The sequence below is a fragment of the Brachybacterium sp. AOP3-A1-3 genome, assembly GCF_052378285.1.
GTDB lineage: Bacteria > Actinomycetota > Actinomycetes > Actinomycetales > Dermabacteraceae > Brachybacterium.
The window spans coordinates 112,854-169,217 of record NZ_JBQSXM010000006.1 but is presented as its reverse complement, the minus strand read 5'-3'; the positions used below and the strand labels follow the sequence as shown (position 1 = coordinate 169,217).

The following is a 56,364-nucleotide window of genomic DNA, read 5'->3' as shown; positions in this document are numbered from 1 at the left end:
GATCGAGAAGGCGCATCAGCTCGGCGGCATCCCGGTCACGGCCTCGGACTCCTCCGGCTATGTGGTCGACGAGCACGGCATCGACTTCAAGCTCCTCCAGCAGATCAAGGAGGTCGAGCGGGGCCGCATCACCGAGTACGCGGAGCGTCGCGGCAACGGCGCGCGGTTCGTCGCCGGCGGCAGCGTCTGGGATGTCCCGGTGGACATCGCTCTGCCCAGCGCCACCCAGAACGAGCTCGACGTCGAAGCCGCTCGCACCCTGGTCAAGAACGGCGTGCTCGCCGTGTCCGAGGGCGCGAACATGCCCTGCACCCCCGACGCCGTGGGCGTGCTCCGTGACGCCGACGTGGCCTTCGGTCCGGGCAAGGCCGCGAACGCCGGCGGCGTCGCGACCTCCGCTCTGGAGATGCAGCAGAACGCGAGCCGCGATGCGTGGAGCTTCGAGCACACCGAGAAGCGCCTCACCGAGATCATGAAGAACATCCACACCACCTGCCTGGAGACGGCCGACGAGCTGGGCCGCCCCGGCGACTACGTGGTGGGCGCGAACGTGGCCGGCTTCCGCAAGGTCGCCGACGCCATGATCGCCTTCGGCGTGATCTGAGCCAGCCCTGAACTGAGCCGGCCCTGATCTGGTCCGGCCCTGGACTGAGTCGGCCGGGTCCGCCCGGCATGTGACGCGACTGTGCGCTGTGCTTCCGATGTCGGAAGCGCAGCGCACAGTCGCGTTCGCCGTGAGGCTGTGGGCGCGGGCTTCCTCGGTGGAGCTGAGTCGGTGTGAGGGATTGGGCGGCGTCAGCGGCCGCTTCAGCTGACCGTCACGGTGATCTCGATCGGATCGATGTCGCGGGGCCCCTGGTCGCAGTCCTCGGCGATCGCGGTGCGGTAGCAGTAGACGAGCCGCACCGTCGAGGTGCCCGGGGCGACGCCGGTGAGCTCGACCGCATAGGGGAAGCTGCCGCCGGCCTCTGGCCCGTCCCGCCTTTCTCGCACGCCGAACACCTCGCTGTTCATGACCACGTCGGCCACGACGACGCCGTCGTCCACGGCGCCGTGCTCCCCGGCGCTGTCGTCCGTCACGGGGACCGCACCCCAGTCGTCGCCCACGCCCGGCGACCACTCGCCGAGAGCCACCTGGGCCGTCTCGCCGACCTCGATCGTCACCGTGTCCGTGCCCTCGGCCAGCAGATCCGGATCGAGCAGATAGCAGCTGGTCAGCGAGAGGACCGTGGCGGCGATCGCCGCCAGACGCAGGCGCCGCGCGCGGTCTCGTCGCCGGCATCGTCGATCGCTGCGCGCAGCGGGTCGTCCCGCCGTCGTCGGCGCATCACGTCGTCCCATGTCGGCTCCCCCTGAGCGTGTCGTGCGGTTCCCCTGGTCGGCGACCCCCGTCGCCTCGTCAGGATACCTGCGGGATGTGACCCGGGACACCAACTCCTTGCTGAGAACAGTTCTCAGGAACTGCTACTGTTCTGCTCATGATTCAGATGAGAACCATTGTCATGAAGCGACGTGCTGTCGCGCTCCTCGGCGTCGGCGTGCTCGCTCTCTCCGCCTGCGGCGGTCCGGCCGGAGGCGGCTCAGGCGGGTCCGACGGCAGATCGTCCGACGGCGGATCGTCTGACGGCGAGTCGTCCGACGGCGGATCGTCCGACGGCGGTACGGCCGGCGGAGAAGCGCCCCCAGCGACGGATCGCACCGAGGTGGCCGCTCTCTCGCCGCGCATCGTGCTCGCCCACGAGGGCGGCGTGACCACGCTGGACTCTTCCGACGGCAGCACCGTCGGCAGCTCCGAGGTCGCCGGCTATGTGCGGCTGAACCCGGCCGGCGACGGCCGCCACGTCGCCGTGAGCGCTTCCGACGAGATCACGATGTACGACACCGGCCTGCTCGCCCAGGGCCACGGCGACCATTTCCACTACTACGTGCAGGACCCCGCCCTCACCGATCTGTCCGTCCCGGCGCCGATGCCCGGCCACGTCGTCCCCCACGGGGACCGCACCGCCCTGTTCGCCGACGGAACCGGCGACATCACCCTGATCGACCCCACCGCGATGGTCGACGGCGACCTGGGGATCCTCGACGAGACCAGCACCGAGGCGCCCCATCACGGCGTCGCGGTGCCCCTGTCCGACGGGGGCCTCCTCGTCACCCAGGGCACCGAGGACGAGCGCCACACCGTGCAGGCGCTCGACGCCGACGGGAACGTCACCGCCGAGACGGACGACTGCCCCGGCGTGCACGGCGAGGCCGCTGCGAAGCCCACGGAGTCCGGCGACGTGATCAGCCTGGGCTGCGAGAACGGCTCCGTGATCTACCGCGACGGCGGGTTCCACAAGGTCGCGATCGACGGCGACTACCAGCGCTCCGGCAACCAGAAGGGTCACGAGGACTCACCGATCGTCCTGGCCGATCACAAGGTCGAGGCCGATCCCGAAGGTGGCGTCGAGCACCCCACCGAGATCGCCCTGATCGACACCCTCGACGACACGCAGCAGATCGTGGACCTGGGCTCGGAGTACTGGTTCCGCTCCCTGGACCGCGGTCCGAACGGTGAGGCCCTGGTGCTCACCGCCGACGGCGAGCTGAACATCCTGGACCCCGAGACCGGTGAGATGCTCCACGAGGTTCCCGTGACGGGGGAGTGGACCGAGCCGGACAACTGGCAGGAGGCCGGCCCCATGATGTCCGTGGCCGACGGCACCGCCTTCGTCGTCGACCCCGCGGCGCAGAAGCTCACGATGGTCGACGTCGCCAGCGGCGAGATCTACCGCGAGCTGGACCTGCCCGTGGTGCCGCACGAGATCCAGGTGACCACCGGGACCGCGTCGGGCGAGTACGAGATCGCGCCGGGCGCCGACGAGCACGACGATGCCGAGGCGAGTGAGCACGACGACCACGACGAGTCGGAGGCGAGTGACGCCGGCGGCCACGAGGAGCACGAGGGCGACGCGGAGCACGAAGACCACGACCACTGACCGGGACCCGGGCACGACCCCTTCCGCGGACCCTCGCTCTGGTCACGGCCTGACGCCGGACGCCCGACCCCGGTCGGCACCGTGACCTTCCAGTCCCCACCATCCCTCCAGAACGCGATTGTGCGCTGCACTTCCCTCCGTGGAAGCACAGCGCACAATCGCGTCGTGCAGGGCCTCCGGAGGCGTCCTGAACTCCTCCGGCGCTCGTCCTGCGCCCGTCGCGCGAGCTTCGGCGCGGGTGGCCGGTCGGTGCCCGGGGGCGTGGTGGGGAGTCTGCGGGGGTCAGACCCCCAGCGCGTCCGCCCGGGCGATGATCGACTCGGCGGTGGCGATGGCCTGGTCGACATAGGCCTCGCCGAACAGGTGCACGTGCGCGAGCAGGCCGAAGAACAGGTGGGCGGGCAGGTCCTGCTGCCAGTCACCCGGCATCGGGTGCTCGCTCTCGTAGCCCTCGAAGATCTCGTCGAGGAAGGGCGCGTCGAACAGGGACAGCATCGCGAGGTCCTCGAGGCGGTGGCCGCCATGGGCCGACGGGTCGATGAGGGTGACGCCCTCCGCGGTCCACATCAGGTTCCCCGACCACAGGTCGCCGTGGACCCGCGAGGGCTTCTCGGTGCCCTGGCCGCTGATGCCGTCGAAGGCGCCGTCGGCGATCACGTCGATCGCCTCGTCGACGGTGTCGTGCCCGTCGGCGCCGAGGGTGCGGGTGATGCGATCGGCCAGGGGGCGCAGACGGTCGTCGGCCCAGAAGTCGGGGAAGTCCTCGTGCTCGACGGCCGGGACGTCGAAGGGGCTCTCGAGAGGGCCGAACCAGGCGCCCTCACCCGGGGTCCAGCCGAAGCCGGGCGCCCCGGCGTCGTGCAGGCGGGCCAGCTGCGCGCCGAAGGCGCGGGCGGCGTCGGCCGACGGGGCGATCTCCTCGAGCCGCTCCAGACGCAGCTCGCCCTTGCCCACCTCGAGCACCGGGACCACCGGCACCGCCGTCGGCTCTGCCAGCCACTCGAGGCCGGCGGCCTCCGCGGCGAAGTACCCCTTGGGGGCGTTCGGACCGTTCTTCACGAAGTCGCTCATGGCCCCACCGTACGCAGATCGCCCCGGAGGGCAACCGTGCCCGGCCTGAGCGTGGCACAGCACGCAGGATGCGCCCGTCTGCCCGTCTGCCCGTCTGCCCGTCTGCCCGTCTGTCCGTCTGTCCGTCTGCCCGTCTGTCCGTCTGTCCGTCCGCCCGGCCCCGGAGGTCAGTCGGGGAGCCCGAGCTCCCGGGCGAGGGTGCCGCGCAGGATCGGGAGCACCCGACGGTGCGAGGACCGGGTGGAGGCGCGCGAGGCGACGTGGACGAGCATCGCGGTGCGCTCGTACGCGGTCCACGCCCGCATCCGGTCGCGGAGCGAGGCGGTGTCGGCGACCGAGGCGGGCAGCTCGCCGTTCTCCCCGCGTGCCTGCACGTAGGCGTCGACGAAGGTGGTGATCTGCTCCTCGACCAGGGGGACGTACCAGGGCCCGCCGTGCACAGCGCCGCCGATGATCGCGAGGTCGCGGGCAGGGTCGTCGCCCTGCGCCCACTCGAAGTCGATGTATCGCACCACCGGGGCGTCGTCGGGCCCGTCGGACCCGTCGGACCCGTCTGCCCCGGCGGCTCCGTCTGACCAGGCGAATCCGTCTGACCCGACGGCCCTGTCGGCACGGTGAGGAGCCGCCGAGGCGTGCTCCCACAGGATGTTCGTGGCGCACAGGTCGCCGTGGGACAGCACGAAGCCGTCCAGCCCGGCGATCTCCCCCTCGACCGCCGCGACCCGCGCGAGCGCTGCCTCGAGGAAGGGCTCCAGGGCGTGCTCTTCGATCACGGGACCATGCGCGCCACGCCAGGCCGCGACCTCCTCCTCCACCTCGTTGAGCAGGGACGGGACGCCGCGAGGCACCGCCGCCCACGGGTCCGCGCCGAGCACCACCGGGCCACGGCCCGGGGCGGGGACGCCGTGGAGGCGGGCGAGCACCCGCGCGTGCGCGGCCAGGCCCTGGTCGGTCCAGGCTTCGGGGGCCGCCGCGGTGCCGGGCACGTCGGACGCGACGACATAGGCGTGCCCGATCGGGCTGGTCACGGGATCGTCGTGGACGGCGATCGGTGCGGGCCCCACCCCGGTGGGGATCAGGGTCAGCGCCGCGATCTCCTGGGAGAGGTCCTGGTGCAGCTCATCCGGCGGAACGTGCGGGATCCGCACGATGAGCGGGGCGTTCTCCTGAGGCGTCACACGCCAGGCGGCGAAGCGCTCGCCCACCCCTGCGAGGGAGGCGCGGGCGGTGCCGGACAGCGAGGCAGGGATGACTGAGCGGTGCAGGCCGGGCAGGTGCACGGGGGAGGAGTCCGCGCCCAGCGGCATGATCAGCGCGCCGGTGCGCCACGCCTCGACCAGCCGCTGCCCCATCGCGGGCGATGCCGGATCCAGCAGGGCCGTGGGGTGATCGGGCGCAGCGGGGACCATGTCGACTCCTGGGAAGCGGGGCCTTCGATCCTACGTGGGCAGGATTCGGGGAGTTTCCTTCGCCACGAGGAGGGCTGACGGCCGGCGACCGGCACGTACGGTAGAGGCGATCTGATCGTCGCCGGGGCCTACGACTCCTCGGCCCCGCACCCTGAGGAGTCCCTCCATGGAGCTCGCCCTGCTCGCGATCGGCGTCGGCCTCGGAGTCGGGATCGTGGTCGGAGCCCTCGGAGCGGGCGGCGGCATCCTCGCGGTCCCCGTGCTCGTGTTCCTGCTCGGCATGCCCACGCATTCCGCGACGGCATCGAGCCTGATCATCGTGCTGATCACCGCCCTGGTCAGCCTCCCGCACCACGCCCGGCACGGGAACGTGGAGTGGAAGGACGGCCTGGTCTTCGCGGGCGTCTCGGTGGTCGGTGCCTTCGTCGGCTCGCGCCTGAGCGCCCTGGTGCCGGCGCCCGTGCTGCTCACCCTGTTCGGCGTGATGCTCGTGGGGGTGGCGATCGCGATGCTGCGCCGGGCCCTGCGCACCCGCCGGGACGAACGGGCCGAGGCGATCGCGCACGGCACCCCCGCGGAGCTCGAGGCCGAGGAACCGGTCGCCGTGCACGACGACCCGGTGCTGGATCAGCCGGGCCCTGACACCGTCGAATCGGCCGACGGGATCCAGCGCCACCATGGCGAGCCCGAGCTGCCCACGACCCCGGCCGCGTCGGCGTCCCCGCGCCTGCCGCTCGTCATCGCCGCAGCGACCCTCACCGGCTTCCTCACCGGGTTCTTCGGCGTGGGCGGAGGCTTCATCGTCGTGCCGATGCTGGTGATCGCCCTGGGCCTGGCGATGCGTCGCGCCTCGGGGACGAGCCTGCTGGTCATGGTGATCGCGACCGCCACCAGCCTGCTGGCGCGCCTGGGCACCGACGTGCACGTGGACTGGACGATCACGCTGATCTTCGCCGCCGGCTCCGCGGTGGGCGGCATCCTCGGCGGACCGCTGTCCACGAAGGCGCGCCCCTCGACGCTCACGCTGCTGTTCTCGGTGCTGCTGGGCGGAGTGGCCGCCGTGACGCTGGCCCAGACCCTGCTGGGCTGACACCGCAGGCGCTGCACCCGCACGTAGCTCACCGCATGCTGCCCTTGCACGCACCTCACCGCATGCTGCCCTTGCACGCACCTCACCGCATGCTGCCCCGCACGCTGACCACCGCATGCTGCCCGGGCACACAGCTCACCGCGGGCTGCCCCCGCACGCTGACCACCGCATGCTGCCCCGCACGCTGACCACCGCATGCTGCCCCCGCACGCAGCTCCTCCCGCATCCATGTGGCCTGGTGCGTCGGAATGGGCGGGCGATACCGACTCACGGCACCACATGGGGAACTGCGTCCTCCTCGTCCAGGGGGCGGGTGCGGATCTCCCGGCCCCCAAAATCGCTCGTGGTCAGTCCGGTGCCGTGGAAGTGTGCACCCATGAGCACACCTGAACCGTCCTCTGCCCCGTCCACCACGCCTTCAGCCACTCCCGCGGTCGACACCCGCGTCGACCCGCCGCCGATGGCCGGGGAGCGCGAGTCCCTCGAGGGCTGGGTCGAGTTCTACCGCGGGACCCTGCTGCGGAAGATCGACGGACTCGACGCGGAGCAGCTGGCGCGTCGCTCCGTGCCGCCGTCGGTCCTGAGCCCGATCGGGATCGTCCGCCACCTCACCGACGTCGAGGCCTATTGGCTGCGCGAGGTGCTGCTCGACGACGAGCAGCCCGACCCGCACTGCACCGATGACAATCCCGACGGGGACTTCGACGACGTCGACCCCGCGACCGCGCTCGTCGATGTCGAGGCCTACTGCGCGGAGCTCGTGGCCACCCGCGCCGCCCAGGCGAGCTGGAGCGACCTCGACGGCCCCGTGCTCGGGCTGCGCCACGGTGAGCAGGTGAACCTGCGGTGGATCCTCACTCATCTGATCGAGGAGTACGCCCGCCACCTGGGCCATCTCGACCTGCTGCGCGAGGCGATCGACGGCGGCACCGGGTACTGAGGACGGGGCAGATGGTAGGTCACCGCAGGTGCGGGGCTCGTGCCGGATACTGGGCGGCATGTCCGACAACCCCGCGCCGCAGCCTCCTCGGCCCGAGCCGCGACACTCCCAGTCCGCGCCGCGACAGCCCCAGCCCGCGCCGCGAGCTCCCGTCCTGACCCATCAGGTCACGCTGACCCTCCTCACGGCCGATGACGCCCCGGCGCTCGTGGAGCTCGAGACCCGCAACCGCGACCAGCTGATGGTCGGCGCCCCCGCCCGGTCGGAGAGCTGGTTCACCGAGGCCGGGCAGCGCACCACCATCGCCCACGCCCTCGCCGACCGCGAGGTCGGCCGCAGCCTGCCGCTCGCCATCCGGCTCGAGGACAAGGGGGTGACGCGGATCGTCGGCCGGCTCAACCTCTCGGGCATCATCCGTGGCGCGTTCGACTCGGCGTCGCTGGGCTACTGGGTCGACGACGCCGTCAGCGGGCGGGGCATCGCCACGGCAGCGGTGCGCAGCGCGATCGCCGTGGCCTTCGGCGGTCTCGGCCTACATCGGATCCAGGCGGAGGTGAAGGTCGGCAACGATGCCTCGGCGCGCGTGCTCGAGCACTGCGGCTTCGCCGAATACGGTCTGGCGCCCTCCTACCTGCGGCTCGGCGGGGAGTGGGCGGACTGCCGCCTGTTCCAGCTGGTCGACTCGCGATGGCAGCCGACGGAACCGCCGTCGGCCCCACCCGCCGGGGAGCTCGTCGTCGGCACGGAGGTCCCGGCGCTGCAGGAGGTCCTGGACCTCTACGACGCAGTGGGCTGGAGCGCGTACACCGAGGACCCCTCGACGCTGCTGCGCGCGCTCGCCGGGAGCGCCCAGGTGGTCACGGCACGCCGTGACGGCCGACTGCTGGGCCTGGCCCGGGTGGTCGGCGACGGCGCCACCATCGCCTACCTGCAGGACGTGCTCGTGCGGCCCGACGCCCACCGGTCCGGGATCGGCCGGCGCCTGGTCGACGCCGCGTTCGCTCCCTTCGAGTCGGTGCGCCAGCAGGTGCTGCTCACCGATGCCGAGCCCGGCCAGCGCGCCTTCTACGAGTCGCTCGGATTCATCGAGGCCCACGACCACGACCCGGAGCTGCGCTCCTTCGTGCGTCTACAGTGACGACCATGGACATCGCCGTGCTCGGAGCGGCCGGAACCCTCGGCCACCATCTCGTCACCCATCTCGAGGCCGCGGGACACACCGTGCGCGCCCTCGGCCGACGCACCGGGGTCGACGCCGTGACCGGCGACGGCCTCACGGAGGCCCTGCAGGGCACCGAGCTCGTGATCGATGCGATCAGCACGCCATCGCTCAGCGCCCGGCGCGCCGTCGAGACCCATACGCGGGCCGCCGGGAACATCTCCCGCGCCGCGGAGCAGGGTGGAGCGCGTCGCGTCCTGTGCGTCTCCATCGCCGGCGCCGCAGATCCTGAGGTGCACCGCTACTTCGCCTACTACCGGGGCAAGGCCGCGCAGGAGGCCACCTATCTGGACGCGGCCCTCCCGGTCACGCTCGTGCGCTCGACGCAGTGGTTCGAGATCGCGGGCCTGCTGCTGTCCCAGGCGAGCCTCGGCCCCGTCGCTCTGCTGCCGACCATGCGCATGGCCCCCGTCGCCGCCGAGAGGCTCGCGGCACGGATCGCCCGCGAGGTCGAGTCCGACGAGGACTCCGCCGACCGCGCCTTCGCGCTGCGCGGCCCCAAGGAGCTCACCTCAGCGCAGCTCGTGCGGCGCATCCTGGCGCGTCGCGGAAGCATCGACGGCAGGTCCCCTCGCCTGGTCGCCGAGCTCCCGTACCTGGGCTCGGCCATCGCCGGCGGCGGGCTGATCCCCGCTGACGCGGAGGTCGACGACATGGACCTCGAGGAATGGCTCCGCACCACGGCGTGACCGCTCAGGCCCCCGCGTCGACGACGGTGCGCACGGCGCCGTCGATGAGCCGGGCCGCGGCGCGTGCGGTGCGACCGTCCACGTCCAGCGCGGGGTTCAGCTCCACCACGTCGAGCAGGGCGAGCTTCCCGCTGCCGGCCGCAGCCTGCACGGCCGCCGCGATCAGCGGCAGCGGCACCCCGTAGGCGGCCGGCGCCGAGACTCCGGGGGCGGTGGCCGCCGGGAGCACGTCCAGATCGATCGTCAGGTACAGCACGTCCAGGTCAGCGGCGAAGTCCGCGACGAACTCGCGGATCCCGTCGGTCCCCGCGGCGAGGCACTGCTCGTCGGTCCACCACTGCACGCCCAGCTCGCGCGCCGTGGCGAACAGGGCACCGGTGTTGGACGGCTCGGCGATCCCGAGCACGGCGTAGCGCAGGTCGCGGCCGGCGGCGCGCTCGGCGGCGGCCATCTGCGCGAAGGGGGTGCCGGAGGTGGGGCGGGGCTCCTCGCGCAGGTCGAAGTGGGCGTCGAGGTTCAGCACGCCCCAGCGCTGTCCGGCGCGCGGCCCGAGCCCGGAGCGCATCAGCCCGCTGTACGAGGACCAGGCGGTCCCGTGCCCGCCGCCCAGCACCACGGCGAGGCGGGATCCTGCGCGATCCAGGGCGTGCGCGGTGAGCGCGGCGGCCGCGGCCTGGCCGCCCTCGAGGTCCTCGCCGACGGTCTCCGCATCGCCCAGATCATGCAGCGCGACCTCGCCGCGGGCGAGCGGGCCGTGCAGGGCGAGCGGGGCGAGCGCCCCGCGCAGGGCCGCGGGGCCGTCGGCGGCTCCGACCCGTCCGCGGTTGCGGCGCACCCCCTCGTCGGAGCGGAATCCGAGCAGTGCGACGTGCGGCGCCGCGGGATCCGCGTCGGCCGCTCCCGGCGCCACGACCTGCACCGTCTGGTGCCAGCGGGCATGCTCGGGGCCAGCGCCGTCGTGCCGCCCGGTCCAGGGGCTCTCGCGGTGCGCAGAGGTCGTCATCGGGGCTCCTCGTCGGCGGGTCAGGGCGTGCGATCGTTCCATCATGGCACCCGCCGCGCCGCGCGGAACGGCGCGTCGAGAGCCACCGTCCGGCCCACCGGACAGCTCCGGTGGCATCCTTGCCGATCATGACACCCCCGAAAGTCCCGGCGGCGGACGCGACGCTGCGCCTGCTGACTTTCCTCGCCTCGCGTCGCTCCCCGGTCGCCGCCGTGCGCCTCGCCGAGGAGCTGGACCTGCCGCGCTCGCGCACCTACGACCTGCTGGCGACCCTCGTCGAGCACGGCTATGTCATGCACCTGGGCGAGGAGCGGCTGTACGGGCTGGGCCCTGCCGCGCACGAGCTCTCCGGTGCCTACCTGCGCCAGGAGCCGCTCGCGCGCATCGGCCGACGGGTCATCGAGGCGATGGTCGACGAGATCGGGGAGTCCGGTCACCTCGCGGTCCTGCACGGACGCGATGTGCTCTACGTGGTCGAGGAGCGCGCCCGGAACCGGCCCAGCCTGGTGACCGACGTCGGTGTGCGGCTGTCCGCGCACCTCACCGCGAGCGGCCGCGCGATCCTCGCCGAGCTGCCACCGGCGCAGCTGCGCGCCCTGTTCGGCCACAAGGGGGATTTCACCTCCCGCACCGATGCACCGGGCCCCGAGACGCCGCGCGCCCTGCGGGAGCTGCTGGCTAGGGTGCGGGCGGACGGCATCGCGCATGAATCCGGAGAGGTCACCGACGAGCTGGGCTCCGTGGCCGCCGTGGTGCGCGACCACACCGGCTGGCCGGCGGCGGCCGTCGCGCTGACGTTCGTCGAGGCGAGGGTGGACGACGAGCTGCGCGAACGGCTCGATGCCGCGGTGCGGCTCGCGGCCGACGAGATCACCCGTCGCCTGCTGGGCCGGCGCTCGGGACACCCCTCCACCGAACCCTCTGCTCTGCAGTGAGTGCGGGAGCAGGGCAGTGAGTGCGGCATCAGGTGCGGCGCCAGGAGGCGCCGCATGCCGCAACTCGTCCGGTCCGGCTCAGCCGCGTGCAGCAGAGAATGATCGCCCGGCGACTGCGGAAGAGTCCCGTTCCCGCTGATAGCGTGCGGCGCACTGCAACTCCACCGCAACTCCGGAGAGAAGGTGCCGACCGTGGCTGCTGACAGTGAACAGGGCGAACGGGATGAGCAGGCCGGGCAGGTTGATCGGCGCGAGCGGGAGAACCAGAGCGGGCGGGCCGGGCAGCGCGGTCGGGACAGGCTCCGCCCCCGGGCGAAGCAGCCTGCGCCGAACACGCGGAGCCAGCACGACGAGCGTGAGCACCTCGGCGAGTCCGACGAGCCGCTCGAGGACAAGCTCGTCGAGGAGTTCCGCGGCACCGTCGAGGAGGGCGCGAACCGCCTGAACCGCACCTGGCGCGCGCTGGTCATCACCGGGTTGTTCGGCGGGATCGACGTGGGCATCGGTCTTCTGGCGATGCTCGCGGTGCTGGATGCGACCGGGTCGAAGCTGCTCGGCGGGCTCGCCTTCGGCATCGGACTGTACGCCCTGCGTCTGGCCCACTCCGAGCTGTTCACCGAGGACTTCCTGGTGCCGATCAATGCGATCGTGGCCGGCCACGGCACCTGGGGGCAGCTGGTGAGGTTGTGGACGGTGACGCTGGTGACGAACCTCGTGGGCGGCTGGGCGTTCGCCTGGGTCGTCGTGGCGGCCTTCCCTGCCTTCGACGACGTGCTGATCGAGGCGGCCACCGGGTATATGGACAAGGGACTGACCGTCGAGACCGCCGCGCTCGCACTGCTGGCCGGCTTCACCATCACCCTCGTGACCCGGATGGCGCAGGGCTCCACCGAGGGCATCGCGACCATTGCGAACTCCCTGATCAGCGGCCTTCTCGTGGTGGGTCTCGGCATGCTCCACGGCGCCCTGAGCTCGGCCGTGATCTTCGGGGCGATGCACGCCGGGGCGGACATCTCCTACCTGTCCTGGCTCGTGTGGTTCGCCTGGGTGATCCCGCTGAACATGGCCGGCGGCCTGCTGATGCTCACCCTCCCGCGCCTCGTGCGCACCTGGGAGCTCGTGCGCGAGGAGCGGGACGCGCTGCGGGCGACCGACGGGCAGTAGCGCAGGCGCCCGTCCCCCGCGGGTACTCGACTCCCATGGGCAGCTGGCGACCGAAAGGGAAGGCTGAACCGCTGGTCAGCGCCAGCCGACACTCGATGCGCCTCAGTCCTGACCTCGGTGGGGCGGTCTTTTGATCCCTTTGGATATGAGCCCTTCGCTTTATACTCTTTATATGTCGCGCAATCTGTTCAAGCCATCGTTCGGAACCTACCCGCACCTCCTGGTCGGCCGCGATCAGCTGCTCGACGAGTTCGAGGACGCCTTCGACGGGATCCTCGACCCGGCCGGTCTGACGGTCCTTTTGTCCGGCCAGCGGGGGATGGGCAAGACGGTGCTGCTCGACTCCTACAGGCGGGCCGCTGAAAGCGCTGGATGGCTGGTCATCACCGAGAGCTCCAGCGCCGGACTCCTGGAGCGACTCACGCGAGATCATCTGCCCCGCCTGCTCCGTGACCACTCCGACGAACCGCGGACACGGCTCGAGTCCGCGAGCGGCACCGTCGGCCCTCTCGGAGGTGGTGTCTCCTGGACCGAGCGCTATCCCGCCGAGTCCACACTCCGATCGCAGATCACCGAGCTCACCGATGCTCTCCGGCCCTCCGGCCGAGGCCTCGTCATCACCATCGATGAGGTTCAGGCTGCCGATATCGAAGACCTTCGCAAGGTCGGCGAGATCATCCAGTACGGCCGCCGGGAGGAGCGACTCCTTGCCTTCATGGGCGCGGGGCTCTCGACTCCCATCGAAGAGCTCCTCGACCATCCCGGAGCGACGTTCCTGCGCCGCGCCGAGCACTATCCTGTCGGTCGCGTGAGCCGTGCAGATGTCCGAGCGGCCCTCGCCGGAACGATCGCCGACAGCGGCCGTGAGATCGACGTCCAAGCCCTCGACCTCGCGGCCGATGCTGTCGACGGGTACCCCTTTATGCTCCAGCTCGTGGGCTACCACTCTCTCAAGGCTCACAAGGCCACTGGTCCGATCACCACGGACGAGGTCAATGCCGGGATCGCGGCCGCGCGCCGTCGCCTCGGCCGACATGTCCACACTCCAGCGCTGCGGCCTCTGTCGAGCGTCGACCGCACCTACCTGCTCGCCATGGCTCAGGATGACGGGCCCTCCCGCACCGGGAAGATCGCCGAGCGCATGGACGTGACTGCCCAATACGCCGGCGAGTACCGCCGACGACTGATCCGTGACGGCATCATCGAGTCGGCCGGCCACGGAAAGGTCCGCTTCACCATCCCCTATACCGCGGACCACCTGCGAGAGCACGCCGCTCACGACGCCCTCGAAGGCTTGGCCGGCGAGGGCGGCTGACGTGGCGGAGCCGGCACGGCGGAGCAGCTGTTGTCATTGCGTGTGACGACTCTCCGGGGTGGGCTGAGCGCCTGACTCTGCGGAGGCCCGCGCGATGGTGCGTTCTGCCCCGGGACGGCCAGTCGCCACGGTGCCTCTGCGTCACGACGGCTGATCCACCCGGACGACACTGTCCGGCATCCCGGACACAACCGCTCTCCGCGGTCTCGACCCGCCCCGTCGGCGGTGGTGTCCTGGTGGGAACACGCCGACCCCTCGGAACCTCCCGAGCAGTCCCCGACACCAGGAGCCGATGATGACCCTCCCCGGAGCCCGCCCCGTCCGCGCAGCCCGCGGCACCACCCTCAGCGCGAAGTCCTGGCAGACGGAGGCCCCGCTGCGGATGCTCATGAACAACCTCGACCCCGAGGTCGCCGAGCGCCCGGATGACCTCGTCGTCTACGGCGGCACCGGCCGCGCGGCCCGCTCCTGGGAGGCGTTCGACGCGATCGTCCGCACCCTCGAGGACCTCGAGGACGACGAGACGCTGCTGGTGCAGTCCGGCAAGCCCGTCGGCGTGCTGCGCACCAACGAATGGGCCCCGCGCGTGCTGCTCGCCAACTCCAACCTCGTGGGCGACTGGGCGACCTGGCCCGAGTTCCGCCGGCTCGAGGCCGAGGGCCTGACCATGTACGGCCAGATGACCGCCGGCTCCTGGATCTACATCGCCACCCAGGGCATCCTCCAGGGCACCTACGAGACCTTCGCCGCGATCGGGCAGAAGCGCTTCGGCGGCACGCTCGCCGGCACGATCACGCTGACCGGCGGCTGCGGCGGCATGGGTGGCGCGCAGCCGCTGGCCGTCACCCTGAACGACGGCGTGTGCCTGATCGCCGACGTGGACCGCACCCGCCTCGAGCGCCGCGTCGCCAAGCGCTACTGCCACGAGATCGCCGACGACCTCGACGACGCGATCGCCCGCGCCAACGCCGCGAAGGCCGAGAAGCGCGGCCTCTCGATCGGCATCGTCGGCAACGCCGCGGAGATCTTCCCGGCCCTGCTCGAGCGCCATCAGGCGGGCGACATCGAGATCGACATCGTCACCGACCAGACCAGCGCCCACGACCCGCTGAGCTACCTGCCCCTCGAGGTCTCCGTCGAGGACTGGCAGCGCGAGTCCGAGGCCGACGAGGAGGGCTTCACCAAGAAGTCCCGCGAGTCGATGGCCCGCCAGGTGCACGCGATGGTCGAGTTCCAGGACGCCGGCGCCGAGGTGTTCGACTACGGCAACTCGATCCGCGACGAGGCCCGCCACGCGGGCTACGACCGCGCCTTCGAGTTCCCCGGCTTCGTCCCCGCCTACATCCGTCCCCTGTTCTGCGAGGGCCTCGGCCCGTTCCGCTGGGTCGCCCTCTCCGGTGACCCCGAGGACATCGCGGTCACCGACGCCGCGCTCAAGGAGCTCTTCCCCGAGAACGAGCACCTGCACCGCTGGCTCGACGCGGCGAACGAGTTCGTCGAGTTCGAGGGCCTGCCCGCCCGCATCTGCTGGCTCGGCTACGGCGACCGCCACCGCGCCGGGATGCTCTTCAACGACCTCGTGCGCGACGGCAAGGTCAAGGCCCCCCTCGTCATCGGCCGCGATCACCTCGACGCCGGTTCCGTCGCCTCCCCGTACCGGGAAACCGAGTCGATGCTCGACGGGTCCGACGCGATCGCCGACTGGCCGCTGCTGAACGCCCTGACCGCTGCGTCCTCCGGAGCGACCTGGGTGTCCATCCACCACGGCGGCGGCGTGGGCATCGGCCGCTCGATCCACGCCGGGCAGGTGGGCGTCGCCGACGGCACCGAGCTCGCCGGCCGCAAGCTCGAGCGCCTGCTCACCAACGACCCCGCGATGGGTGTGCTCCGCCACGTCGACGCCGGCTACTCCCGGGCCGACGACGTCGCCCACGAGCGCGGCGTGCGCGTCCCGATGACCCCCACCCGCCGCGACTGACCCCGCCCGCACCCGTCCCCGGGGCCGGTCCGCTCCTCCGGACCAGCCCCGGGGCATGCTCTCCCCACCCCCACCCCCACCCCCACCCCCACCCGCAGGAGGCACCGTCATGGCCAGCACCGTGATCACCGGCATCAGCGAGTTGTGGACCATCGATCCCGCGCTCGACGATCCCTCGGCCCTGCACGGCGTCGCGGACTCCCAGGTCCTGCACGACGCCGCCCTCGTGATCGAGGACGGCGTGGTCGCCTGGACCGGCCCGGCTGCGCACGCCCCGTCGGCCGATGACCGGGTCGATGTGGGTGGCCGCGCGGTGCTCCCCGGCTGGGTTGATTCGCACTCCCACCTCATCTTCGACGGCGACCGCGCCGCCGAGTTCGAGGCGCGCATGGCGGGGGAGTCCTACGCCGCCGGCGGCATCGGCGTGACCACGGGTGCCACCCGCTCCGCCTCTGACGAGCGCCTGCGCGGCCTCGTGCAGGGTCGGATCGCCGAGGCGGTCGCCGGCGGCACCACGACGCTCGAGACCAAGACCGGCTACGGCCTCACCCTCGAGCACGAGCTGCGCTCCGCGCGCCTGGCCTCCTCCCTCGTGGAGTCCGGCGAGCTCGACGAGGCCACTTTCCTCGGGGCGCACCTCGTGCCCGCGGAGTTCGACGGCCGGGAGGGCCGGCCCGGCGCCGAGGGGTACGTGGACCTGGTCAGCGGCGAGATGCTCGCCGCCGTCGCCCCGCACGTGCGCTGGATCGACGTCTTCTGCGAGGAGGGCGCCTTCGATCCCGAGCAGTCCGAGCGCGTCCTGCGTGCCGGCGCCGCGGCGGGGCTGGGCCTGCGCGTCCACGGCAACCAGCTGGGCCGCTCCGGCGGCGTGGCGCTGGCCGCCGAGCTGGGCGCGGCGAGCGTGGACCACGTCAACCACCTCGCGGCCGACGACATCGAGGCGCTCGCCGCGACCGCCTCGCGCCCCACCCGCACCGCCTCGTACCCTGCCGCCGGCAGCAGCACCGACCCCGCCGACCCCGCACCGGGCCGCCTCGCGGTCGATGCCGGGCCGACGGTCGCGACCGTGCTCCCGGCCTGCGACCTCTCCACCCGTGCCCCGCTCGCCCCGGCCCGGGAGCTGCTCGACGCCGGTGCCGCGATCGCGATCGCGAGCAACTGCAACCCCGGCACCAGCTACACCAGCTCGATGAGCTTCTGCGTGGCCATCGCCGTCCTGCAGATGCACCTCTCGCTCGCCGAGGCTGTCCGCGCCGCCACCCGCGGCGGAGCTCTCGCCCTGCGCCGCAGCGACGTCGGCCATCTCGCCGTCGGCGCCCGCGCCGACCTGCACGTGCTCGACGCCCCCGCCGCCATCCACCTCGCCTACCGTCCCGGCATGCCGCTCACCCACCGGGTGTGGCGGGCCGGGGTCGCGCAGGCCTGATCCCACCCACCCGAGGAGACCGTCGATGACGACGTCAGATGCTCTCAGCACTCCCCAGCCCGGCCCCGAGAGGGCCCGACGGGGCGCCGGGGAGGAGTACTTCACCGGCTCCGCCACCGCCCGCGCCGGCTCCGTGATCGCGGTCGACGGCACCGAGCGCGAGATCCCGCCGCACCGCTGGCGCTTCCTGCTCTACAGCGCGATCGGTCTGGCGATGTTCTTCGTGTCGATCGAGATCGGCGGGAAGTCCACGATCCTCGTCGACCACGTGCTGACCTTCGTGCAGTGGGTGCTCGGCGCCGCGGTGCCCTGGGTGGTGGTCGCGCTCGTGGCCTTCGGGACCGTCCGCCCCTTCGTCACCGGCTCCTGGCGCAAGGGGATGCTGCGCACCGTCTTCGCGTTCGCGAACGTCGTGGGCCTGGTCGTCGCGGTCTGTGCGGCGGCCGGCTACTACCCGGGCCCGCTCGCGAACCCCGACATCGGCCCGTTCCTGTGGGAGAAGCTCGCGATCCCCGTGGGCCTGATCGTGCCCGTCGGCGCCGTGTTCCTCGCCCTGCTGATCAACTACGGGCTGATGGAGTTCGTGGGCGTGCTGGTCCAGCCGATCATGCGCCCGATCTGGAAGGTCCCCGGCCGCGCCGCGGTCGACGCGGTCGCCTCCTTCGTCGGCTCCTACTCCCTCGCCCTGCTGATCACCGACAAGGTGTACCGCGAGGGCCGCTACACCGGCCGGGAGGCGGCGATCATCGCGACCGGATTCTCGACGGTCTCGGCGACGTTCATGGTGATCGTGGCCAGCACGCTGGACCTCATGCACCACTGGACGCTCTACTTCTTCCTCACGCTCGTGGTGACCTTCGCGGTCACGGCGATCACGGTGCGGATCCCGCCGCTGCGCGGGGTGCCCGACGAGCCCTTCGAGGGCGTCGAGCACGCCCCGGAGCCGCAGCCGACGGGCAACCGCGTCGCCCACGCCTGGGACGAGGCGATGCGGGCCCTCGCCGGCGCCCCGGGACTCGTGCGCGGCACCTGGTCGACCTTCAAGGACGGCGTGCTGATGAGCTCCGCGATCGTCCCCTCGATCCTGTCGATCGGTCTCGCGGGCCTGCTGCTGGCCACCTACACCCCGGTGTTCGACCTGCTGGGCTGGATCTTCGTGCCCGTCGCGGCGCTCGTGGGCCTGCCGGAGCCGGCGCTCGCCGGGAAGGCCGTCGCCGTGGGCATCGCCGAGATGTTCCTGCCGGCCACCGTCGTCGCCGGGCACGAGTCCGAGGTGCTCCGCTTCACCGTGGGCGTCACCGCCGTCTCCCAGATCGTGTTCTTCTCGGCGCTGGTCCCCTCGATCCTGGCCACCTCGATCCCCGTGAACGTGGGGCGCCTCGTGATCCTGTGGCTCGAGCGCGTCATCCTCACGATCCTCATCACCGCACCCCTCGCCCACCTGCTGCTCTGACCGGCGCGCGACCGCGCCGGCACTCCCGCCGGAACCCGCGCCAGAGCCTCAGCCAGCGCCCTCGGCCAGATCTCTTGGCCAGCCCCCGCAGCCAGCCCCCGCAGCCAGTCCCTCAGCCAGCCCTCTCCGCAGCCAGCCCTCTCCGCAGCCAGCCCTCTCCGCAGCCAGCCCGTCCGTCGACCGAAAGGCACCCCATGACCAGCACCACCGCCCGCTCCACCGACGACCGCACCGTCACGCTCTCCAGCTCCGGCCTCACCGCGGCCGACGTCCTCGCCGTCGCCCGCCGCCTCGCCCCCGTCGAGCTGGACCCCGCAGCCCGTGAGCACGTCGCCTCCGTCCGCGAGCACATCGACGCCCTCGCCGCCCCCGGCCACGCCCCGGTCTACGGGGTCTCCACCGGATTCGGCGCCCTCGCGGACACGGCGATCGAGCCGTCCATGCGCCACGCCCTGCAGCGCTCCCTGATCCGCTCCCACGCCGCCGGCGCCGGCCCCGAGGTGGAGACCGAGGTGGTGCGCGCCCTGATGCTGCTGCGCGCCCGCACCCTCGCCTCCGGCCGCACCGGCGTGCGCCCTGCCGTGGTCGAGACGATCCTCGCGCTGCTCAACGCGCAGATCACCCCGATCGTGCACGAGTACGGCTCGCTGGGCTGCTCGGGCGACCTCGCCCCGCTGTCCCACTGCGCGATCGTGCTGATGGGGGAGGGGCGCGCCCGCGATCGCGACGGCGTGGAGCGCCCCGTGCCCGAGCTGCTCGCGGAAGCCGGCATCGAGCCCGTGCTGCTCGAGGAGAAGGAGGGCCTCGCGCTGATCAACGGCACCGACGGCATGCTCGGCATGCTGCTCCTGGCGATCGCCGACCTCGACGAGCTGGTGCGCACCGCGGATCTCACCACGGCGCTGACCGTGCAGGGCCTGCGGGGCCGGGACTCCGTGTTCCGTCCCGAGCTGCACGCGCCGCTGCGCCCGCACCCGGGCCAGGCGGCGTCGGCCGCGAACATCTTCGCCCTGCTCGAGGGGTCGCCGATCATCGCCGACGTCGCCGCGGAGGGCTCCCGCGTGCAGGACGCCTACTCGCTGCGCTGCGCCCCGCAGGTCGCCGGCGGCGTGCGCGACACCATCGACCACGCCCGCACGGTCGCCGAGCGCGAGCTCGCCGCCGCGATCGACAACCCTGTCGTGCTCGAGGACGGCACCGTCACCTCCAACGGCAACTTCCACGGCGCCCCGGTCGCCTACGTGCTCGACTTCCTCGCGATCGTCTCCGCGGATCTCGCGTCGATCGCCGAGCGCCGTACCGACCGCATGCTGGATAAGTCCCGCTCCCACGGGTTGCCGCCGTTCCTGGCCGATGACCCGGGTGTGGACTCCGGCTTCATGATCGCCCAGTACACCCAGGCCGCCCTGGTCTCGGAGATGAAGCGGCTCGCGGTCCCGGCGAGCGTGGACTCCATCCCGTCCTCCGCGATGCAGGAGGACCACGTCTCGATGGGCTGGCACGCCGCCCGCAAGCTGCGCACGAGCGTGGAGAACCTGCGGCGCGTGCTCGCCATCGAGCTGCTCACCGCGTCCCGGGCGATCGACCTGCGCGCGCCGCTGACCCCGTCGGCCGCGAGCGCTGCGGCGGTCGCCGTGCTGCGCCGCACCGTCGAGGGCCCCGGCCCGGACCGCTTCCTCGCCCCGGACATCGCCGCAGCCGAGCAGGGGCTGGACGACGGCTCGGTGCTCGCGGCGGTGGAGGGGGTCCTGGGGCGGCTGCGGTGACTCCGGCCGGGGAGCCGGCTGCGGAGGCATGACCCCGACGAGACCCCTCCGGAGAGGAGGAGTGTGCCGGCGCGCCGACGGACGCGCCTACACGCTCAGCCCGCTCTGGATCAGCTTCTCCGGATCGTAGTGACGCCGGATCTTCGCGAGCCGGGAGGCGTTGTCGGCGAAGTACCTCGAGGCGGGATCGCCACTCTCGAGATAGTTCACGAAGCCGCCGCGGCTCGCCGTCTTCACCGCCGCGTGCCCGTGCTGGACCCACTCGCGTCCGGCTGTGCGGCCGTCCGCACCGCTGACGTTGGTGTACCACTGGACGGACACCAGCTCGGAGCGCCACGGGAAGACGCTGTCAGTGCTCTTCCTGCTGCGGATCGCGCCGTCCAGCGGGTCCAGGACGGCCGCGCTCTTCTGCGTCGAGTGCGCACGCTCCTTCACCGTGGCGAGGATCGCGGTCGCGGTGCTGGTGTCGAGCGCGGCCAGCACGTCCGTGCCGGCGCTGAACGACTCGCGGGCCGATGTGGCTCCGCCCCCGAGGTAGTCCACGAGCTCCATGGGGGAGCGCCGCCGGTACGAGGACGTCGAGGAGTGCACACCGATGTGGGAGGACAGCGATGCGGCGGCGTCGTGCTCGTCCCCGGCATCGGTGACGCCCACGACCCTCACGGTGATGCTGCCGCGACCGTCGGTGCCGATGTGGACGTTCGCCCAGCGATGGCGATCCGCGGATTTCAGCCACCTCGCCCACCCGGTCATGACCTTCACGGCCGCCGAGGCCGGGTACGCGAGGGAGAAGGTGGCGCGCGAGCCGACGGGATGGGTGGTGTAGGTGAGGTCCGTGACCACGCCGTTCAGCCCGCCGCCACCGCCCTGCAGGGCCCAGAAGAGATCCGGGTGGGAGGTCCGGGAGGCAGTCACCACGTCGCCGCCGGGCAGCACCACCGTGGCCGCGACCAGCACGTCGCACGTGAGGCCGTAGCGCCTCGAATCGATCCCGATCCCGCCGCCCACCGTGAGTCCCGCAGTCCCCACCGTGGGGCACGAGCCGGTGGGGATGCTCCTGCCGTGGGGGCTCAGCGCCACGTGGACCGAGCGCAGGCCGGCGCCGGCCTGGACGGTCACGCGCTTCGTCGAGGAGGTGTAGGAGACCTTCGCGTAGTCGCGCAGGTCCAGCTGCATCGTCCCGCGCAGCGCCGAGGCGCCCACGTACGAATGACCGCCGCCGCGGACGGAGATCTTCAGGTCGTGCTCCGCCGCGAACACGACCGCCCGTTCCACGTCACGGCGCCTGCGCACGCGCACCACGGCGGCGGGCTCCCTGGTGTCGAACGTGGGATTGAACAGCTTCTTGGCGCTGGTGTACTGGCGGGTCCCCGGGAGCCAGACCGGGCCGTCGAGGGTTCGGGCGAAGCTCGTCCAGGTGGACCGTGGAACGCTCGTCGCCCCACCTTTCGCGAGGGCCGGGGCCGAACCTGCAGCGGTGACGCCGGCGGCGGTTCCGATGCCGTAGGCGATGAGTCCTCGTCGAGAGAATCTGACCACGATGATGCACTCCTTCTCGAGTTCTGCCGTCGATGCGCGGAGTCACGTCGAACGGACGTCGACGCACGCTCGCTCTCCCGGTACCGGTCCTGTCGAGCACAGGTCGTCCGTGCACGCGGGACCGGATATGGCTCCGAAGGATGTCGAGCGTAGGCGGCTGCGACGTGATCGGCGTCAGACCGGGGTATCGGGTCCGGGTGGCCATTGGGACGAGGGCGCGTCGGGTTCGGTCATCCGTGAGGCCTACGAGGTCGGCCGCGGGTCAGCAACGGAGGTCAGCAGTGATCTTCAGAGGCGATCCTCAGAAGCGACCGCTCAGATGCGACCGCTCAGAAGCGGGCGGTGCCCCGCATGGCCCGCGGTCGGGCATCGGGATCCTCGGCCACACGGTGGGTCAGACGGCCGACGGCGCGCTGGTGGAAGGGGATCCGCTGCGGGGTGTAGCTGCGCAGCCGTCCCGCGGGGCGGGGGCCCCGCGTCCCGCCGTCGTGCCAGGCGTCCAGGCGCGCGGCGGATTCCGCGAACGCGGTGACCATCCCGAGGGGATCGACGAGGTCGTCGTCCTGGGCGTCGGTCCGGTCGAGATGCTCGCGGGCCAGGTCGAGCCGCACCTGCCGGGGCAGCACGCGGGCACCGTCCCCGTCCGCGCGCAGCACCGTCGGCTCCCGGGGGTCGGTCCGCTGGTCGACGAGCGCGCACGAGAGCTCCGAGTCGAAGGTCCACGAGCGCAGGTTCATGTTGTCGGAGCCGACGAGCATCCACACGTCGTCGACCAGGCACAGCTTGGAGTGCACGTACACGGGGACGCCCTGAGGGTTCTCGAGCCCGTACACGTGCACGCGGTCTCCGCCGGCCCGGTGCAGCACGTCCAGCGCCGCGTTGCGGGAGCCCATCGCCCCGGCGTTCGCGATCGTCGTGTCCGCCGGCGTGTACGTCGAGAGCACCACGATGATGTGCAGCTCGGGATGCGCCCGCAGGGCCTCGGCGAAGCCGGCCATCACCTCGGGCGACCAGACGAACTGGTCCTCGAGGTAGATCAGATGCTCGGCGCGCGGGATCGCCTTGCCGTAGGCGCGGGCGATGCTGCGCTCGCCGTCGGGTGCGAAGGGGAAGCGGGGGCACTTGCGCGGGTAGGTGCGCAGCACCTGCACGTCGACCTCTCCGCACGGCTCGGGGTCCTCGGCCTGCGGAGGCAGGGGATCGGGATGGTCGTCGTCGTGATGCAGGAAGGAGCTCAGGCGCGAGAGCGGATCCAGCGTCGGCGGCGTGGGATCCTCCCAGCGCTCGCGGAAGCTCGCCTCGATATCGCCGACGGCGGGCCCGGTGACCTCGACCATCATGTCGTGCCAGGCGGGGGTCGGCCCCCACACGGCGCCCATGGACACCGGCTGCGGGTCCCCGAGGTGGCGGGAATCGTCCCGGCGGGTGTGGCACAGGTCGATGCCGCCGCAGAACGCGGCGTCGCGCTCGGGACGGCTCGGGTGGCGCAGCACTACGAGCTTCTGGTGATGCGAACCCAGCGGCAGCACTCGTTGATCGAGGATCACCTCGCCGCCGGCGGCGCGGACGGTGTCGGCCAGGCTCCGGTTCTCCGCCTCCGAGTACTGGAGGGAGTCGAGGTGCGAGCGCCAGAACAGCGCCTTGACGATGACGCCGCGGTGGGCGGCCGCGCTCATCAGCTCGACGATGCTCAGCCCGTCCTCGCCGATCCTCTCGTCGGGATCGCCGCGCCAGTCGGTGAACAGCAGCAGGTCACCGGGGCCCTGCGCCTCGACCAGCTCCCGCAGACGGGGGAAGTAGGCGGCCCCGTGCACGTGCAGCTCGGCCCGGTTGCCCTCCGAGTAGGAGCGCCCGCCGCGCCGGTGGGCGAGACGGGTGAACGGGTTGCCGCGCTCCTCGGTGCTGAGGAACCAGTCGTCGGTGCTCATGGGGTCCATGAAACACCCCGCTCCCGCACCCGAGGTCAACGCCCCGGGGAGCTCGGCACCTGCGAAGAGCCCGACGAGGTCGGGCTGGCACTACCGCCGCCGTCGGGCAGGCGGGCCGATCCGGCCGGCCCCCGTGACAGCGTGCCCGGCGAGGGTGATGATCGTGCCCATGAACACCCCTGAGGTGCATCGCACCAGCTCCACAGCCCCCACAGCCCCCACAGCCCCCGCCACCCGTGCCGAAGGCGCCCTCCCCCTCGAGCGCATCGACCGCGCAGCCACCGTCGACCGCAGCGACCGCCGCCGCGGACTCCAGGTGCCCCTCGGCATCGTCCTGTTCATCGTCGCTGAGGTGGTGATGGGCCTGCTCGGCGCGCTCGGCACCATCGCGGCAGGTGGGGACTACTCGAACGGGACGGCCCCGTGGGCGATGCTGCTCGGCGCGTGCGTGGGAGCCGCGATCGCGGTCGGCGGCTACCTGCTGATCGTCGGTCCTCTCGGCGGCAGCCCCGGCCTCGGGCTGCGCGGGCGGGGCAAGCTCGTCGAACTGGCCGTCGGTCTGGTGCTCGGCACCGGCCTGATGACCCTCGCCGTCGGACTGATCGCGCTGCTGGGCGGCTACCGCGTCACCGGGATCTCGCCCTCGCCGCAGCTGCTGGTGCCGCTGGCGATCGGCATCGGCGCCGGATTCATCGAGGAGATCCTGTTCCGCGGAGTGCTGCTGCGCGTGTTCGATTCCTGGCTGGGAAGCTGGGCGGCTCTCGCGATCACCTCGCTCCTGTTCGGGTTGATCCACCTGATGAACCCCGGGGCGTCGGTCTGGACCGCGCTCGGCCTAGTGATCGAGGCGGGAGTGCTGCTGGGCGCCGCCTACCTCCTGACCCGGCGGCTGTGGCTGGTGATCGGTGTCCACATCGCGTGGAACACCGTGCAGGGAGGCGTGTTCTCCTCCGCCGTGTCCGGCACGGGTGACCAGAGCGGACTGCTCCTCGCCGAGGCGCACGGACCGGACTGGCTGACCGGTGGATCGATGGGAATCGAAGGGTCCCTCGTCACGGTGCTCCTGGGATTCGCCGCGGGGATCGTGATGCTCGTGCTCGCCGCCCGGCGCGGCCATCTCCTGCCGTCGGTGCGCGCCCAGAAGCGTCGGACCGAACGGAACCTCGGCGGCCATGTCGAGGAACCCGCCGTGAGGAACGAGGACCGTCACATGGATCGCCCGCAGCGGGGATCGGACGCCCGCGGCTGAGAACGAGGATGAGCTGAGAGCGTGGAGAGAGGGTCCTCACTCCTGAGGATCTCGGGCGAGCGCCCTAGTACTCTGGCCCGGTGGTTGCTCGAGCAGCCCGCTCCCGTCCCCTCGGGAAGAACGCCCGCACCACCCGAAGGAATGCACATGGGAGAGCTCCACCTCGGCTTCGAGATCGCGGCACTGGTCGTCCTCGTGGCCATCCTGCTCGTCGACCTCCTGCTGGTCGTCAAGCGCCCCCATCTGCCCTCCATGAAGGAGTGCGCGGCGTGGATCGGGTTCTACGTCAGCCTCGCGCTCATCTTCGCCGTGGTGCTGTTCTTCGTGGGCGGCATCGCCCCGGCCTCCGAGTTCGTCACCGGCTGGCTGCTGGAGTACTCGCTGAGCGTCGACAACCTTTTCGTGTTCATCGTGATCATGGGGAAGTTCGCGGTCCCGAAGAAGTACCAGCAGGAAGTGCTGATGGTGGGCATCATCATCGCGCTGATCGCCCGGGCGCTGTTCATCGTGGCCGGCTCGGTGCTCATCAACAACTTCGCGTGGATCTTCTACATCTTCGGCCTCTTCCTGCTGTGGACCGCCTGGAAGCAGACCCAGGAGGAGGACGACGACAGCGGCGACTCGTTCATCATGCGCGGGGTCCGGAAGCTGTTCCCCGTCTCGGACAGCTACGACGGCAACAACCTGCGCACCATCGTGAACGGCAAGAAGCTGTTCACTCCGATGCTGCTGGTGTTCATCACCATCGGCCTCACCGACGTCATGTTCGCGCTGGACTCGATCCCGGCGATCTTCGCCGTCACCCAGAGCCCGTTCCTGGTGTTCACGGCCAACCTGTTCGCCCTGATGGGTCTGCGCCAGCTGTACTTCCTGCTCGGTGGTCTCCTGGAGCGCCTGGCCTACCTGCACTACGGCATCGCCGCGATCCTCGGCTTCATCGGCGTCAAGCTGATGATCCACGCGATCCACGAGGCCCCGCTGGACTTCATCCCCGGCTTCTCCGCGCTGGAGAAGATCCCCGAGGTGCCGATCTGGCTCTCGCTGACCGTCATCGTGGTCGCCATGGGCGCCGCGGTCGCCGCCTCCCTGCTGTTCCCGCCCAGGACCGCCGAGAAGTCCGACGGCGGAGACAGCACCCCCGCGGAGCACTGAGGCCCGACGGGAGGAGCCCGCGATGGACGAGTCGTCCGATCAGGAGGATGCCGCCGGGGAGGCGGTGTGCTGGATCGGTCTGCTGTGTCCGGAGTGCGGCGCCATGCCCGAGGGCGACGGTGCGCGCGATCCGAGCGTGCCCTGCTGGCGCTGCGGGGCCGTGCGGCCGACGGATCCCGGTGCGGGGCCGACGAGTCCCGGTGCGGGGCCGACGGATCCCGTCGCACCGCCGACCGACCTGGACGGCTACTGACGCTCGACGACGGATGCTCGACGACGGATGCTCGGCGACTGACGCTCGACGACGGATGCTCGACGACGGATGCTCGGCGACTGACGCTCGACGACGGATGCTCGACGACGGATGCTCGACGACGGGTGCCCGGCGATTGAGGCTCGGCGTTTGGCGCTCGACGACTGACGCCCGGCGATTGAGGTTCGACGCCCGGCGCCCTCACAGGGCAGGCGTGGCGAAGCCCCCGTTGGAGTAGAGCAGCTGGCCGCGCATCCACGCCCCCTGCTCGGAGACGAGGAAGCGCACCAGGTCGGACACGGTCCCCGGCTCGCCGAGATGTCCTGCAGGGGTCGCGGCGGCGCCGGAGGTACGGATCGCGTCGTCCATCCAGCCGGTGTCGATCGGGCCGGGGTTGATGACGTTGGTGCGCACGTCGCGGTCGGCGAGCTCATGGGTGCCGGCCAGCACCAGCCGGTCCAGCGCCCCCTTCGTGGCCCCGTAGGGCAGGTTGTGCACCGTGTGGTCGCTGGTCAGCGCGATCATCGCCCCGCCGGGTGTGTCCCGGCCGGGCTCGACCTGCTCCGCGAAGGCCTTCAGCAGCAGCCAGGTGGCGCGCACGTTGACCGCGTAGTGGCGGTCGAAGCTCTCCACGGTGGTATCCAGGATCGAGGAGTCCACCGACTCGCAGTGGCAGGTCACGAGCACGCCGAGCGGGCCGAGGGCCTCGCGGGCCGTGGCCACGAGCTGCGGCGGGACCTCGGGGTCCTCGAGGTCGCCGGGGATCAGCTCGACGCGGTGACCGTCGGCCCGCAGCTCCTGCGCGAGCAGGTCCACGTCGGCCTCCTCCCCGAGCACCCGGCGATCGTAGGGATCGTGGTAGTTCAGGGCCAGGTCGTAGCCGTCGGCCGCGAGCCCGCGGGCGATCGCGGCGCCGATCCCGCGCCGACGACCCACGCCCGTGATCAGGGCGGTGCGGGGCAGTGCTGAGGCGGTGTGCGAGGGGGAAGAGTGCATGGGGCCGACGCTAAGGGCTGAGCGCCGTGACGGCCACCGGATTTCCGGGTGCGCTCAGGACTTCTCGCTGTCGGGCAGGTCCCAGACCACGTGGCCGTCCTCGTCGAGCCGTGCCCCCTCGCTCGGTTCGTGGGGGCGCTCCTTCCCTGTGTGCATGAGGTCTGCGACGTCGATCTCGTGCTCCAGGAGCATCACGTCGGCGATGAGGCGGCGGTGGCAGCGCCACCAGACGGCCTCGGAGCACATCACCGCGGTCCGGGTGCGGGCCACGTCTGCCAGCAGGTCGGTGATCCCGGCGCGGAAGTCCTCGCTGCGGGTCCATCCGGCGTAGGCGCGGAACTGCTTCACCCGCCACCAGGTGTCCGGGGACTGCGCGTCCTCGTCCTTGGTGAGCCGGCGCCGTCCTCCCAGGCGCTCGTCCCAGCGGTAGGAGATGCCGGCCTCACCACAGATCTCCTCGACGGCTCCGCGGGCGGCGGCGTCGTTCGCCCGGGAGCCGGGGAAGCGGCGCACGTCCACGAGCTGCTCGATCCCGGCGTCGCGGAGCAGGTCGGCGAGCTCCTGGCGCGAGAGCGTGCCGTGACCGACGGTGAGCAGTGAAGGGGCCATACCTCCAGGATGGCACCTGGCCTGTCGACGTGCAGAAGGCTGTCAGCCCTGTTGTTGCTGTTGTTGCTGTTGCTGTTGCTGTTGCTGTTGCTGCTGCTGGGTGCGGAGCTCCAGGGTCCCGTTCTCGAAGAGCTGGATCTTCCCGCAGGCCGAGCAGGACAGCACGATCGCCTCGGGGCTGAACACCTCGACGTCGAAGAACGAGGCCGTCGCGGAGCTGAGCACGACTTTCCGCCACCAGTACCACCCGCCGCCGCAGTGCCCGCAGAGCACGTACTTCCCCGCCGCGCTCGCGGTGACCTGTTCCCTGGCTGCCATCAGCGGTCCTCTCGTGGGTCGTCGTCAGACTCCGTCCGAGCCTGAGCGTTCGAGCGTCCGGGATCGCGCTGGATCGTTCCGTTCGCCAGGATCTCGTCGGTGCTGCGCAGGTCGACCTGCGGCGGGAACAGGCTCATCGTGTGCAGGGCGGCGGCGCCGTTCTCCGCCGCCGAGTGCGCGACGGCGTCGGTGACCACGCTGAGCCGCACCCCGGCGTCGGCCGCGGGGAGCACCGTCGAGATCACGCAGCAGTCCGTGGTCACGCCCGTGACCAGCAGGTGCGTGGCCGGGTTCGCGGCCCATCCCACGCGCTCAGCCAGCTGCCGACCCCACTTCCCGAATGTCGGCTCGTCGATCGTGGGATGAGCGCTCAGCCCCTGGGCGGCGTCGACCAGCTCGTACCGGGAATCCTCCGCCGGGACGTCTGCGAAGGGCCAGTCGCGGAAGTACTCGCCCCAGGCGGTGGCACGGTCCGCGGTGGGCAGCCAGCGGGTGATCAGGGTGCGTTCGGGGCCGACGGACTCCGCCAGGCGTGCGATGTTCTCCATCGCGGCGGGGAAGAACGGCGAGCACCACTCCGAGGCGGGATCGGCGAAGATCCGCTGCGGGTCGATGATCAGGAGCCACGGCTCGGGCTCGGGAGCGGAAGGGAGGGTGGGGTCGGAGCGGAGGGGAGCGCTGTCCATAGGGGGACTCTACGAGAGCAGGGGACGTGGCGTCCGCCGTCCACATCACCCTCCGTTCACGATGCTTCCCGGTTCCCGGTTCCCGGTTCCCGGTTCCCGGCTCCCGGCCCCCGCCTCCCAGCCCCCGCCTCCCAGCTCCTGCCTCCCGGACAGTTCTGTCAGCGCGGCCGGTGCGGTCGAACCCGCGCTGTGTGTCGTTGAGCGCCGCCTCACCGACACACGATGCAGGGTCGAGCCGACAGATCACCGCCGACGGTGCACGGTGCACGGTGCACGGTGCATCGTGTGGGGGTGGCGCGGGTTGCCGAGCTACTGCCGACGCAGGGCGGCGATCACCGCCGGCGCCACCGCGAAGGAGGCCCCGGCGAGGCACAGCACCCCGCCCACCGCCGCGAGCGGAGGCGGCACCTCTCCCAGCAGCAGTCCGGCGAGCACCAGGGTGAGAGCGGGGACCAGCAGCGAGGAGGAGCTGAGCAGCCCGGCCCCGGTATGAGTCAGGGCGTAGCCCCACAGCAGGAAGGCGAGCGCGGTGGGGAACATGCCGAGGTAGACGACCCCGAGCACCGCACTGACCGGGGCTGCCCCGACCTCCGTCACAAGCGCCGGGGTGAAGGGCAGGCAGGCAAGGGCGCCGCTCAGCACCCCGATCACCGTCATCGAGGTGGAGTCGACGTGGGCGAGCAGCAGCTTCTGCGCGAGCACGCTGCCCGCGTAGAGCAGCGCGGCGGCCAGCCCCAGCACCACCCCGAGACCGGAGAGGCCCCCGGTGGAGGCGCCCACCGTGATCAGCACGATCCCGCTGAAGGCGACGAGCACGCCGGCGAGCAGCCGCACGGAGATTCCCTCCCCGAGCAGCAGTCCGGAGGCGACCGCGACGAGGAGCGGGGCGAGGTTTACCAGCATCGCCGCGGTGGCGGGGTCCAGGAACAGCTCAGCGGCGTTGAGCACCACGATGTACGCCGCGAACCAGGCCACGCCCCAGCCGATCACCGCCGCCCACAGCCGCCCGCTGCGGGGCCGATGCACTCGGCCCAGGAGCAACAGGGGCAGCAGAGCGACCGCTGCGGCGCCCATCCGCAGCAGCGCCATCGCGCCGGGGGAGAAGTGGTTCCCTGCGACCCGGATGACCAGGAAGGACGAGGCCCACATCAGCATCACCCCGAGCGCGGCGAGCCAGGGCAGGGCCGGGTGGGCAGGGGCAGGACGCATCGGTCCATCCTGGACCCTCGACGGCTGGCGCGACAGAGGTGCCCACGCGGAGAGGACGAAGCCCTCCTGACAGTCAGGTCAGCGCTGCTCCTGGCGGCGGATCTTCCCGCGCCGCGCGAACCACGTCACCCCGAAGCCGAGCACCAGCGCCAGGAGCACACCGATGTTGGAGTACGCCCAGTTGCCGTCCCAGAAGGAGCCGTCGGGCGTCTCCACGAAGGTGCCCAGGCCCAGCGGCTCGAGCAGGTAGCCCTGCCAGTTGTTCCACGGCGCGGCCTCGGCGAAGGAGTTCACGACCAGGCCCCAGCCGAGCACGGACGCGACCACCATCGTGATCACGGAGGTCCAGTCCACGGCGCCGTAGCGGCCGGCCGGGTCGAACAGGGCCTTCTCGTCGTAGTCCGCGCGGCGGCTGAGGATGTCGGCGATGAGGATGCCCGCCCAGGCGGCGATGGGCACGCCGAGGGTGATCAGGAAGCTCTGGAACGGGCCGATGAAGCTGGTCGCGAAGAACGCGACCCAGATGGTGCCGGCGGTGAGGATCACGCCATCCACCGCGGCGGCGGCAGGGCGGGGGATGCGGATCCCCAGGCTGATCAGAGTCAGGCCCGAGGAGTAGATGCCCAGCACGGCGCCGGAGACCAAGGTCAGCACGGCGACGATCCAGAAGGGGATCAGCGCCCACAGCGGCAGGATCGTCACGAGCGCGCCGATCGGGTCGTTCTCGATCGCGCCGCTGAGGCCCTTGTCGGACCCTGCGAGCAGCAGCCCGAAGATCACGAGCACCACGGGGGCGGCCGCGCCGCCCACGGTGTTCCACAGCACGATCGACCCGTCGGACGCCGTGCGCTTCTGGTACCGCGACCAGTCCGCGGCGATGTTGATCCAGCCCAGCCCGAAGCCGGTCATCACCATCACGAGCGCGCCGATCATCGCCTGCGGGGAGCCCGACGGGGTGGAGAGCACGGCGGCGAGGTCGATGTGGGGGATCGTGAGGATCATGAACAGGATGGTCATGGCGCCGGTCGCCCAGGTCAGGATCGACTGCAGCTTCATGATCGTGTGATAGCCCAGCACGCTCGCGGTGACGATCAGCGCGGCGATGAGGATCGCGGCGATCACGGTGACGGCCTGTCCGGAGGCCAGCCCCAGCACGTCGAACACGGTCGCGGTGGCGAGCACGGCGGAGATCGCGAGCGAGGTCTCCCAGCCGATCGAGGTCAGCCACGAGACGATGCCGGGCACCTTCTGGCCGTGCACGCCGAACGCTGCGCGGGAGAGCACCATCGTGGGCGCGCTGCCGCGCTTGCCGGCGATCGCGATCAGCCCGCACAGCGCGAAGCTGACGATGATGCCGATCACCGCGACGATCGTGGCCTGCACGAAGCTGATGGAGAAGCCCAGCAGGTAGGAGCCGTAGCTCATGCCGAACACGGAGACGTTCGCGGCGAACCAGGGCCACACGAGGTCCCGGGGCTTCGCCGTCCGCTCGGACTCGGCGATGATCTCGATGCCGGTGGTCTCGATGACGCCGGCGCCGCCGACGGGGGCGGGGGATGCGGGGGAGGCCGTGCCGCCTGTGGAGGCAGCGCTGTCGGGGGATGTCATGTCGACTCCGAAGAAGGAGGGCCGACGCATGCCGGCCGACGGAGGTGGAGCAGGATGACCTGCAGTCTCCCACGGGTGTGAGCAGATCAGGGGGTGACCGGCCGCGCCGACAGGAATAGAGTGGCACGAAGAGAGTGGGGTTGCGTCTCGTGCACATCCCCCTCCGGATGCCCTGGTGGCCCGCATCGCTGACGCCCCGCGATCCCGCCGCCCGCCCGTCCGTCTCCCACCGTCACCACAGCAGGGTCGGCCCGCGGCCCGGCCGCGCTGTCGTCCCGGAAGGAGCCTCGTGCCGTCGGCACCCTCTCGAATCCGGTCCACGGTCACCCGCATGGTGAGCCTCGGGCCCAGCCGCGTGGACCACATCCCGGCGTTCCGCATCTCCCTCGGCCTGGCGATCCCGGTGGTCGTGCTGCTGCTGACGGATCACGTGGCGTGGGCGATGTTCGTGGGCTTCGGGGCGTTCACCGGCATCTACTCGAGGTACGAGCCCACCCGGCTGCGGTTCCGGCGCCAAGCGTTCGCCGGCGCGATGCTCACCCTCTGCGTGACGCTCGGCGCGACGCTGTCCCATCTCGGGGAGTCCCTGAGCCCGGCGGTGGAGTCCTGGACGCTGCTCCTGGTGGGTGCCCTCGTCGCCGGCGCCGCCGCGACCGTGGTCCTCGCCCGCGGGCTGAAGCCGGGTGGGGCGATCTTCCCGCTGTTCGCGGTGGCCGCGGTGGGGGCCGCCCCGCCGGCCGCACCGATCTGGGTCGCCTTCCTGGTGGCCGGGGCGAGCGCGAGCCTGTGCGTGGTGCTGGGCCTGCTCGGCCACTGGGCCGGGGAGCGCCATCCGGGGGCCGACGTCCGGCCCAGTGCGGAGTCGTGGACCTGTGCCCAGCTGGGCGCCGAGTTCAGCCGTTTCGCGATCGCCGCCGCCATCGCGGGCGTGCTGGGCCTCGCCTCCGGGCTGCCCTTCCCGTATTGGGCGCAGATCGCCGCGATCGCACCCCTGACCGCCCCGGGCCGCACCCTGCAGGTCGAGCGCGGGCTGCACCGCATCCTCGGCACCTCCCTGGGCGTCGTCACCACGGCGTTCCTGCTCTCCTTCCCCGCCGAGCCCTGGCAGCTGGTGGTGTGGATCGTGGTGCTGCAGTTCCTCGCCGAGATGTACGTGATGCGCAATTACGCCTTCGCGCTGCTGTTCATCACCCCGCTCGCCCTGCTCATGGTGCAGCTCGCCCATCCCCAGCCGGTCGGGCCGACGCTCCAGGCCCGCGTGCTGGAGACCGCGATCGGCGCGGTGGTGGGCATCGCGGTGGTGATCGTCGCCGCGCTGTGGGACCGCCGGGCGGCGCGGCGCGCGACGGCCGCATCCCCGGAGGCGCCCATGGGGCCGTCCGCCAGCTGACCCGCGATGGTCGGGCCGCGGGGGCGTCGCCTAGCGTGCGGTCATGGCAGACCTCCCCGCACCTCCGACTGCTCCCGCTTCCCCGGCATCGCCCGCCTACACCCACGGCTACGGCGCCGCGGTGCTGGGCAACCACCGCACCCGCACCGTGGAGAACTCGGCCGCGCACCTCCTGCCGCACCTGGAGCCCGGGCAGCGGCTGCTCGATGTGGGCAGCGGCGCCGGCACGATCACCGTGGACCTCGCGCGGATCGTCGGCCCGCAGAACCTGGTCGCCCTCGAGGTGAACGAGGAGGCCGCCGCACTCACTCGCGCCGAGCTGGCGCGTCAGGGCGTCGAGGGCGCGCAGGTGCTGGTCGGTGACGCCCAGGCGCTGGATCTGGCCGACGACTCCTTCGACGTCGTCCACGCCCACCAGGTGCTGCAGCATCTGCCCCGGCCCGTGGCCGCGCTCGCCGAGTTCCGGCGCGTCACCTGCCCGGGCGGGATCGTCGCCGTGCGTGACAGCGACTACGAGGGCTTCCGCTGGTTCCCCGAGGTGCCGGGCATCGAGCACTGGCTCGAGCTGTACCTGCGGGCCGCCCGCGCGAACGGCGGCACGCCCGACGCCGGCCGACGCCTGCTGGCCTGGGCGCACGAGGCAGGATTCGAGGACGTCACCGCGGGAGCATCCACCTGGCTGTACGCGACCCCCGAGGCCCGAGCCGGCTGGGCCGCGACCTGCGCCGGCCGCCTCACGACGGGCCCGCTCGCGCAGCAGCTCGAGCGCGAGGGCTGGGCGGATGCCGAAGCCAGGGAGACGTATGCGCAGGACTTCCACCGCTGGGCCGAGGACGCCGACGGCTGGTTCTCCCTGCTTTACGGCGAGATCATCGCCCGTGCCTGAGGCGTAGGCGTCGGCCCCATACTGCAACGATCCCGTCCTGCAGCGGGCTCGCTGCTGCGGGGGTGACGAGCGTCCGCCGGATCGATGACAGGCGTCACGGGTGCGCTGGTCACGGCGCACCTAGTGTCGACAGCGAGCAGGAACCGCCGCCGGCGGGACCGCACTGACCGGAGGATCCGAGATGCAGTCGTCATTCGAGAACACAGAGGTCCCGCAGGAGAACGCAGCCCCGATGGCGAACTCCTTCGAGGACGAGGACGAGCTGCGCCGCCAGGCGGTGGGGAATCTCCACGCCCGCCGCAACTTCGCGGTCCAGCTGGTCGTGTATGTGCTGATCAACGGCTTCCTGCTCTGGTCATGGGCGAGCAACGGATTCGGCTTCCCGTGGCCGCTGTTCGTGCTGGTGTTCTGGGGGCTGGGCCTGTTCTGGCAGGGCTGGTCGCTGTTCGCTCCGGGCGAGAGCGAGGACAAGGTGGCCAGGGAGATGGACCGCCTGCGCGGCCGTCGCTGAGGGCGGCGCTGGGCGACAGTGCTCGGGACGGCGTTCGCGGGAGCGCTCGGGGGCAACGCTCAGGGGTGCCGCGTTCAGAGACCCTGCGTTCAGGGGCGCTGCATTCCGAGGCGCCGCCCTCACACCGCGATGAGCACGATGCCGGTCAGCACGATCCCCGCGCCGAGCATGCGTCGCAGCAGGTCTGGCTCCTTGAAGAGCCACCAGGCGAGCAGGGAGCCCACCACGATGCTCGATTCCCGGGCGGGGGCGACGAGGGAGACCGGGGCGGTCTGCATGGCGCTCAGCACCAGCACATAGGCCAGAGGCGAGAGCACCGCGACCACAGCGATGTCCCGCCAATGCCGCTCCAGGACAGGCCGTACGCCCGCCCGGTGCCTGCGCAGCAGCTGGGGCGTCATGAGCACCGCCTGCCAGAGGCAGCTGGTCACGAAGTAGGCCATCGGGGGCAGGCCCAGCGTCGTCACCGAGTAGCTGTCCCACAGCGTGTACGCCGCGATGGCGAGGCCGGTGGCGGCGCCCCAGGCGACCCCGGCGCGCATCCCGTGCCGACCGGCGGCCGAGCGCCCGGTGGCGACCACCACGATGCCGCCCACCACCACGAGCGCTCCCAGGGCGGCGACCCAGCCGGGCCGCTCGCCGAGCACGAGGATCGCGACCCCCATGCTCAGCACCGGCCCCACCCCGCGCGCGACCGGGTAGACGACGCCCAGATCGGCCCGGGCGTAGCCCGTCTGGAGCGTGAGCTGGTAGGCGATGTGGAGCACCCCGGAGGCGAGGGTCGCGAGCAGCAGGGCGGGGGAGAGCCCCGCCCCGGAGAGCGGCAGGGTGATGATCGCGAGCGGGGCCCACAGCACGACGGACGCCAGGTCGTAGAGCCAGACGAAGGCGTAGCCGTCGGCCTGGACCCGCTTCGCCGCGAGGTTCCACACCGCGTGGCAGAGCGCCGCCACGAGCACCATGGCCAGGGCGAGGGTGCTCATCGGGCCCCGGAGCGGGCGCGGTGGGGTGCAATGCTGGAGGCCATCACCTCAGTATCCCGTGGGGGTCGACAGCGGGCCGCCGGTGATTTATAGTTGAAAACGTAACCACATCTACGTAGGAGTTTTCCCATGGCACTCAGCACCGCGATCCTCCGCGCCGTCCCCGGCGCCTTCATCCTCAACTCCGGCATCGGCAAGCTCGGCATGCCCGCCGAGATGGCCGCGGGCCTGCAGGGCATGGCCGCTCAGGGTGTGCCGCCGCTGGGCAAGCTCAGCCCCGAGCAGTTCGCGAAGTTCCTCAGCTACGGCGAGATCGCCGTGGGCGCCTCGCTGCTGCTGCCCTTCGTGCCCCGGAAGGTCGCGGGCCTCGCCCTGGCCGGCTTCTCCGGCTCCATGGTGGCGATGTACCTGCGGACCCCCGGGATGACGCAGGCCGACGGCGTGCGTCCCAGCCAGGAGGGCACCGCAGTGGCGAAGGACAGCTGGCTGCTCGCGATCGCGGCCGCCCTGATCCTCTCCGAGGGCAGGAAGTCCGCCAAGGACTGATCTGGCTCGTCCACGTCGCCCTGTGCCCCGCGCCGCTGCTGCGGGCGGGGCACACTGGGTCGGGTGAACACTCCTGCGGCGACGTCGTCCGACTGCTCTGTGGGGCGTCGCCGACAAGTGGTCGGACCCGGCCTCGCGCTCGTCGGCGTTCTTGTCGTGGCGATCCTGCTGGGTCTGATGATCCGCGCGCTGCCCGCCGTCGGCGCTCTGGATCGTGCCGGGGTCCGCATCGTCAACGATGCCCTCGGCGGGCCCGCTGGCCCCGCCTCGTCACTGGCGCTCGGTATCGATCTCCTCTTCGGGCCGCTCGCGGCCGCCGCGCTGACGGTCCTCGCGGCGGTGGGTGGCGCGCTGCTCCGACGCAGCCGATGGGTCGGTCTGCGGATCGCGGTCCTGGTCGCGGTGCCCTGGGGCGCTGTCGAGGTGGTCAAGATCGTGGTCCGTCGGCCGCGCCCGGACGCCGGGATGCTGGTCCATCGGCTCGCCCCGCCACCGGATTCCTTCAGCTACCCCAGCGGACATACGGGGTTCGCCGCAGCGCTCTGCGTGGCGATCCTGCTCTCGCTGTCCGTCGGCCGGTTGTCCTCCGTCCGGCTCCGTCGCGTCGCCCTCGGGCTCGGTGTCCTCATCGTCCTGGCCACGGTCTGGTCGCGCGTCGCGCTCGGCCTGCACCATCCCACCGACGTGCTCGCCTCTGCGGTGCTGGTGCCCGTGGTCGCTCTCCTCCTTGCACGGCTGCTGGATGTCTTCCATCCGGATCTCCGGGTTCGCTCGGCGGCAGGGGCAGGGGCAGGGGCAGGGGCAGGGGCATGGGCAGAGGCTGAGGCTGGGCAGGGAGCCGGAATGCCTGAGCCGCCGGCGGGCTGATCCGCTGATCTGCTCGTCACGTGCGCGGCCCTGCTCCGGCGTCGCTGTGCGATCCTGCTTCGGCAGGGGCCGGAGGCCTCCGGTCCGTGCCGACCTGCCGGCCCCGTGTCGTCGGGGGATCCGAGGATGACGAGGGCGCGCGCATGAACCTGATCCACCTGCTGATGGACCCCGCGAGCCTTCTCGCGCAGTTCGGCGACGCGTTCTGGTGGTTCGCCCACCTGATCGTTCTCGTCGAATGCGGGCTGTTCTTCCCGTTCCTGCCGGGGGACTCGCTCCTCTTCGCGATCGGCATGTTCACGCATGAGGGGTCGATCGCCGCCCCGCTGCAGCTGTCCCTGGTGACGCTCATCATCGCCGCGTTCGCCGGCAACGTGCTGGGCTATGAGATCGGTCGGGCTCTCGGTGAGAAGCTCTACGAGCGTGACGGCCGCTTCCTCAAGCGCGCCTACTTCGACCGCACGATCGAGTTCTTCGACCACTACGGCCGACGGGCCCTGGTGATCGGGCGCTTCGTGCCGATCGTCCGGACCTTCGTGACGGTCGTGGCAGGGGTGGGCAGGATGCCGCGTCGCATCTTCCTGCTGTGGTCCGGGGTGGGTGCCGTGGGCTGGGTCGTGCTGATCACCCTCCTGGGCTACGCGCTCGGCGGGGTGGCGCTGATCCGAGATCACCTCGAGGTCGCGGTGCTGCTCCTGGTCGCCATCTCGGTGGTCCCGATGCTGGCGGCCGCACTCCGCCGGAAGGTCCTCGCCTCCCGCTCCCAGAAGGCAGCTGTCGGCACGATCACAGTGCACGAAGAAAATAACGCAAGTCTGAAGTAGCGAAAAACTAGCAGGTGAGGCTAGCCTTGGCAGCGATCCGTGGCGCTCCCGGCGCCCGACCACCGACAGAAGGCCTTCCCCTCATGACTACGCTCTCCCGTCGCCACCTCGGCGCCGTGTCCGCAGCCGGCGCTCTCGGTCTCGTCCTCACCGCCTGTGGCGGGTCCGCCGGAGCCGGTGACGGCGGTGCGGCCGAGGCCGCCGGCGAGAACCCGGCGGGAACCGTCGAGATCGAGGACAACAACGGCGCGCAGACCGTGCAGACCCCGCCGGCGTCCGTCGTCGCGACCGACAACCGCACCTTCGAGACGCTCGAGAGCTGGGGCGTCACGCTGACCGCCGCGGCCCGCGCGCTCATGCCGACCACGAACTCCTACAAGGACGACGAGTCGATCATCGACCTCGGCAACCACCGCGAACCCGACCTCGAGGCGGTCGTCGCCGCCGAGCCCACGCTGATCATCAACGGCCAGCGCTTCGCGCAGTACCACGACGATTTCGTGAAGTACGCGCCGGACGCGACCATCCTCGAGCTCGACCCCCGCGACGACAAGCCCTTCGCCGACGAGCTGAAGCGCCAGATCACGACCCTCGGCCAGATCTTCGACAAGGACGCCGAGGCGACGGACCTCGGTGCCGCGCTGGATGCCGCCATGGAGCGGGTCACCGCTGCCTACGACGGCTCGTCGACCGTGATGGCCGTGAACGTCTCCGGCGGCGCGATCGGCTACATCGCCCCCGGTGCGGGCCGCACGCTGGGCTGGACCTTCGACGCCTTCGGGCTCGTCCCCGCGCTCGAGGTCGAGGGTGCGAGCGACGACCACCAGGGTGATGACATCTCCGTCGAGGCCATCGCGAGCTCGAACCCCGACTGGATCCTCGTCATGGACCGGGATGCGGCGATCAGCGCCGACGACCCCGCCTATCAGCCCGCCGCCCAGGTGCTCGAGGACTCCGAGGCGCTCGCCGGGGTCACCGCGATCGCCGAGGGCAACCTCGTGTACATGCCGGCCGACACGTACACCAACGAGTCGATCCAGACCTACACGGAGTACTTCGAGTCCCTCGCCGACGCCCTCGAAGGCTCGGCCTGAGCCGCGTGCGCCGCTGGTGACCGCCGCCCCGTCCAGGACCAGGTGACCTGATGCCCGCTCCCTCCGCTCCCGCGGCTCGCTCCCTCGGGGCGCCCCCGGCACCCCGCCGCGGCCGCGAGCGACTCCTCGACGGCAAGCTCGTGATCGGCATCGTGATCGTGGCATTGCTGCTGGCCGTCTCGCTCGGCACGGGCGTCTACGACGTCCTCGGGGCCGACGACGGCGCCGAGATGTTCGCGATCACCCGCGTGCCGCGCACGATCGCGCTGGTCCTGGCCGGCGCGGCGATGGCGATGTCGGGGCTGATCATGCAGCTCATGACCCAGAACCGCTTCGTGGAGCCCTCGACCACCGGCACCACCGAATGGGCGGGCCTGGGCCTGGTCCTGGTGATGGTGGTCAGCCCCCAGGCGGATCTCATGACCCGCATGACCGTCGCGATCGTGTTCTCGTTCGTGGGCACGATGGTGTTCTTCGCGTTCCTGCGCCGGGTGACCCTGCGCAGCTCGCTGATCGTGCCGATCATCGGCATCATGCTCGGCTCCGTCGTCGGCGCGGTCTCCACCTTCGTGGCCCTCCAGTTCGACGCCCTGCAGAACCTCGGCGTGTGGTTCGCCGGGTCCTTCACCTCGGTGCTGCGCGGACAGTACGAGGTGCTGTGGATCGTGCTCCTGGTGGGCATCGCCGTCTTCTTCGTGGCGGACCGGCTCACCGTGGCCGGGCTCGGCGAGGACATCGCCACCAACGTCGGCGTGAACTACCAGCGGGTGCTGCTGCTGGGCACGGGCCTGGTCGCGATCGCCACCGGCGTGGTCACCGTGGTGGTCGGCAACCTGCCCTTCCTCGGGCTCATCGTCCCCAACGTGGTGTCGATGATGCGCGGGGACGACCTGCGCAGCAACCTGCCCTGGGTGTGCCTGCTCGGCATCGCCATCGTCACCGTGTGCGACCTGGTCAGCCGCACGATCATCATGCCCTTCGAGGTGCCGGTCTCCCTGATCCTCGGCATCCTCGGCGCGATCGTGTTCATCGCCCTCCTGCTGAAGCAGCGCCGTCATGGATGAGCGCCGCACGATCGTGACCAGCGCGTCCCGTCGCCTGGTGACCTCGACCGGGAGCGACCATCTCGACATCTCCACCGCTCCCACCGACACCGCCGAGGAGATCGCGCCGCTGAGCGTGCCGCGGCCGCTGCGCAGCAGCTCCGGAGCGTTCGCCGACGGCCGGTCCCGACGGCGCTACTGGATCGTGCTGGTCACGCTCGTGGTGCTCGCCGCGGCGTTCGCCCTGGGCCTGCTCGCGATCGGCAACCCCATGCCGATCGGCTCGCGCGGCTTCTGGCTGATCGCCGAGCTGCGTGCGACCTCGCTCGTGGTGATGGGGGTGGCCGCGTTCTGCCAGGCCACGGCCACGATCGCCTTCCAGACGGTCACCGGCAACCGCATCATCACCCCGTCGATCATGGGCTTCGAATCGCTGTACACCGCGATCCAGACCACCGCCGTCTACACCCTCGGCGTGGCCGGGGTGGTGGCCCTGCAGGGCACCGGGCAGTTCCTGGTGCAGGTCGCCCTGATGGTCGTGATGTCCGTGCTGCTCTATGGCTGGCTGCTGCGCGGCAAGTACGCGAACCTGCAGGTGATGCTGCTGATCGGCATCGTGCTCGGCGGCGGGCTGGGATCCGTCTCGAGCTTCATGCAGCGCCTGCTCACCCCGAGCGAGTTCGACGTGCTCACGGCGCGCCTGTTCGGCTCGGTCACGAACGCGAGCGTCGAGTATCTGCCGTACGCGATCCCGCTGTGCCTCGTGGCCGGCGTGCTGATCTGGCTCAACGCCCGCACGCTCAACGTGATCTCGCTGGGCCGGGACGTGTGCATCAACGTCGGCATCGACCACGGCCGCCAGACGATCTACACGCTCGTGCTGGTCTCGGTGCTGATGGCAGTCTCCACGGCCCTCATCGGCCCGATGACCTTCTTCGGCTTCCTCGTCGCGACGCTGACCCACCAGCTCGCCGGCACCCACGATCACCGGCGACTGCTCCCGGTGGGGGTGCTGGTGGGCTTCGTCGTGCTCGCCGGCGCCTACTTCCTCATGAACCACGTGTTCTACGCGCAGGGCGTCGTCTCCATCATCATCGAACTCGTCGGCGGGACCGTGTTCCTCGTCGTCATCATGCGAAAGGGACGCCTGTGATCAGCATCGATGCGGTGCGCAAGACGTATACCTCCTCGTCAGGGACCGTCGAGATCGGCCCGGTCACCCTGGAGATCCCCGCAGGCGGCGTGACCGCACTGGTGGGGCCGAACGGGGCCGGCAAGTCGACGATGCTGACCATGGCGGGGCGCCTGCTGGGGATCGACGAGGGCGCGATCGAGGTGGCCGGGTACGACATCTCCTCGACCGCCTCGAAGGACCTCGCGAAGATCCTCTCGGTGCTGCGCCAGGAGAACCATTTCGTCACCCGCCTCACGGTGCGCCAGCTCGTGGGCTTCGGCCGCTTCCCCTACTCCAAGGGCAGGCTCACCGCGCTGGACGAGCAGAAGATCTCCGAGGCGATCGACTTCCTGCACCTCGACGAGCTCGAGTCCCGCTACCTCGATGAGCTCTCCGGCGGGCAGCGCCAGCGCGCGTATGTGGCCATGGTGCTTGCCCAGGACACCGAGTACGTGCTGCTGGACGAGCCGTTGAACAACCTCGACATGCGCCACAGCGTGCAGATGATGGGACGCCTGCGCGACGCCGCCCGCGAGCTGGGCCGCACCATCGTGGTGGTGCTGCACGACATCAACTTCGCGGCCCACTACTCCGACCACATCGTCGCCATGAAGAACGGCGGCGTGGTCGAGGCCGGCCCCGTCGCCGAGATCATGGACGGCGACGTTCTCACCCGCGTGTTCGACACCCCGGTGCAGGTCATCGACGGGCCGACGGGACCGCTCGCGGTCTACTTCTGAGCCGCGCGGTGACAAGCGGAGGCGCGCGTGAGGGTTCGGACATCGAGGCGTGGGTCCCGAGGGTCAGAGCGTGAGGATCGTCGCCGGGAGCGGTGTTGCTTGCGGTAGCGGTGTGTGTGTACATTGTCTGTACGCCTCGATCAGTGCCGAGGTGCTTGATGCTACGAGCCGAGACGCCTCGTCCAGAGAGGCGTGATGCCTCGAGTAGGGAGCAGTGCCATGAGTGCTACGAAGAGTGAACGTATCAATCTACGTGCGACCGAGAAGCAGGAGCACGTGCTCCGACGTGCAGCGGAAGCTGAGGATGTAACTGTCTCGACGTTCATCCTTGGCAGCGCCGTAGAGCAAGCCGAGAAGGTTCTCGCAGATCGCCGATGGTTCGAGGTCACGCCGGAGCAGTTTGAGGAATTTGTCCAGCTCCTCGATCAGCCGGTCAAGACGGAGAAGCTGGCCGCACTGTTCGCCAGGCCGTCGGTGTTCGACGCGCCGTTCACTCTGGAGGACTGATGGCTTCGGGGATTCTTGAAGCTCCACGGAAGCTAGAGAAGCGGGACGGCAAGAAGGCGTTTGCGAGCGGAGCTGGCGAGCTGGATACGTGGCTCAAGGAATATGCATGGCAGAACCAGCGTGCCAACAATGCTGTGACCTACGTGTCTGTGCTTGACGGGGAAGTGGTTGGCTTCTATGCGATCGCTGCGGCCGGGGTGAGCCATGTGAGTGTCGGTGCGGACTTTTCTAAGCGTCGTCCGGACCCCATTCCTTGTGTCCTCCTGGCAAGACTCGCCGTAGATGAGCGCGCCCAAGGACGTGGCGTCGGGGCGAACCTATTTAGGGATGCGATCCAGCGTTCACTGGCGGTCAGCGAAGGTATGGGAGCTGCAGCCTTGCTCATCCATTGTCGCGATGAGAGCGCCCGCAGCTTCTACCTTGGGCTTGTGGATGCGTTTCCATCCCCGGTCGATGATCTGCACCTCATAGTTCCGATGCGAGCGATTGCTGACCAGCTGCAGAGCTAACCGGGGAAGATTCAATCCATGTCGTGGGGCTCATGAAGGCCACCTGGGGATGCGAAGTGAGTGATTTGGGATCCCAGAGCCAAGCTGGCACATCGGAGCCGTCCGCAATTGTCGATATTCCCGCGATCGTTGAGCGAGCGCCATCGAGATTTCCCTCGATGAGGAAGCTCGTTGCGAGGTTGATATCTCGCACGGCTGATGACATGTTTTTCGTGTTTCCGGTTTCAGAAATTATCTCGCGACTTCGTCGCGGTTCGAGGGGGAGCCAGGAGAAGGCGTATATTGCGCGCATATCATTGTCCTTTGGATTCTCACTGTAAGCCGCCAGAGAAAGAGTTCTTGCCTCGCTGTGTTGACCGCGGTCGAGGTGGTGCGCAACGAGTTCCACCAGTTCACTCCGCGATATTCCCGGAAGTACTTCACCGAGGTCTTCGAGCACAAACGCACTCGCCGCTCGAGTCAATTGTGAATTCGTTGTCACGCGTTCCTGGAGAGTCGCTAACTGAATGCCGGCACGATTTGAGGTCGCGGAAGGGTGCTCGATGAGGGAGGCCTCCCATGCCCAGGATTCTGGACTCCAATCTGAGTGGTAGGTGCGAGAAAATCGTTCATATATCCAATGGGATGCGGCTCGGCCGCCAGCTAGAGCCATGTCGTCAATCTCGGGCGGGGAGCATGTGTAACCATGGACTCGCCAAGCAGCAATGTCGGAGAGGCTTGCCTCTTTAATCCAAGTTGAACCCCGCTCGAAGGTATTTCCTGCGAGACTCTTCACGATGAGCCGAGTGTGATCATGCTCCGCCCTGTAGTCGTCCGGCGCGTCAGCGTCGATGCTCGACAGCCAGCCATGTAACTCTGGAACTTGTTCGCGTTCAAGTTCGCCCGTGAATATCCGATGCCACACGGAAGTTGCGGTCAAGATAATCCGTCGAATTAGGCTTGGTCCAATTTGTTCGCGAACCAGCCAGTCGGGCGGGAGTCCGCGTTCCGCCAGGCGCGCGAGGCCCGTAGTGATGGCTATTGATCGAAAAGGCCCGTCGATATTTGGCTGTGATCGTAAAAGGTCTTCGATTCCAACGATGAGCTCCGAAGTTAGCCAATTTGGATCAGGAAGTTGTCCACGAGATTCGAGTGCGATGCGACGGGCATCGTAGGCAGAGGCCAACAGTTCGGTGCGTTCTGTTTCCATGAGTTCTATTGCCATTTGTGTGCAGGCTGAAGGGTCCTGGCACACCAAGTGGTCTGTTTCGGCGCACGCGGTGGTGTATGCGCGAAGAATGGCGAGTTCCTGCTGTGGCACGGCGTTCCCCTTTCAGGTAGGTCAGGCAGTCTTCGTCGCCGGGTCCGCGCCGCCGCGGCCGTCGGGACGGTCCAGCTCGTCGATCGCCGAGATCTCGTCGGCCGTGAGCTCGAGCTCGGCGGCGGCGAGGTTCTCCACGATGCGCGAGGGCGTGACCGACTTCGGGATCGTCACGATGCCGTGCGCGAGGTGCCAGGCCAGCACCACCTGCGCGGGCGTCGCCTCATGCGCTGCGGCGATGCCGGTGATCACGGTGTTCTCCAGCAGGTCGGACTTGCCCTGGCCCAGCGGACCCCACGACTCGGTGAGGATCCCGTGCTGCGTGTGGATCTCGCGCAGCTCACGCTGCTGGAAGTAGGGGTGCAGCTCGATCTGGTGGATCGCGGGCACGACACCGGTGGCCTCGATGATCTCCGTGAGCTGGGGTGCGGGGTAGTTCGAGACGCCGATCGTGCGCACCAGCCCGCGCTTCTGCAGCTCGATCAGAGCCTTCCACGCCTCGACGTACTGCCCCTGCGAGGGCACGGCCCAGTGCACGAGGTAGAGGTCCACGTAGTCCAGGCCGAGGCGCTCGAGCGAGGCCTCGCAGGCGGCGATCGCGTCGTCGAAGCCCTGGGCGTCGTTCCAGAGTTTCGTGGTCACGAACAGCTCCTCGCGCGGCACGCCGGCCTCGCGGATCGCGCGGCCCACGCCCTCTTCGTTTCCGTAGACCTTCGCGGTGTCGAGGTGGCGATATCCGGCCTCGAGCGCCTGGAGGGTGACGTCGGCCGCGACGTCGTCCTCGACCTTGAAGACGCCGTAGCCGAGCTGGGGGATCGAGCGGCCGCCGGCCAGCTCGAGGGACGGGACGACGGGATGTGCTGCAGGCATGGGATTCCTCTTCTCGGGGGTTCCGCTCCAGGCTACGGGGCACGGCCGACCGAGGACCCCTGGGCCGGCCGGCGAGCCGGATGCGAGCGGCCCGTCGGGCGCGACCGCTGCGGCAGGGTTCAGCGGGCGGGGCCGATGGAGGTATAGGGCGCCGTCGGCGGATGGCGCGAGGATCAACTGTTCGATGTATCGACGGATCTGACACAGAGTCATAATCTAGGGACATGACGAACTCACGCCCTCACCGTTCCGGGGCGACCGCATCGGCCGCCACCGCGCCCCACGCATCGACCGCTGACGCCACGCCAGCTGACCCCGAGCCCGCTGGCCGCCGGCCCGCCGGCGCCCCCGCCGATCCCTCGACCGACCCGCGCCGCTGGAAGGCGCTGGGCGTCCTGGCGGCCGGCCTCGCCCTGATCGTCATCGACGGGTCGATCGTCGCCGTCTCGCTGCCCACGATCATCGGTGACCTCGGCCTGGACCTCACCGACGCGCAGTGGGTCTCCACCAGCTACGCCGTGGTCCTCTCCGCGCTGCTGCTGATCACCGGGCGCATGGGCGATCGCCTGGGCCGGCGCCGGCTGTTCCTCGCCGGCGTGGCCCTGTTCGTGATCGCCTCCGTGCTCGCGGCGATGGCCGGGGGAGCGGCCGCGCTGATCGCCGCCCGGCTGCTGCAGGGCGTCGGCGGGGCACTGATCCTGCCCTCGACGCTCTCGACCGTGAATGCCACCTTCCGCGGATCCGAGCGCGCAGCGGCCTTCGGGGTGTGGGGCGCCGTGATGGCCGGCGCCGCAGCGCTGGGCCCGCTGCTCGGCGGCTGGCTGACCAGCGCGTTCTCCTGGCCGTGGATCTTCCTGGTCAATGTGCCGATCGGTCTGCTGGTCATCGCCGGCACCATCGCCTGGGTGGGGGAGACCCGGGAGGCACCGCGCCCCCAGGGCGGGCGGCGGGACCTCGATGCGATGGGTGCGCTGCTCAGCGCCCTCGCGCTCGGATCCCTCGTGTTCGCGATCGTCGAGTCCACGACTCTGGGCTGGTGGACGCAGAAGGCGCCGCTGGAGATCGGCGGCCTCACGATCCACGGGCCCGTCGGCCTGTCCCTGACGCCGGTGCTGCTGCTCGTCGGCCTCCTGGCGCTGATCGCCTTCCTGTTCCGGGAACGCAGCCGCGGCGCCGCCGGGCGCGAGGTCCTGCTGGACCTGTCGCTGTTCCGTCTGCGGGCGTTCGCCTGGGGCAACCTCACCGCCGGGACCGTGGCGATCGGCGAGTTCGGCCTGCTGTTCGTGCTGCCCCTGTACCTGGTGAACGTGCTGGCCCTGGGCACGCTCCAGGCCGGCCTGGTGCTCGCCGCGATGGCCGGCGGCGCATTCCTCTCGGGAACCCTGGCCCGGCATCTCGCCGCGGCGATCGGGGCGCCCGGCACCGTGCTGGTCGGCCTCGGGCTCGAGGTGCTCGGCGTCGGCGTGCTCGCGCTGCTGCTCGGCCCGTCCACCCCGATCGCGCTCCTCGTCGTGACCCTCGTCGTCTACGGGCTGGGCCTGGGGCTCGCCTCCGCGCAGCTGACCTCGACCGTGCTCGCCCCCGTGCCGCCGGAGCAGTCCGGGCAGGGCTCGGCCACGCAGTCCACCGTCCGTCAGCTCGGCACCGCGCTGGGAACGGCCGTCTCCGGCGCGTTCCTCGCGGCCGGGTTGTCCGCCGGCACCGGGTCGCTGACGGGGGAGGCCGCCCGCTACGGGCAGGCCATGACCGACTCGGCCGGGTCGATCCTCTCCCAGCTGCGCGCCCAGGGCGCCGGGAGCGGGACGCTCGACCAGCTGGGCACCGTCTTCACCGACGGATCGCGGATCGCGATGGCAGGGTCGGCAGGATTCCTGCTGCTGGGCCTGATCGGCGCACTGGCCGTGGCCCGGGCCGCACGCCGGGACTGATCCCGCCGTCGGTCCTCACCCTCGAGCCCTCACCCTCGAGCCCTCACCGTCGAGCTCTCGTCACGATGCCGGCCCCGAACGATGCTCGGCCCGACCCCTCAGGGGCCGGGCCGAGCTGCGTATCAGGCGTCCATCACCTGTGGATCAGGCGCAGATCAGAAGTTGCAGGTCTGCGGGTCGCCGCCGATGCGGCCGTCGACCTGGTCCAGGGCGTCGATCCGGGCGATCTCTCCCTCGGTGAGCGTGACGTCGGCGGAGGCGAAGTTCGAGATGATCCGCTCGGGCGTGACCGACTTGGGGATCACGACGAAGCCCTTGGCGAGGTGCCACGCGAGGACGACCTGCGCGGGGGTCACGCCGTGCGCCTCGGCGATGTCGGTGATGACGGGGTCGCCGAGGTCGTTGCTCTCACTGCCCTGGCCGAGCGGGGACCAGGACTGGTGGAGGATCTCGTGGGCGCCCTCGACCTCGCGCAGCTCGGTCTGCTGGAAGGTCGGGTGGGTCTCGACCTGGTGGATCACCGGGGTCACGCCGGTGGCCTCGATGATCTCCTCGAGCTCCGCCTTCGGGAAGTTCGAGACGCCGATCGAGGCGGCCTTGCCGCTCTTCTGGATCTCGATGAGCGCCTTCCAGGCCTCGACGTACTGGCCCTGGATGGGCTTGGCCCAGTGGATCAGGTACAGGTCCACGTGGTCCAGGCCGAGCTTCTCCAGGGAGGTGTCGATCGCGGCGAGGGCGTCGTCACGGCCGTGGGAGTCGTTCCACAGCTTGGTGGTCACGAAGATCTCCTCGCGCGGCACGCCGGAGGCGCGGATGCCACGACCCACGCCCTCCTCGTTGCCGTAGACCGCGGCGGTGTCGAGGTGTCGGTAGCCGGCGCGCAGGGCCTGCTCGACGACGTCGGCCGCGACGTCGTTCTCGACCTGCCACACGCCGTAGCCGAGCTGGGGGATCTCGTGGCCGTCATGGAAACGGACAGCGGGGATGCTGGTCATCAGGTGGTGCTCCTTCGATGGGGACTGCGCAAGACTAGGCCCGCCGGCGTGGATCCACCGCAGCCGTTCGCGCACGGCGGAGACATCGAAAGGCGTCGGAGGGCATCGGCCGCCGGAGCGGGAGCTCCCCGGGAGCAGGCAGGGCGGCCCCCTACGATGGCCCCATGAGATCGCGGACCGCAGGGCCTGGCCGGTGACGCCGGCGCGCGACGCGTCGGTCGTCCCGCTGGAGAGGCCGCTTCCCACGGAGCCGCCCGAATACGACCACTCCCGCGGCCATTCGCCGCGCAGGCAGCGGTTCGAGGTGTACGCACTGCTGGACACCCTGTTCATCGTCATTGGTGTCGTGGTCTCGATCTGGCTGGCGCTGCTGTACCTGTTCGAGGGCTTCTCCCTCACGCCGGTGCGACTGCTGTACCTGGTCGGCTTCTGGCTGCTGCTCACCTACATCACGCTCCCGCGCCTGCATCAGCTGATGACCTGGATCTATCTGCCGGACTACTTCTTCGGCCGCACCCGCACCACCGAGGGGGTGCTGTCGGATCCGATCAATCTGGCCTTCGACGGGCCCGAGCGGGATCTGCACGTGGCGATGCGCCGCGCCGGCTGGGCCCTCGCCGAGGAGCGCACGCTGGCCTCGGCCTGGTCGATGGTGCGCTCCACCCTCCTGAGGCGCTCGTACCCGGGTGCCCCGGTCTCGAACCTGTACCTGATGGGTCGTCGCCACGACTTCACGTACCAGCAGGAGGTGGGCGGCACCACCACCAAACGGCACCACGTGCGCTTCTGGCGGATGCCCACGGACTTCGTGCTGCCCGGCGGCTACCGCGCCGACTGGCTCGCGGCCGGCACCTACGACCGCGCCGTCGGCTTCTCCTTCTTCACCCTGCAGATCACGCACCGCATCGACGAGAACATCGATGTCGAGCGCGACTACCTCATCGACACGGTGCGCTTCGCGGACCCCGAGATCCCGGTCGAGGTGATCGCCGAGTTCTCCACGGCGTACCACCACCGCAACGGCCAGGGAGACCGCTTCCGCACCGACGGCCATCTCCCGGTGATCGATGTCGCCGACGCCGCCTCCCGCTCCGACGGGGCCAGCGCGATGATGCTGCCGCGCCATCGGCCCACGGGCACCACGGTGATGAAGGCGCGGGCCCGCGCGGCCACCCAGTCGGCCCTGGTCGCGGCCCGTCTGCGCAGCAGCGGCTCCGGCCGTGCAGACCTCGGGGGCGAGCTCTCGGCGCAGTGGCAGGGGACGGTCGACGACCTCCACGAGATCGTGACCCGCGCGACGGACCACCACCTCCCTCCGCCCACCGTCGTCTTCACCGGGGCGCTGGTGGTGCTGCAGTCCTGCGTGGTCATCGCGCAGTGGGTGGGCCGCCTGCTGGGCGTGGACTTCCAGAGCCTGTTCGCCGAGGCGTCCTCGATCTTCCCGGAGGCCGACGGGGTCTATCTCGCCTCCGCCTTCGCGGTGGCGCTCGTGCTGCTGCTGGTCGGGGTGCTGCGTCGCAGCAGGTGGTCGCGGATCGTCCTGATGGCACTGTTCGCGGCCGACGCGATCGCGCGCCTCACGCTGGCCACGTCGATGGCCGGCGACGTCGCGCACTCGCTCCTGGTGGGGGCGGGAGCCTCGGCGCTCGGGGTGCTGGCGATCAGCTCGGACGCCTCGCGCCAATGGGTCCAGACGCTGCGCCTGTCGGTGCAGGACGCCGACGCCGAGGAGTCGGCGGCGGACGGCGACCCGGCGGCGCACGATGACGCGACAGCGGACGGCGACCCGGCAGCACCTGCCGAGTCCACGGCCGGACCTGCGGAGCGTCCGACGGGACCCAGGGCCTGACAGAGTAGAGTTCCCGCACAGCCGCCCTCGGTTCCCTGGGCAATGGTGCTCTGTCCGAGCCCGTTGCCGCCCTGAGCGGTCAGATCGTGTCCCCGTCCCGGGAGGATTCCCATGAGCGAGCCACGCGAGGCCGCCCCCATCGCATCCGGGGGCAGCGCCTCTTCGGATCAGCCGGAGCTGAAGAAGGCGATCACGCCCAAGCTCCTGCTGCTGTTCATCGTCGGCGACATCCTCGGAACCGGCGTCTATTCGCTGACCGGCAAGGTCGCCGGTGAGGTCGGCGGCGCCGGCTGGGTGCCGATCATCATCGCCTTCGCCGTCGCCATGGTCTCGGCGCTCTCCTATGTGGAGATGGTGACCAAGTACCCGCAGGCCGCTGGCGCGGCGCTGTACGTGCACAAGGCCTTCGGCATCCACTTCCTCACCTTCATGGTGACCTTCGCGGTGCTGTCCTCCGGGATCACCTCGGCCTCGACCAGCGCGATCTTCCTCGCGGAGAACGTGCTGAAGGCGTTCGGTCTCGAGGAGTCCCTCGGCGCCTCCGCCGGCGGGGTCACGACCGGGATCGCGCTGATCTTCCTGGTGCTCGTCGCCCTGATCAACCTGCGTGGCGTCTCCGAGTCCGTCAAGGCGAACGTGGTGCTCACCTGCATCGAGCTCACCGGCCTGATGCTGGTGATCGTGGTCGGCTTCTTCACCGTCGCCCGCGGCGAGGCCGACTTCTCGCGCGTGATCCTCTTCGAGACGCAGGACGAGAAGGGCATGTTCATGGCGATCATCGGGGCGACAGCCCTGGCGTTCTTCTCGATGGTCGGCTTCGAGGACTCCGTGAACATGGCCGAGGAGACCGTGAACCCGGTCAAGAACTTCCCCAAGGCGCTCATCGCGGGACTGTCGATCACCGGCGTGATCTACGTGCTGATCTCTCTCCTCGCGGTCGCCGTGGTGCCGATCGGCCGGCTCACCGAGTCGACCACCCCGCTGCTCGAGGTCGTGAAGGTCGGTGCCCCCGGCATCCCGATCGACACGATCTTCGCGTTCATCTCGATCTTCGCCGTCGCCAACACGGTGCTGATCAACATGATGATGGCCTCGCGCCTGCTCTACGGCATGTCCAAGCAGGGCGTGCTGCCGGGCTTCCTCAAGGGCGTCATGGCCTCGACCCGCACCCCGTGGGCCGGGATCGTGTTCTCCACCGTGCTGGCCTTCGCCCTCGTGCTCACGGTCAAGTTCGTGCTCGCCGAGGAGACCATCCAGGCGCTCGGCGGCACCACCGCGCTCCTGCTGCTGGCCGTGTTCGGGATGGTCAACATCTCGGTGCTGGTGCTGCGCAAGGACACGGTCGACTCGGACCACTTCCGCACCCCGACGGTGCTGCCCGTGATCGGTGCGATCACCTCGTTCGCGCTGATCTCCCCGCTCGCCCAGCCGGCGCAGAACTACGTCATCGCCGGCGGCCTGCTCGCCGTGGGTCTCGTGCTCTACGTGATCACCTGGTTCTACAACAGCGCGGTCAAGGCCCGACGCACGCGGTTCCGTCATCCCGACGACCTCGGCAAGCCGTGACCCCGCGGACTCGGATGCGACGCCGGATACTCCAGACACCGACCTGTCCCACGACTCCAGACTCCCGGGAGATGCCATGACCACCATCCTGCTGGCCTACGTCCCCAGCGCCACCAGCGAGGCCGCCCTGAAGTACGCGATCGAGGAGGCGACGCGCCGCGATGCGAAGCTCCTCGTGCTCGCCTCCGAGCGCCCGCCCGATCCGCGCAAGGCCCGCGGCGTGACGGACAAGCGGCCGCTGACCGAGCGTCTGGCGGAGACCGGCCTCGAGCACGAGCTGCGCACCGTGCCCAAGCGCGACGATCCGGCCGACGACATCCTCGATGCCGTCGAGTCCGACCCCATCGACCTGGTGGTGCTCGGCATCCGTCGCCGCACCCCGATCGGCAAGATCCTGCTGGGCTCCACCTCGCAGCGGGTCGCGATCGAATCGCCTGTCCCGGTGGTGCTGGTCAAGCCGGACACCTTCGTGCCGCCGACGAGATTCTGACCCACGGGACCCACGGGACCCACCTCGGGCGCTGAGGCCCCACGACGGCCCCTGGGCCTGTTCTGCGGAACAGGTCCAGGGGCCGTCGTCGTCGTCGGGGAGGACGTCGGCGCGGTGACGGGCCCACGCACGCCGACCCGGTCCGTCACGTGTTCGCACCCCAGAGTTCACCGGGGTGTCGCCCTCGGGTGGGCCCGTGATCACCTCGCAGGGGCACTGTCGTCGTGCCCCTGCTCGTGCCCCGGCCGAGCGACGGATCGACTGCGAAGGATCACCCCATGGCCCTGATCGACATCCCCCTGCTCATGAAGGATGCGGCACGCGGCAAGCGCTCGGCCGTGACCTGCGCCCTCAAGTGCGCGAACCAGTGCGCAGCAGGGCCGTGCAACCACTCGGACAACCCGACGTTCCGCGACATCGCCTCCTCGGCGCTGACCCGTCGTGCGGTCCTCGGGGGCACCGGTGGCGCGCTCGCGATCGCGCTGGGCGGCACCCAGGGCGCCCTCGCCGATCCCGGCAACGGGAACGGCAAGGGCCAGGGCAACGGCAGTGGCAACGGCAAGGGCGGCTCGCGGGTCCCGGCGCCGAACGGCACCAAGCTGCTCTTCGAGGCGATCGCGCCGGTCGACTTCGAGGTCGACGAGTTCACCGTCCCCGAGGGCTACGCCTGGCACCCGATCATCCGCTGGGGCGACCCGCTGTTCGATGACGCCCCCGACTTCGACTGGAACGCCCAGAGCGCCGAGGCGCAGAAGCGCCAGTTCGGCTACAACAACGACTACACGGAGATCCAGGAGATCCCGGGCAGCAACGGCAAGCGCGCCGTCATGTTCGTGAACCACGAGTACACGAACGAGAACATCATGCTCCCGCCGGAGACCGACGAGGACGAGCTCATCGAGATCGGCATGGCCGCCCACGGCCTCACCGTGGTCGAGCTGGAGCGGAAGAACAAGAACTTCCCCTACTCCTACGTGCAGGGCGCCGAGCTGAACCGCCGCATCCTGCTGGACACCGCGTTCGAGCTCACCGGCCCCGCGGCCGGCAGCGACCTGGTCACAACCGTCGAGGACCCCGAGGGCACGACGGTGCTGGGCACCTTCGGCAACTGCGCCGGCGGGCTCACCCCGTGGGGCACGCTGCTCTCGGGCGAGGAGAACTTCCACGGCTACTTCCGCGCACCGGGCACCTCCGACGCGGAGAAGCGCTACGGCCTCGCCGACAAGGCCACCGCCCGGAACTGGGAGTCGAAGTACGACCGCTTCGACTCCCGCAACGAGGGCTACGAGAACGAGCCGAACCGCTTCGGCTACATCGTCGAGGTGGACCCCTTCGACCCGACCTCCACCCCGCGCAAGCACACGGCCCTGGGCCGCTTCAAGCACGAGGGCGCCAACGTGATCCTCGCCGAGGACGGTCACGTCGTGGCCTACACCGGTGACGACGAGGTCTTCGACTACCTCTACAAGTTCGTCTCCCACGGCACCTATGTCGAGGGCGACAAGGCGCACAACATGACGCTGCTGACCAGCGGCGATCTGTACGTCGCGAAGTTCTCCGGCAATTCGCCGGCCGCGGAGATCGACGGCTCGGGCGCGGTCCCGGCCGACGGCTCCTTCGACGGCACCGGCGAGTGGCTGCCGCTGCTGGTGGACGGCGAGTCGGCGGTCCCCGGCTTCAGCGCCGAGGAGGTCCTGGTGCACACCCGCCTCGCGGCCGACGCCGTGGGCCCCACCAAGATGGACCGCTGCGAGGACGTCGAGCCGTCGCTGGCCACCCGTCGCGTGTACGTCGCCTGCACCAACAACTCCGGCCGCGGCACGGCGGGGAAGGCTTCGGCCGACGAGGCGAACCCGCGCGCCGAGAACCGTGACGGCCACATCGTGGAGATCGACGAGCAGGGCGACCAGACCTCGACCACCTTCGCGTGGAACCTGCTGATGGTGTGCGGCGACCCGGCGCAGGGCGACACCACCTACTTCTCCGGCTTCCCGGTGGACCAGGTCTCGCCGATCTCCTGCCCCGACAACCTGGCGTTCGACGCGGTGGGCAACCTCTGGATCTCCACCGACGGCGCTCCCTCGGGCATCGGCTACAACGACGGCCTGTTCCGGGTCACGCTGGACGGCGACTCCCGCGGCCGGGTCGAGCAATTCCTCTCCGTGCCTCGTGACGGCGAGACCTGCGGCCCGATCATCCGCGACGAGGACCGCAGCGCCTTCGTCTCCGTGCAGCACCCGGGCGAGGACGGCGCATGGGGAGCCCAGCTCTCCTACTTCCCCGACTACGACGAGGTGGGACCCAAGCCCTCCGTGGTCCAGGTGCTGCTCGAGCGCGGCCGGGGCAACAGCAAGGGCTGACACCGGCCGCGTACGCCTGATGCCTCAGGCGATGACGCGGGAGCCCGGTGCCTGCAGGCATCACCTCGAGCACCGGCCGACTCCCTCCGTCCCCGTGACCTTCCGCACAACGCGGAGGGCGCGGGGTCGGAGGGAGTCTTATTTCTTACCGCGCGTGCGCGCGAGGCCGCCGAGACACCTGCGCAGCAGACGGGGTTTGGCCGCTCGCGGATCGTCGCTAGAATCCGTATATGCCCCGCCATGACGCCACCGCCCCTTCCACGTCGGGGCGCTGACGATGTCGGTGCTGTGGACGGTGCTGATACTGGTCGCGACGGTGGCGATCACCCCGGCCCTCGACCGTGCTCTCGGCCGGTCCGCCTGCTGGATCCTCGCCGGCCTGTATCTGCTCGCGGCCGCAGCTCTCGTCCCGGCGTCCCAGGCCGTCCTCGCCGGAGAGACCCGGCCGGCAACCACGACGTTCTCGATCCCGTGGGCCGCGCAGTGGGATATTGATCTTGCTCTGCGCGCAGATGGAATCGGGATCGTGTTCGCGATGATCGCCCTGGTCATCGGTGCCGTGGTGCTCGCGTACTCGGCCCGCTACCTGGAGCCGGGCAGGCAGCTGAGCTTCTCCCTGGTGATGGCGCTGTTCACCCTGTCGATGGTCGCGCTGGTGCTCGCCGATGACCTCGTGCTGCTCTTCGTGACCTGGGAGCTGACCTCGATCGCCTCCTTCCTCCTCATCGCCCGCTCCGGGCGCGGAGGACAGGCCGCCTCGATGCGCACCTTGCTGATCACGTTCCTGGGCGGCCTCTCCCTGCTGATCGCGGTCTCGCTGATGATCCTGCGCCTGGGCACCTCCTCGGTGACCGAGGTGCTCGCCGCGGACGTCTGGTCCGAGGACCCCGCGTTCGCCACGCTCGTCGGACTGCTGATCGCCGTCGCCGCCTGCACGAAGTCCGCCCAGTTCCCCTTCCACGTGTGGCTGCCCGATGCGATGGCCGCGGCGACGCCGGTCTCGGCGTACCTCCATGCGGCCGCTGTCGTGAAGGCAGGCATCTTCCTGCTGCTCCGATTCAGCCCGGCCTTCCACGACGTCATCGCCTGGAACGTCCTGCTCATCACGGCCGGCCTGGTCACCGCCTTCGTGGGCGGGTTCCTCGCGCTCCAGCAGCGCGACCTCAAGAAGCTCATGGCCTACTCGACGGTCAGCCAGCTGGGACTGATCGTCACCCTCATCGGCGTGGGCACGGAGGCGGCGATCCTGGCTGCCGTGCTGCACACCATCGCCCACGCGCTGTTCAAGTCCGGCCTGTTCATGATGGTCGGAGTGATCGACCATGCTGTCCATACGCGCGAGCTGCGGCGCATGCCGGCTCTCGCACGAGCGTTGCCCGGCAGCTTCGTGGTGACGCTGCTGGGCTGCATGTCCATGGCAGGGCTGCCCCCGATGCTCGGCTTCGTCTCCAAGGAGGCGCTCCTGACCGGGGCATTGGACCTCGGTGGGGCTCCGGCGATGGGCTGGGTGGTCGCACTCGGTATCGCGGGCGCCAGCGTGCTCACCTTCGCGTACTGCGCGAAGATCGTGCTCGGCGTCTTCATCGACGGCCGAGATGAGGACGCACTGGCGCGACTCGACGCCGAGGCGACATCAGGAGACCGGGCCGCAGCAGAGGCCATGACCAGCTCGACGGACCCGACCGGGGCCGTCCGCGAGGCGCGCAACGCCCACCGGCCCGCTCCGCTGCTGCTCTGGCCGGCCGCCCTGCCGATCCTCGCGGGGCTCCCTCTCGCTCTCGTCGTGGGCGTGCTGGACACCCCGGTCGCCCGGGCGATGGACGCGGCGCTCGGCGGGGAGCACCATCCGCATCTCGCGCTCTGGCACGGCGTCACGCCGGAACTGGCGATCACGGTCGGCGTGATCGTCCTCGGCACCCTGTTCGCGCTCGGACGCCGCAGGCTGCTCC

General features: G+C 70.5%; 50 protein-coding genes (2 of these 50 running past the window's edge). 34 read left to right on the top strand and 16 right to left on the bottom strand.

Translation table 11 applies throughout. The features are described from left to right. Positions 1 to 604, top strand: the end of a protein-coding gene (gene gdhA, locus ACT3T5_RS10740; RefSeq protein ID WP_444594310.1) for an NADP-specific glutamate dehydrogenase. 740 nt of this gene lie to the left of the window's left edge; the window shows 604 of its 1,344 coding nt (coding positions 741-1,344); its start codon lies off the left edge, out of view; its stop codon occupies positions 602 to 604. A 203-nt stretch (positions 605 to 807) separates the two neighbouring features. Here gdhA and ACT3T5_RS10735 read toward each other — a convergent pair whose 3' ends face one another. Then, the gene (locus tag ACT3T5_RS10735; protein WP_444594309.1) at positions 808 to 1,341 is read right to left on the bottom strand and encodes a hypothetical protein; all 534 of its coding nucleotides are present in this window, start codon (positions 1,339 to 1,341) and stop codon (positions 808 to 810) included. A 161-nt stretch (positions 1,342 to 1,502) separates the two neighbouring features. Between ACT3T5_RS10735 and ACT3T5_RS10730 the strand changes: the two genes are divergently transcribed. After that, complete coding sequence (locus tag ACT3T5_RS10730; RefSeq protein WP_444594308.1) at positions 1,503 to 2,978, top strand: hypothetical protein; 1,476 nt, start codon at positions 1,503 to 1,505, stop codon at positions 2,976 to 2,978. 282 nt (positions 2,979 to 3,260) lie between these two features. On the opposite strand, the gene ACT3T5_RS10725 is transcribed toward ACT3T5_RS10730, so the two are convergent. Next, a complete protein-coding gene (locus tag ACT3T5_RS10725; protein WP_444577171.1) occupies positions 3,261 to 4,049 on the bottom strand; it encodes a fructosamine kinase family protein in 789 nt (262 codons plus the stop codon). Between the two features lie 167 nt (positions 4,050 to 4,216). Further along, positions 4,217 to 5,458: an aminoglycoside phosphotransferase family protein gene (locus tag ACT3T5_RS10720; RefSeq protein WP_444594307.1), complete on the bottom strand. Its 1,242-nt coding sequence runs from the start codon at positions 5,456 to 5,458 to the stop codon at positions 4,217 to 4,219. Positions 5,459 to 5,624: 166 nt separating this feature from the next. Here ACT3T5_RS10720 and ACT3T5_RS10715 point away from each other — a divergent pair, with 166 nt between their 5' ends. The 4 genes from ACT3T5_RS10715 to ACT3T5_RS10700 all read left to right on the top strand — a co-directional run bounded on the left by ACT3T5_RS10715 (position 5,625) and on the right by ACT3T5_RS10700 (position 9,396). Beyond that, positions 5,625 to 6,548 carry a sulfite exporter TauE/SafE family protein gene (locus ACT3T5_RS10715; RefSeq protein ID WP_444594306.1) on the top strand — a complete coding sequence of 308 codons (924 nt, stop codon included), beginning with the start codon at positions 5,625 to 5,627 and terminating at the stop codon, positions 6,546 to 6,548. Positions 6,549 to 6,924: 376 nt separating this feature from the next. Continuing rightward, positions 6,925 to 7,488, top strand: coding sequence for a DinB family protein (locus ACT3T5_RS10710; RefSeq protein ID WP_443426426.1), 564 nt, complete (start codon positions 6,925 to 6,927; stop codon positions 7,486 to 7,488). 58 nt (positions 7,489 to 7,546) lie between these two features. After that, positions 7,547 to 8,626, top strand: coding sequence for a GNAT family N-acetyltransferase (locus tag ACT3T5_RS10705; RefSeq protein ID WP_444594305.1), 1,080 nt, complete (start codon positions 7,547 to 7,549; stop codon positions 8,624 to 8,626). A 5-nt stretch (positions 8,627 to 8,631) separates the two neighbouring features. Continuing rightward, positions 8,632 to 9,396 carry an SDR family oxidoreductase gene (locus ACT3T5_RS10700; RefSeq protein ID WP_444594304.1) on the top strand — a complete coding sequence of 255 codons (765 nt, stop codon included), beginning with the start codon at positions 8,632 to 8,634 and terminating at the stop codon, positions 9,394 to 9,396. Between the two features lie 4 nt (positions 9,397 to 9,400). Here ACT3T5_RS10700 and hutG read toward each other — a convergent pair whose 3' ends face one another. Further along, the gene (hutG, locus tag ACT3T5_RS10695) at positions 9,401 to 10,399 is read right to left on the bottom strand and encodes a formimidoylglutamase (protein ID WP_444594303.1); all 999 of its coding nucleotides are present in this window, start codon (positions 10,397 to 10,399) and stop codon (positions 9,401 to 9,403) included. Between the two features lie 128 nt (positions 10,400 to 10,527). Between hutG and ACT3T5_RS10690 the strand changes: the two genes are divergently transcribed. From ACT3T5_RS10690 to hutH, 7 genes are all read left to right on the top strand, one after another. Beyond that, complete coding sequence (locus ACT3T5_RS10690; RefSeq protein WP_444594302.1) at positions 10,528 to 11,334, top strand: IclR family transcriptional regulator; 807 nt, start codon at positions 10,528 to 10,530, stop codon at positions 11,332 to 11,334. 192 nt (positions 11,335 to 11,526) lie between these two features. Then, positions 11,527 to 12,498, top strand: coding sequence for a formate/nitrite transporter family protein (locus ACT3T5_RS10685; RefSeq protein ID WP_444594301.1), 972 nt, complete (start codon positions 11,527 to 11,529; stop codon positions 12,496 to 12,498). Positions 12,499 to 12,670: 172 nt separating this feature from the next. Further along, entirely contained in the window at positions 12,671 to 13,813 is a 1,143-nt protein-coding gene (locus ACT3T5_RS10680; protein ID WP_193118517.1) for an AAA family ATPase, read from the top strand. Between the two features lie 295 nt (positions 13,814 to 14,108). Next, complete coding sequence (gene hutU, locus ACT3T5_RS10675; RefSeq protein WP_443398497.1) at positions 14,109 to 15,791, top strand: urocanate hydratase; 1,683 nt, start codon at positions 14,109 to 14,111, stop codon at positions 15,789 to 15,791. A gap of 109 nt (positions 15,792 to 15,900) precedes the next feature. Then, entirely contained in the window at positions 15,901 to 17,217 is a 1,317-nt protein-coding gene (locus ACT3T5_RS10670) for an amidohydrolase family protein (protein ID WP_443398493.1), read from the top strand. 25 nt (positions 17,218 to 17,242) lie between these two features. Continuing rightward, the gene (locus tag ACT3T5_RS10665) at positions 17,243 to 18,670 is read left to right on the top strand and encodes a YjiH family protein (RefSeq protein ID WP_444594300.1); all 1,428 of its coding nucleotides are present in this window, start codon (positions 17,243 to 17,245) and stop codon (positions 18,668 to 18,670) included. A gap of 194 nt (positions 18,671 to 18,864) precedes the next feature. Then, positions 18,865 to 20,436: a histidine ammonia-lyase gene (gene hutH, locus ACT3T5_RS10660; RefSeq protein ID WP_444577183.1), complete on the top strand. Its 1,572-nt coding sequence runs from the start codon at positions 18,865 to 18,867 to the stop codon at positions 20,434 to 20,436. A gap of 87 nt (positions 20,437 to 20,523) precedes the next feature. Here the strand turns inward: hutH and ACT3T5_RS10655 are convergent, their stop codons facing one another. Then, a complete protein-coding gene (locus tag ACT3T5_RS10655) occupies positions 20,524 to 21,975 on the bottom strand; it encodes an FAD-binding oxidoreductase (protein WP_444577184.1) in 1,452 nt (483 codons plus the stop codon). Between the two features lie 329 nt (positions 21,976 to 22,304). Further along, the gene (locus tag ACT3T5_RS10650; RefSeq protein WP_444577185.1) at positions 22,305 to 23,903 is read right to left on the bottom strand and encodes a phospholipase D family protein; all 1,599 of its coding nucleotides are present in this window, start codon (positions 23,901 to 23,903) and stop codon (positions 22,305 to 22,307) included. A 169-nt stretch (positions 23,904 to 24,072) separates the two neighbouring features. Between ACT3T5_RS10650 and ACT3T5_RS10645 the strand changes: the two genes are divergently transcribed. The 3 genes from ACT3T5_RS10645 (at position 24,073) to ACT3T5_RS10635 (ending at position 26,557) form a co-directional block, all read left to right on the top strand. Next, on the top strand, positions 24,073 to 25,152 hold the full coding sequence (locus ACT3T5_RS10645; protein ID WP_443345403.1) for a lysostaphin resistance A-like protein: 1,080 nt from the start codon (positions 24,073 to 24,075) through the stop codon (positions 25,150 to 25,152). 147 nt (positions 25,153 to 25,299) lie between these two features. After that, on the top strand, positions 25,300 to 26,304 hold the full coding sequence (locus tag ACT3T5_RS10640; protein WP_444577186.1) for a TerC family protein: 1,005 nt from the start codon (positions 25,300 to 25,302) through the stop codon (positions 26,302 to 26,304). A 22-nt stretch (positions 26,305 to 26,326) separates the two neighbouring features. After that, a complete protein-coding gene (locus ACT3T5_RS10635) occupies positions 26,327 to 26,557 on the top strand; it encodes a hypothetical protein (protein ID WP_444577187.1) in 231 nt (76 codons plus the stop codon). A 201-nt stretch (positions 26,558 to 26,758) separates the two neighbouring features. Here ACT3T5_RS10635 and ACT3T5_RS10630 read toward each other — a convergent pair whose 3' ends face one another. From ACT3T5_RS10630 to ACT3T5_RS10605, 6 genes are all read right to left on the bottom strand, one after another. Then, positions 26,759 to 27,553 carry an SDR family oxidoreductase gene (locus ACT3T5_RS10630; protein ID WP_443335603.1) on the bottom strand — a complete coding sequence of 265 codons (795 nt, stop codon included), beginning with the start codon at positions 27,551 to 27,553 and terminating at the stop codon, positions 26,759 to 26,761. A 54-nt stretch (positions 27,554 to 27,607) separates the two neighbouring features. Continuing rightward, positions 27,608 to 28,162: a DUF488 domain-containing protein gene (locus ACT3T5_RS10625; RefSeq protein ID WP_444577188.1), complete on the bottom strand. Its 555-nt coding sequence runs from the start codon at positions 28,160 to 28,162 to the stop codon at positions 27,608 to 27,610. Positions 28,163 to 28,204: 42 nt separating this feature from the next. Beyond that, on the bottom strand, positions 28,205 to 28,480 hold the full coding sequence (locus ACT3T5_RS10620; RefSeq protein WP_444577189.1) for a hypothetical protein: 276 nt from the start codon (positions 28,478 to 28,480) through the stop codon (positions 28,205 to 28,207). Further along, on the bottom strand, positions 28,480 to 29,166 hold the full coding sequence (locus ACT3T5_RS10615; RefSeq protein WP_444577190.1) for a cysteine hydrolase family protein: 687 nt from the start codon (positions 29,164 to 29,166) through the stop codon (positions 28,480 to 28,482). Before ACT3T5_RS10615 ends, ACT3T5_RS10620 begins: the two co-directional genes overlap by 1 nt. A gap of 309 nt (positions 29,167 to 29,475) precedes the next feature. After that, positions 29,476 to 30,375, bottom strand: coding sequence for a DMT family transporter (locus tag ACT3T5_RS10610; protein WP_444594299.1), 900 nt, complete (start codon positions 30,373 to 30,375; stop codon positions 29,476 to 29,478). A gap of 78 nt (positions 30,376 to 30,453) precedes the next feature. After that, on the bottom strand, positions 30,454 to 31,983 hold the full coding sequence (locus ACT3T5_RS10605) for a purine-cytosine permease family protein (protein ID WP_444577191.1): 1,530 nt from the start codon (positions 31,981 to 31,983) through the stop codon (positions 30,454 to 30,456). A 289-nt stretch (positions 31,984 to 32,272) separates the two neighbouring features. Between ACT3T5_RS10605 and ACT3T5_RS10600 the strand changes: the two genes are divergently transcribed. From ACT3T5_RS10600 to ACT3T5_RS10590, 3 genes are all read left to right on the top strand, one after another. After that, complete coding sequence (locus tag ACT3T5_RS10600) at positions 32,273 to 33,373, top strand: FUSC family protein (RefSeq protein ID WP_444594298.1); 1,101 nt, start codon at positions 32,273 to 32,275, stop codon at positions 33,371 to 33,373. A gap of 43 nt (positions 33,374 to 33,416) precedes the next feature. Next, positions 33,417 to 34,259: a methyltransferase domain-containing protein gene (locus ACT3T5_RS10595; RefSeq protein ID WP_444577193.1), complete on the top strand. Its 843-nt coding sequence runs from the start codon at positions 33,417 to 33,419 to the stop codon at positions 34,257 to 34,259. A gap of 181 nt (positions 34,260 to 34,440) precedes the next feature. Further along, the gene (locus ACT3T5_RS10590) at positions 34,441 to 34,770 is read left to right on the top strand and encodes a 2TM domain-containing protein (protein WP_444577194.1); all 330 of its coding nucleotides are present in this window, start codon (positions 34,441 to 34,443) and stop codon (positions 34,768 to 34,770) included. Between the two features lie 119 nt (positions 34,771 to 34,889). On the opposite strand, the gene ACT3T5_RS10585 is transcribed toward ACT3T5_RS10590, so the two are convergent. Continuing rightward, positions 34,890 to 35,753 (bottom strand): EamA family transporter, encoded by an 864-nt coding sequence (locus ACT3T5_RS10585; protein ID WP_444577195.1) that lies wholly within the window; start codon positions 35,751 to 35,753, stop codon positions 34,890 to 34,892. A gap of 129 nt (positions 35,754 to 35,882) precedes the next feature. Between ACT3T5_RS10585 and ACT3T5_RS10580 the strand changes: the two genes are divergently transcribed. The 9 genes from ACT3T5_RS10580 (at position 35,883) to ACT3T5_RS10540 (ending at position 43,057) form a co-directional block, all read left to right on the top strand. Beyond that, positions 35,883 to 36,299, top strand: a complete 417-nt coding sequence (locus ACT3T5_RS10580) for a hypothetical protein (RefSeq protein ID WP_444577196.1) — start codon at positions 35,883 to 35,885, stop codon at positions 36,297 to 36,299. Between the two features lie 63 nt (positions 36,300 to 36,362). Beyond that, positions 36,363 to 37,166: a phosphatase PAP2 family protein gene (locus ACT3T5_RS10575; protein ID WP_444577197.1), complete on the top strand. Its 804-nt coding sequence runs from the start codon at positions 36,363 to 36,365 to the stop codon at positions 37,164 to 37,166. Positions 37,167 to 37,309: 143 nt separating this feature from the next. Beyond that, on the top strand, positions 37,310 to 37,990 hold the full coding sequence (locus ACT3T5_RS10570; RefSeq protein WP_444577198.1) for a DedA family protein: 681 nt from the start codon (positions 37,310 to 37,312) through the stop codon (positions 37,988 to 37,990). Positions 37,991 to 38,073: 83 nt separating this feature from the next. Further along, complete coding sequence (locus ACT3T5_RS10565; RefSeq protein ID WP_444594297.1) at positions 38,074 to 39,084, top strand: siderophore ABC transporter substrate-binding protein; 1,011 nt, start codon at positions 38,074 to 38,076, stop codon at positions 39,082 to 39,084. A 50-nt stretch (positions 39,085 to 39,134) separates the two neighbouring features. After that, complete coding sequence (locus ACT3T5_RS10560; protein WP_444577200.1) at positions 39,135 to 40,148, top strand: ABC transporter permease; 1,014 nt, start codon at positions 39,135 to 39,137, stop codon at positions 40,146 to 40,148. Further along, positions 40,141 to 41,280, top strand: a complete 1,140-nt coding sequence (locus ACT3T5_RS10555) for an iron chelate uptake ABC transporter family permease subunit (RefSeq protein ID WP_444577201.1) — start codon at positions 40,141 to 40,143, stop codon at positions 41,278 to 41,280. Before ACT3T5_RS10560 ends, ACT3T5_RS10555 begins: the two co-directional genes overlap by 8 nt. Then, positions 41,277 to 42,041: an iron ABC transporter ATP-binding protein gene (locus tag ACT3T5_RS10550; RefSeq protein WP_444577202.1), complete on the top strand. Its 765-nt coding sequence runs from the start codon at positions 41,277 to 41,279 to the stop codon at positions 42,039 to 42,041. Before ACT3T5_RS10555 ends, ACT3T5_RS10550 begins: the two co-directional genes overlap by 4 nt. A 219-nt stretch (positions 42,042 to 42,260) precedes the next feature. Beyond that, on the top strand, positions 42,261 to 42,548 hold the full coding sequence (locus tag ACT3T5_RS10545; protein ID WP_343924950.1) for a type II toxin-antitoxin system TacA family antitoxin: 288 nt from the start codon (positions 42,261 to 42,263) through the stop codon (positions 42,546 to 42,548). Further along, positions 42,548 to 43,057, top strand: a complete 510-nt coding sequence (locus ACT3T5_RS10540) for a GNAT family N-acetyltransferase (RefSeq protein ID WP_443335598.1) — start codon at positions 42,548 to 42,550, stop codon at positions 43,055 to 43,057. Before ACT3T5_RS10545 ends, ACT3T5_RS10540 begins: the two co-directional genes overlap by 1 nt. Here the strand turns inward: ACT3T5_RS10540 and ACT3T5_RS10535 are convergent. Both ACT3T5_RS10535 and ACT3T5_RS10530 read right to left on the bottom strand, forming a co-directional pair. After that, positions 43,014 to 44,357 carry a hypothetical protein gene (locus tag ACT3T5_RS10535; RefSeq protein ID WP_444577203.1) on the bottom strand — a complete coding sequence of 448 codons (1,344 nt, stop codon included), beginning with the start codon at positions 44,355 to 44,357 and terminating at the stop codon, positions 43,014 to 43,016. The two genes, ACT3T5_RS10540 and ACT3T5_RS10535, sit on opposite strands and share 44 nt — an antisense overlap. A 21-nt stretch (positions 44,358 to 44,378) precedes the next feature. After that, on the bottom strand, positions 44,379 to 45,227 hold the full coding sequence (locus ACT3T5_RS10530; RefSeq protein WP_444577204.1) for an aldo/keto reductase: 849 nt from the start codon (positions 45,225 to 45,227) through the stop codon (positions 44,379 to 44,381). 224 nt (positions 45,228 to 45,451) lie between these two features. Between ACT3T5_RS10530 and ACT3T5_RS10525 the strand changes: the two genes are divergently transcribed. Beyond that, complete coding sequence (locus ACT3T5_RS10525) at positions 45,452 to 47,155, top strand: DHA2 family efflux MFS transporter permease subunit (protein WP_444577205.1); 1,704 nt, start codon at positions 45,452 to 45,454, stop codon at positions 47,153 to 47,155. Between the two features lie 155 nt (positions 47,156 to 47,310). On the opposite strand, the gene ACT3T5_RS10520 is transcribed toward ACT3T5_RS10525, so the two are convergent. Next, positions 47,311 to 48,150, bottom strand: coding sequence for an aldo/keto reductase (locus tag ACT3T5_RS10520; RefSeq protein WP_444577206.1), 840 nt, complete (start codon positions 48,148 to 48,150; stop codon positions 47,311 to 47,313). Between the two features lie 193 nt (positions 48,151 to 48,343). On the opposite strand from ACT3T5_RS10520, the gene ACT3T5_RS10515 reads away from it, so the two are divergent. The 5 genes from ACT3T5_RS10515 to ACT3T5_RS10495 all read left to right on the top strand — a co-directional run. Further along, positions 48,344 to 49,999, top strand: coding sequence for an LssY C-terminal domain-containing protein (locus ACT3T5_RS10515; protein WP_444577207.1), 1,656 nt, complete (start codon positions 48,344 to 48,346; stop codon positions 49,997 to 49,999). A gap of 111 nt (positions 50,000 to 50,110) precedes the next feature. Further along, positions 50,111 to 51,565 (top strand): APC family permease, encoded by a 1,455-nt coding sequence (locus ACT3T5_RS10510; protein ID WP_444577208.1) that lies wholly within the window; start codon positions 50,111 to 50,113, stop codon positions 51,563 to 51,565. A gap of 76 nt (positions 51,566 to 51,641) precedes the next feature. After that, positions 51,642 to 52,055, top strand: coding sequence for a universal stress protein (locus tag ACT3T5_RS10505; protein WP_444577209.1), 414 nt, complete (start codon positions 51,642 to 51,644; stop codon positions 52,053 to 52,055). 278 nt (positions 52,056 to 52,333) lie between these two features. Further along, the gene (locus tag ACT3T5_RS10500; protein ID WP_441448645.1) at positions 52,334 to 54,415 is read left to right on the top strand and encodes a PhoX family protein; all 2,082 of its coding nucleotides are present in this window, start codon (positions 52,334 to 52,336) and stop codon (positions 54,413 to 54,415) included. A 277-nt stretch (positions 54,416 to 54,692) separates the two neighbouring features. Further along, positions 54,693 to 56,364: the 5' portion of a DUF4040 family protein gene (locus ACT3T5_RS10495; protein ID WP_444577210.1), read on the top strand. It continues 1,409 nt past the right edge of the window; 1,672 of the gene's 3,081 nt are visible here — the first part of the coding sequence; the start codon lies at positions 54,693 to 54,695; its stop codon lies beyond the right edge, outside the window.

Bases quoted from the DNA above. Each gene is read 5' to 3' on its own strand.
- ACT3T5_RS10735 (WP_444594309.1), bottom strand. From the start codon at position 1,341: ATGGGACGACGTGATGCGCCGACGACGGCGGGACGACCCGCTGCGCGC.
- ACT3T5_RS10730 (WP_444594308.1), top strand. From the start codon at position 1,503: ATGAAGCGACGTGCTGTCGCGCTCCTCGGCGTCGGCGTGCTCGCTCTC.
- ACT3T5_RS10725 (WP_444577171.1), bottom strand. From the start codon at position 4,049: ATGAGCGACTTCGTGAAGAACGGTCCGAACGCCCCCAAGGGGTACTTC.
- ACT3T5_RS10720 (WP_444594307.1), bottom strand. From the start codon at position 5,458: ATGGTCCCCGCTGCGCCCGATCACCCCACGGCCCTGCTGGATCCGGCA.
- ACT3T5_RS10715 (WP_444594306.1), top strand. From the start codon at position 5,625: ATGGAGCTCGCCCTGCTCGCGATCGGCGTCGGCCTCGGAGTCGGGATC.
- ACT3T5_RS10710 (WP_443426426.1), top strand. From the start codon at position 6,925: ATGAGCACACCTGAACCGTCCTCTGCCCCGTCCACCACGCCTTCAGCC.
- ACT3T5_RS10705 (WP_444594305.1), top strand. From the start codon at position 7,547: ATGTCCGACAACCCCGCGCCGCAGCCTCCTCGGCCCGAGCCGCGACAC.
- ACT3T5_RS10700 (WP_444594304.1), top strand. From the start codon at position 8,632: ATGGACATCGCCGTGCTCGGAGCGGCCGGAACCCTCGGCCACCATCTC.
- hutG (WP_444594303.1), bottom strand. From the start codon at position 10,399: ATGACGACCTCTGCGCACCGCGAGAGCCCCTGGACCGGGCGGCACGAC.
- ACT3T5_RS10690 (WP_444594302.1), top strand. From the start codon at position 10,528: ATGACACCCCCGAAAGTCCCGGCGGCGGACGCGACGCTGCGCCTGCTG.
- ACT3T5_RS10680 (WP_193118517.1), top strand. From the start codon at position 12,671: ATGTCGCGCAATCTGTTCAAGCCATCGTTCGGAACCTACCCGCACCTC.
- hutU (WP_443398497.1), top strand. From the start codon at position 14,109: ATGACCCTCCCCGGAGCCCGCCCCGTCCGCGCAGCCCGCGGCACCACC.
- ACT3T5_RS10670 (WP_443398493.1), top strand. From the start codon at position 15,901: ATGGCCAGCACCGTGATCACCGGCATCAGCGAGTTGTGGACCATCGAT.
- ACT3T5_RS10665 (WP_444594300.1), top strand. From the start codon at position 17,243: ATGACGACGTCAGATGCTCTCAGCACTCCCCAGCCCGGCCCCGAGAGG.
- hutH (WP_444577183.1), top strand. From the start codon at position 18,865: ATGACCAGCACCACCGCCCGCTCCACCGACGACCGCACCGTCACGCTC.
- ACT3T5_RS10650 (WP_444577185.1), bottom strand. From the start codon at position 23,903: ATGAGCACCGACGACTGGTTCCTCAGCACCGAGGAGCGCGGCAACCCG.
- ACT3T5_RS10645 (WP_443345403.1), top strand. From the start codon at position 24,073: ATGAACACCCCTGAGGTGCATCGCACCAGCTCCACAGCCCCCACAGCC.
- ACT3T5_RS10640 (WP_444577186.1), top strand. From the start codon at position 25,300: ATGGGAGAGCTCCACCTCGGCTTCGAGATCGCGGCACTGGTCGTCCTC.
- ACT3T5_RS10635 (WP_444577187.1), top strand. From the start codon at position 26,327: ATGGACGAGTCGTCCGATCAGGAGGATGCCGCCGGGGAGGCGGTGTGC.
- ACT3T5_RS10630 (WP_443335603.1), bottom strand. From the start codon at position 27,553: ATGCACTCTTCCCCCTCGCACACCGCCTCAGCACTGCCCCGCACCGCC.
- ACT3T5_RS10625 (WP_444577188.1), bottom strand. From the start codon at position 28,162: ATGGCCCCTTCACTGCTCACCGTCGGTCACGGCACGCTCTCGCGCCAG.
- ACT3T5_RS10620 (WP_444577189.1), bottom strand. From the start codon at position 28,480: ATGGCAGCCAGGGAACAGGTCACCGCGAGCGCGGCGGGGAAGTACGTG.
- ACT3T5_RS10615 (WP_444577190.1), bottom strand. From the start codon at position 29,166: ATGGACAGCGCTCCCCTCCGCTCCGACCCCACCCTCCCTTCCGCTCCC.
- ACT3T5_RS10610 (WP_444594299.1), bottom strand. From the start codon at position 30,375: ATGCGTCCTGCCCCTGCCCACCCGGCCCTGCCCTGGCTCGCCGCGCTC.
- ACT3T5_RS10605 (WP_444577191.1), bottom strand. From the start codon at position 31,983: ATGACATCCCCCGACAGCGCTGCCTCCACAGGCGGCACGGCCTCCCCC.
- ACT3T5_RS10595 (WP_444577193.1), top strand. From the start codon at position 33,417: ATGGCAGACCTCCCCGCACCTCCGACTGCTCCCGCTTCCCCGGCATCG.
- ACT3T5_RS10590 (WP_444577194.1), top strand. From the start codon at position 34,441: ATGCAGTCGTCATTCGAGAACACAGAGGTCCCGCAGGAGAACGCAGCC.
- ACT3T5_RS10585 (WP_444577195.1), bottom strand. From the start codon at position 35,753: ATGAGCACCCTCGCCCTGGCCATGGTGCTCGTGGCGGCGCTCTGCCAC.
- ACT3T5_RS10580 (WP_444577196.1), top strand. From the start codon at position 35,883: ATGGCACTCAGCACCGCGATCCTCCGCGCCGTCCCCGGCGCCTTCATC.
- ACT3T5_RS10570 (WP_444577198.1), top strand. From the start codon at position 37,310: ATGAACCTGATCCACCTGCTGATGGACCCCGCGAGCCTTCTCGCGCAG.
- ACT3T5_RS10565 (WP_444594297.1), top strand. From the start codon at position 38,074: ATGACTACGCTCTCCCGTCGCCACCTCGGCGCCGTGTCCGCAGCCGGC.
- ACT3T5_RS10560 (WP_444577200.1), top strand. From the start codon at position 39,135: ATGCCCGCTCCCTCCGCTCCCGCGGCTCGCTCCCTCGGGGCGCCCCCG.
- ACT3T5_RS10555 (WP_444577201.1), top strand. From the start codon at position 40,141: ATGGATGAGCGCCGCACGATCGTGACCAGCGCGTCCCGTCGCCTGGTG.
- ACT3T5_RS10545 (WP_343924950.1), top strand. From the start codon at position 42,261: ATGAGTGCTACGAAGAGTGAACGTATCAATCTACGTGCGACCGAGAAG.
- ACT3T5_RS10540 (WP_443335598.1), top strand. From the start codon at position 42,548: ATGGCTTCGGGGATTCTTGAAGCTCCACGGAAGCTAGAGAAGCGGGAC.
- ACT3T5_RS10530 (WP_444577204.1), bottom strand. From the start codon at position 45,227: ATGCCTGCAGCACATCCCGTCGTCCCGTCCCTCGAGCTGGCCGGCGGC.
- ACT3T5_RS10525 (WP_444577205.1), top strand. From the start codon at position 45,452: ATGACGAACTCACGCCCTCACCGTTCCGGGGCGACCGCATCGGCCGCC.
- ACT3T5_RS10520 (WP_444577206.1), bottom strand. From the start codon at position 48,150: ATGACCAGCATCCCCGCTGTCCGTTTCCATGACGGCCACGAGATCCCC.
- ACT3T5_RS10510 (WP_444577208.1), top strand. From the start codon at position 50,111: ATGAGCGAGCCACGCGAGGCCGCCCCCATCGCATCCGGGGGCAGCGCC.
- ACT3T5_RS10505 (WP_444577209.1), top strand. From the start codon at position 51,642: ATGACCACCATCCTGCTGGCCTACGTCCCCAGCGCCACCAGCGAGGCC.
- ACT3T5_RS10500 (WP_441448645.1), top strand. From the start codon at position 52,334: ATGGCCCTGATCGACATCCCCCTGCTCATGAAGGATGCGGCACGCGGC.